Genomic DNA, 57671 nt, shown 5'->3' on the forward strand with positions numbered 1-57671 from the left:
GGAACCAACTGATCCCATGCCGAACTCAGACGTGAAACGCAGCAGCGCCGATGGTAGTGTGGGGCCTCCCCATGTGAGAGTAGGACATCGCCAGGCACCCAATTTAGGTTAGCGTTCTGAACAAACGTTAATCCTGAGTGGAGCGGTAGTTCAGTTGGTTAGAATACCGGCCTGTCACGCCGGGGGTCGCGGGTTCGAGTCCCGTCCGCTCCGCCACTTATTTGAAGGGTTCGCCCTTCGGTCGAATGAGTCCCGCTGGATCGCCAGCCCGGCCGTTCCGCCACTTATTCAGACAAAGTTAAGTCTTAAAAAATAACTACAGGGGTGTAGCTCCAATTGGCAGAGCAGCGGATTCCAAATCCGCGTGTTGGGAGTTCGAATCTCTCCACCCCTGCCACTATCGAAGCCTCAGCAGAAATGCTGGGGCTTTTTTGCATTTTTACCTCCTAGGAAAGAGCCGCCGATTCCCCTGAAATTAATAAACAGTGCGTATTGGAAGCTGGATTCGCCAGCCCGGCCTAATCTCTCCACTCCTGCCATTTTCGAAGCTCAGACTAGGCATCCCCGAAAAAATGCTGGGGATCTGATTCGTTGGTGCTTACCACTCTTGCCTAAATAACTCCGTGTCTTAAGGAGGCTGCGTCTCAATGAAGCATACACCTCGAAGATCGTGATTTTTCCCAACTGAGATATAAATATGTGATGATAAAAGTCAGTGTTATGACTGGCTGATGGCTAACCTAACCCTCAAAATTGTAAGGTTTTCTTTAAAAGTGAGAGATCTCGTGACGGATAGAAGCCAAATTGGTGAAAAGAAAAGGCATAGACTTTTGCTGAATCGCACGGCAAACTTGGCGCTTTTAATGAGCACATTATGAGTGGTGGTTCGAGGTTTGATACTTCTCTGACAGTAGGTGAGTAGCTTAAACTGTCAGAAAACACCGCTTGAAGGGAGACGCTATGCCACACCTACGATTCAGAGCCATTGAGTTTGATCACGTAAAATCGTTGTCGACCAAGCTGGTTGATGAACTGGAGCCTTTAATGGTGTGCCCCCGTGAAGATTTTACGCTGGAGCATATTTCCACCACGTTCATTTTTGACGGGGAAGTGTCTGATGCTTATCCGTTTGTCGAAGTACTGTGGTTTGACCGGGACCAGGATGTTCAGGATAAAGTTGCTCAAAGTATTACCGCTGCGGTGCGGGCTGAACTTGAAGATCCGGAACTGGATGTTGCGGTGATTTTTACGGCGCTGACACCGTCGGCGTATTATGACAACGGCAGTCATTATTGAGTTATCAACGGCCTTTGGGCCGTTTTCCTTTCGGGGCTGAAGTCGTTTTTAGGTAGGGTCAATGTCACGCTATACCAAGGTTGTTGCAGGATTAGGTGCGGTCGCAGGAGCGTTGGGGATCAGTGCCTTCAACTGGTCATTTGATGTCTCGGATGTTCCGGAGGTCAGTGCAAATGTGCTGGCTCCGCAATTTTCGTATAGCTGCGTTCATAGTGAAGTGGCTTTGCCTTTGGATCAGCAGGGGGAATTCTCTGTATCGGTCTGGAATATCTATAAACAGCAGAAAGAAAACTGGCGTGAGGCGTTGGCGCAATTCTCTGCGCACAGTCAGCTGGTGCTTTTGCAGGAAGCCAGCCTGACGCCCGGCTTGAAAGATTATCTGGATGACACCGAATGGAAAGTCCGGATGGCCAATGCGTTCAAGTTTTTGAATACCCCGGCTGGCGTAATGAACCTTTCCAGTGTCAATGCCAAGACGACCTGCGCCTATCTGGCTATGGAGCCCTGGCTGCGTCTGCCGAAATCTGCATTATTGTCTGAGTTTGTGCTGTCGGATGGAAAGACATTGGCTGTGGTGAACCTGCACGGGGTGAATTTCGCGCTTGGGCTTGAAGAGTACAAAGAGCAATTCAATACCTTAAAGAAGGTGCTGGACAAGCACATTGGCCCAATCATTCTGGCGGGAGATTTTAATACCTGGCGTCAGGCTCGGGTTGAGGTGGTAGAGCATTTTGCGCAAAGTTTGGGTCTGAAAGACGTGGTGCTTGAGCGGGATCGTCGAATCAAGGTGTTCGGTAAGCCATTGGATCATCTGTATTATCGCGGGGTTCGTCTGGTAAATGCAGAGGCACCCGTAACGGATGCCTCAGATCACAATCCGATCATTGCCAGATTCAGGCTGCAATAATCAGCAATGGCCAGATCAGCAGTGTCATTAGCCAAGGCAGGGCGGCAACAATAATGCATTTAGCCCGGTCGTAATCGGTCCAGGCACTGACAACGGCATAGCTCAGTGCAATATACCAAGGCATCAGTAACGGTATCGTCGTGGTAAATGGCGACCATGGGCTGTTGAGAGGGAGTTTCAGCAGGCCATTAAGGCTATTCAGATCCGCTGCATTCGGCAGAATCTGGCTGGTGTTAAAGACAGCATTCAGGTAACTGGCTAAATCACCAATGACAGCCGGTAACATGATAAAGCAGGCCGCGGCCAACCATTTACCGAAGCTGTGGGTATAAGTGCTGCTTTTGGTTGACAGGTTCAGCCACAGAGCCAGCACAAACAGCGCTGCAGTACGGCCAATCACATCACTGAATACTTCACCAGCCAGCAGAACTTCTTTACTGAGCCAGGCTTCCTGGATTTCTTGTTCCACATTACCGAGCTGATACATCAGCGTTTGCTGCAGCCAGGGCAGATCCACATGATTAAAGTACGCTCCCCAGAAGAAAAACGGGCCGAGAATAATCAGCAGATACGGTACAAACGCCCACTTCGGGCGTTCGTGGATGGCTGCAAAGCATTCAATTGGTGAGCGGAATGCATCCACAACGGCAATAAACGGATTGGATGACGGTGTCATGCGCTTACCTTAGTGACATCAATGTACAGTTTCAGTTTTTGTCCCGGCTTCAGGTATTTTTGACTGCCGATTTGATTCCATTTCACCACATCAGCCACTTTCACATTGTAGCGTTTAGCAATGGTGCTCAGGTTATCGCCAGACTGCACTTCATAATAGACGGTTCGCAAAGCATTGCTGGTGTCTTTGTCTTTCCACAAGGTGAGCTTTTGTCCGATACGCAGCGGTTTGCGCTGGGTAATATCATTCCATTTCTGGATATCTTTCACCGAGACATTATTGCTGCGTGCAATGCTCCACAGGCTGTCACCAGAACGGACGGTGTAGCTGGTGCGATAGCCGTTTTCGTGGGTCACCTGGTTTTTCCGGACCAGACTTACCGCCGGAGCGTCCGGCCCCTGCGAGGCAACCGGAATTAGTAGGTGGCGACCAACCCGGATATTGGTACCGGTCATATTGTTGGCACGTTGAATCTGTTTAGTCGTGGTCCGGTGTTTTTTGGCGAGCGCACTTAGGCTGTCACCGGATTTAACCTGGTAACGAATGACCTTCATGCCACGACGACCATTTTTGGCAAATGCGGTGTTGAATCCATCAACCTTATTAATCGGAAGCAGGAGGTGACTTGGGCCATCTGGAGCGGTTGCCCAGTGGTTGTAGCCGGGATTAAGGCTTTGCAGTGTTTCTACATTGACACCGGCAAAGGATGCCGCCATCGCCAAGTCCATCTGAGTGCCAGGTTTTACCAGTTTCACCGCCGGTTTATTAGCGATTACCGGAATGTCGAGACCGTATTTTTCGTGATTACGGATCACATCGGCGACAGCCAGCAGTTTCGGTACGTAGCCACTGGTTTCTTCAGGCAGATTCAGCGACCAGAAATCCGTAGGCTTGCCTGCAGCTTGGTTTTGGCTGATGGCTCGGAAAACCCGGCCTTCGCCAGTATTGTAGGCTGCCAGAGCATGAAGCCAGTTCCCATCGAATTTGCGGTTTAGGTACGTCAGTAAGTCCAGAGCCGCACGGGTTGATTCCACCACGTCACGGCGGCCGTCATACCACCAGTCCTGTTTTAGTCCGAAGGTGCGTCCTGTCGGCTGAGTGATCTGCCACAGCCCGGCCGCATGCCCGTGTGAGTAGGCAAACTGATCGAAAGAGCTTTCTACGATAGGGAGTAACGCGAGTTCCAGAGGGAGGTTACGTTTTTCAATTTCTTCGGTGATCAGGTACAGGAAGGGCTCGGCACGTTGTGCGACAACTTGAAGGTGACCCGGGTAGCGGCGGTACCAGTTGCGGTAGTAATTAACGCGTTGGTTTTCAGGTATCTCGAGAGACATCTGCATACTGATCCGCTTCCAGACATCGTCTTGTTCCTGCGGTGTCACGGTCACGACTGGCGGGACATTCTGCGGCGTTGCCTTTGTTGTTGGTTTGGTAGCAACCTGGGCCGCAGACGGGTTAAGGGGGGTTGTGTTTGTCGTTTCTTCTACTGTATCTGTCGTTTTAGTAATTTGGCAACCAGCCAGTAATAGCGCACTTGCCAAAAAAATTCGGGATTTCATGTGTCCAGCCCATAGCCAAAATAGCTGGAAATGATACTTGTCCTACCACCTCAGTGACAAGTGACAGATGTCAAAATTCGTCCTTCCAACGACGCAGCGCGGCAAAGGTTTCAACATCACTGTTGCCCGTCGCTTTGTTTGCAACGGATTTTTTGATGCTTGGCTGATCGCAGCGCAGGAAAGGATTAATCAGTTTTTCCTGTTTCAGAGTGCTCGGAATCGTGCTGATTCCCTGGGCACGCAAGCGGCTGACTTCTTCGCGGTAACGTTGCAGATGGGGGTTATCCTGCTCGGCTACCAGGGCAAAGGCCAGGTTGCTGCTGGTGTATTCGTGGGCGCAGTAGACTTCTGTTTCGTCCGGTAAGGCGGCCAGTTTTTGCAGGGAATGGAACATTTGCTCTGGCGTGCCTTCGAACAGGCGGCCACATCCAGCCGAAAACAGCGTGTCACCGCAAAACAGTTTGCCGTCTCCGACATAGGCGACATGACCGGCAGTGTGCCCCGGTACACCCAGGACCATAAAGCGTTCACCGAAAATTTCGACCTGATCCCCGTCTTCAACCGAACGGGAAACTGCCGGAATGGGCTCGTCAGCCGGTGCAACTATGTTTATATTTGGATAACGACGCTTCAACTCGCTAAGACCACCGACGTGGTCGTGGTGGTGGTGGGTGATCAGAATGGCATCCAGATGCATTTGTTCTTCTTCCAGCACCTTGAGAACCGGAGCGGCCTCGCCGGGATCAACCACTACACAATGGTTATCCGGACTGTGAATCAGCCAGATGTAATTATCATTGAATGCAGGTATGCTTTTTACTGTCAGCATGATGTTGTTCTCCGGCCTGTTTCTGTTTTGTTGAGCATGGATTGAGTTTGGTGTCGCTTATGAAGCCAGCCCGCATATTAAAACACATCGATCCACCCCATACCTGGTCGCAGGTCGTTAATGGCGAATGGGCCGCTGAGTTGCTTCAGGCCCAGCTGGACGAATGGTGGCCTAAGTTGTTTGGCTACCACATGTTGAAGCTGGGCGGGCTAAGTTGTGAATTAGCCAGTGGCCATTGTAACATCCAGCACCAAATTTGCATCGACAAGTTCAATCCACTGCATAACGTCGTGGCTGACCCGTTTGCATTGCCATTTGTCGAAAAAGCCTTTGACGTTTGCCTGATTGCCCATCAGCTTGATTATTGCTCGGATCCTCACCGTTTGCTGCGAGAAATCGACAGAGTGACCATGGATGACGGTTATCTGCTGCTCAGTGGCACGAACCCAATCAGCGTGGTGGGGCTGCGGGCATTATTGCCCTGGAATCGCAAGCGTTATCCTTGGAAGGGGAGAATGTTTATGCCGATGCGGATCAAAGACTGGCTGAGTGTGCTGAATTACGAAGTGGTTTTTCATGAAAACTTTGCCATTTTACCGGCCACTCATCATCAGGCTTGCTCTGCCTGGATGGAGGGGATGTTATCTGAAAGCTGCGCCGGTATCGGCAGCATGTATCTGATTGTGGCTCGTAAGCGTACTGTGCCCCTCAAACCGATTAAGCCGACCTGGAAAGTGCGACGGCAGTTGGCACCGTTGGGGATGAACTGTCGAACGAAGGCCAGTTCAAAGCGGCAGTGTTAACAATAAAACGGCACTACCCAAAAACACCGATTTCCAAATTAACAGAGGCGGCCCGATTGCCGCCTTATATCCGCTTAGGGTCAGGAGGCTTGGTACCCGGTGTCTTCCTGAGTCGGGGCATTGGCCGCGGTACGAGCCAGTTCGTCACAACGTTCATTCTCAGGGTGACCCGCGTGACCTTTCACCCAGTGCCAGTTCACGTGATGGCGTTGGGTCTCGGTATCCAGCCGTTGCCATAAATCGGCGTTTTTCACTGGTTTTTTGTCAGCGGTTTTCCAGCCGCGCTTTTTCCAGTTGTGGATCCACTGGGTAATGCCTTGTCTTACGTACTGACTGTCTGTCGTCAGGTCTACCTTGCAAGGTTCTTTCAGAGAGGCCAGGCCAACAATGGCGGCCAGCAGTTCCATCCGGTTATTGGTGGTCATGAAAAAGCCTTCGCTAAGCTCTTTTTCATGCTGTTTATAACGTAAAACCGTGCCGTAACCGCCGGGCCCCGGATTGCCGAGGCAAGATCCATCCGTGAAAATTTCTACCTGCTTGGTCATATTTGGTAGTATTCGTCTTAGTTGAAAACTTTAGTCTGACACAATCGCTGCTATGAAAGCCACTAATGAACGCATAATCGTCTTTGATACCGAAACAACCGGTATGAATATGACCGGTCCTCACTATGAAGGGCACCGTATTGTAGAAATCGGTGCCGTGGAGATCATTAACCGTAAACTGACCGGGAACAGTTTCCATGTCTATATCCGGCCGGATCGTAATATCGATGTGGAAGCCATTGATGTTCACGGTATTACGGATGAATTTTTGCGCGACAAACCGACTTACGCTGACATCCATGATGAATTCATGGAGTTTATTCGCGGCGCCGAGCTGGTTGCCCACAACGCACCCTTCGATATCGGTTTTATGGACTATGAGTTCAGCAAGCTGGATACGTCGATAGGAAAAACGACTGATTTCTGTAAGGTCACCGATACCCTGGACATGGCCAAGCGCCTATTTCCGGGGAAACGGAACAACCTTGATGTGCTCTGCTCGCGCTACGGGATAGACAACTCGCACCGTACGCTACACGGGGCCTTGCTCGATGCCGAGATTCTGGCTGATGTCTACCTGATGATGACAGGTGGCCAGACGTCGCTGGCGCTGAATGCCGGGGGCGAAGAAAGTGATGCTGGTACCGAAAATGAAATCCGACGCTTGGCGTCCGGGCGAAAAGCGCTAAAGGTTATTCGAGCATCTGCCGATGAATTATCTGCGCATGAGCAGCGTCTGGATATCATAGGTAAAAAAGCCGACGTTATGTGGCGTCTATAAGAGGTACAATGAAGCGATTATCTTGGCTAATTGGATTATTGCCGGTGTTGTCGTGGGCAAGCGACGATGCGGCTATGTCATGGCTGGATAACCGCTTCCGTGTTGACCCGACCATCAAGCAGGTCTCGTTTGTGGTCAAACGTGAACAGAGCAGCCATTCGGTTGTACTGGTTCGCCCTGACGGGCAAAAATATTATGCCTGGCGCCATCCGGACAATGTGTCCTGGTACGAAGAACCCGGCATGGATATCATCTCCATTGAAAACCCGATGCCCGGCCCCTGGCAGGCTGTCGGTAAAGTCACGCCTACCAATCAGGTAAAAGTGCTGTCAGATCTGCAGTTGCAGGTTGCCACGTTACCTTCCCGTCTTTATCAGTCGGAAACCCTCAAATTTACGGCACGCTTAACCCAGAATGGCCAGCCATTGACGATGCGGGATTTTCTGGATCGGGTGAAGTTATCGGTGGTGTTCTACGAATACATTGAGAATGTCGAGTCGCTGCCGAAAGAATCCCAGCCGTCGCCAATTCCGTTAGGGGAGTTTGCTGACGATGGCTTAGGCTTTGACGAGGTGCCGGGAGATGGCGTGTTTACGGTGGCATTACCGGTGGAATTGCAGCCGGGGAAATACCGGGTTAGCCTGAGCTCTGGCAATGGCATCTTCTTACGGACGGTTGAGCAGGAAGTACTGGTTTATCCACCACCACTGCGCGCCAGCTTTATTCAGGGGCGTGGGCGGCATGAGTATCACCAGATTGTGGTGGATGCCGAGGAAGGTGCCATCAAGCCGGGATCGCTTGCCGCTCATATCGAGCAGGTCAGCTTTGACGGTACCCGAACTATCAGCCAGCAGGCGGCGTTAAGCGATGAGGTTGATCTGAAGGTCTGGCTGCCAAACGGAGAAAAACCGGGGCGTTATACCTGGTCTGGCTGGCTTTATGCGACGGACAACTTCAATAACCGTGAACTGATTTTTAAACTGCCGGAGAGCCATTTTGCCGTGATGGCTGAACTTCAGCTGGATCGCAACCTGGAGTCATTCCGGGAGCAGCAGGAAGCTAAAGCCAAGCAGGCTGAAATTGCTCAGATGGAAGCGGAACGTGAAGCGGCGCGCAGTAAAGCGTGGAAGATGATTGCCGCAGCAAACCTGGGCGTGATCGGACTGGTGGCGTTGCTGATGGTGCTATGGCGCAAATGGCGAGCCAAGAAAGCCGTGAATGATGCGGGGCTGGATATTCCTGAAGCCTGAGGGCTGCCCCCGACAGATGGAGTCGCGCAAGCAGAACAAAGAAAAGGGAAGCCATTGGCTTCCCTTTTTTCGTCAGGGTTCCCCCCTAACTGACGTTGTTGCCTGCAGCAGATGGTTTAGGCCGCAATTTCTTTTGGCGAAGCCTGGTAAGCCTTCGCTGCCAGATCGCGCGGGTCGAAGTCATCAACATTGATGGTTTCGAGACGGCCGGCTTCAGCGCGGCGCAGTAACTCTGCTTCTTCCGCGTTAATCACCTTCAGCTCCAGACCGGTATCTGCGACTTTATCCAGCTGCATGAAAGGCATTTTCTTGCCAGCGGCCTGACAGACGCGATCATAGATCGGCTCTGCCGCCAGAATGTCTTTCAGTGCTCGCTCGATTTTGCCGACCGCGGAATTCTCGGTGTCTTCCAGGAACTGGTTCCGGCCGATGCGGTTACGGCTGTCACATGGCGTTTGCAGAATACGGGCAACCTGGTGGTCCAGTTTGTCAGAAGGACGCACTCGGCTCATTCCCAGCGGGAACACAATGGCACGCAGTACGGCTGCAATCGGACGATTCGGGAAATTACGCAGGAATTCATCCAGCGCTTCCTGAGTCTGGTACATGGCGTCCTGCAGACCCCAGTGCAGCAGCGGCAGGTCGTCTTTCTGGTAGCCTTCATCCTGGTAACGCTTCAGGGTGGCAGAAGCCAGGTAAAGCTGACTCAGCACATCGCCCAGACGGGCAGAGAGGCGCTCTTTACGTTTCAGCGAGCCACCCAGTACGGCCATCGACATATCAGCCAGAAGCGCCAGGTTGGCACTGTAGCGGTTGATCTGCTGATAGTAACGTTTGGTTTCATCTTTACGCGGTGCCTTGGAGCCACGGCCGTCGCTCAGACCCAGCCAGAAAGATCGAACCAGGTTACTGATCACGAAGCCCACATGACCGAACAGTGCGCCGTCAAACTCATTCAGGGCTTTTTCGGCGTTGTCATTGTAAGCGGCATTCATTTCTTCCAGTACGTAAGGATGGCAGCGGATCGCCCCCTGACCGAAGATGATCATCGAACGAGTCAGAATGTTGGCCCCTTCAACGGTCACGGCAATCGGAGCACCCTGATAACCGCGAGCCAGGAAGTTACTTGGCCCCATACAGATACCTTTACCGCCCACGATATCCATTGCATCGATAACGCCACGCTGGCTGCGGTGAGTACAGTGATACTTCACGATGGCAGAGATCACGGATGGTTTCTCACCCAAATCAATCCCGGCAACAGTCAGGCTGCTGGCCGCATCCAGCACGTAAGCATTACCGCCAATCCGTGCCAGTGGCTCTTCAATCCCTTCCATTTTACCGATTGGCAGTTTGAACTGGCGACGAATACGGGCGTACGCCCCGGTTGCCAGCGCCGCGCTTTTCAGTCCGCCGGTTGAGTTCGACGGCAGCGTGATACCACGGCCGACTGACAGGCACTCAACCAGCATACGCCAGCCTTGACCCGCCATGTCCTGACCACCGATGATGAAATCAATCGGCACGAACACTTTATCGCCCTGAGTCGGACCGTTCTGGAACGGAACGTTCAGTGGGAAGTGGCGACGGCCAATCTCTACACCGTCAATATCTGTTGGGATCAGGGCACAGGTAATACCGAGATCCTCCTGATCACCCAGCAGGTGCTCAGGGTCATAGAGTTTGAAGGCCAGACCCAGAACGGTGGCGACCGGTGCCAGCGTGATGTAGCGCTTGTTCCAGGTCAGCTCCATCCCCAGCACTTCCTCTCCCTGCCAGTGACCTTTTTTCACAATACCGAAATCAGGTATTGACCCGGCATCAGACCCGGCTTCCGGGCTGGTCAGAGCAAAACAGGGAATTTCTTTACCTTCAGCCAGACGCGGCAGGTAGTAATCTTTTTGATCCTGAGTGCCGTAATGTTGCAGCAACTCACCGGGACCCAGAGAGTTTGGGACGCCAACGGTTGACGACAGTACGCCGGAGACACCGGTCAGCTTCTGCAGAACCAGTGATTGTGCGTAAGCGGAAAACTCCAGACCACCGTATTCTTTTTTGATGATCATGGCGAAAAACTTATGATCTTTCAGGTACTGCCACACTTCCGGCGGTAGATCAGCCAGCTCATGAGTAACCTGAAAATCGTTCACCATGCGGCACACTTCGTTGACCGGACCGTCGAGAAATGCTTTTTCTTCCGGGCTCAGACGCGGAGCCGGGATGTCATGCAGCTTGTCCCAGTTCGGTGCGCCTCGGAACAGATCGGCTTCCCACCAGACCGTCCCGGCATCGATCGCTTCTTTTTCCGTGCGCGACATTTCCGGCATTACGCCTTTGAAAGCTTTCAGTGCCGGGCGGCTGAGCAGGGAACGACGCAGCGTAGTCATGTTTAACGGTACGGCAACCAGCAGGAACAGCAACCAGCTGTACTGACCGACGATATCCAGCAGGGTTCCCAGAATCAGGGCTGCGGCGATCGCGATAGTAAAGGTTTTCAGGTTGGCGCGGTGGTATGCGAGTACACCGGTCAGACCGAGCAGCCCTAGCAGGTACACAAGTGTTACCATGTTCAATCTCCTTATATGGGCGTTTCATTATTATTGTAGCGGGTACGTTTTTATTAAGGTAAGAGGTCTTACCACTTGTGATAAGTGTAATTTGATTTTTAATGAAATGTAAAATGTTTTTCTGTTCTGAAATTGACCGGTTACGTAAAGATGTCTTGTCAGCCCTTGCAGAGCCTCGGTTTGATCAAGATCAGTCCGGGGCAAATTACGGCTTGAGAAAATTCCTCACACAATTAACATATAGTGATGTTGATCACGTATTTGCTCGTTTTTTCTCCGCTCGAGCGGGTAAACTATGAGCAGGGCATGCCTGCCAGAGGCGGGATTTGCCCATATGTTGCCTTTCCCGAATTCCGACTGACATCTACTTGCCGGGTCCCTATCTCGGGATGACAGCTTCTCGTTTTCTTATCTAGATCTGAACCAGACTCCCCATGAGTGTGGTTTTTTGCGTTTCCGTTTAGTCTGCAAGGGGTTAACCGTGTTGGTATTTAATGCGATGAAACAGGCCTGGCGGGAAGGATTCTCCTTCTCGACCTTACGTTCAGATGTCATAGCCGGTATCACGGTCGGGGTGGTGGCGATCCCGTTGGGGATGGCGTTGGCGATTGCCGTTGGCGTACCGCCGCAGCACGGCCTGTACACTGTTATCGTCGCGGGTTTACTGGCGGCATTGCTGGGGGGCTCTCGTTTTAATATCACCGGCCCGACGGCCGCGTTTGTGGTGATTCTGCTGCCGATCACGCAGCAATACGGGCTGTCTGGGCTGATGCTGGCCACATTGATGTCCGGGGTGATCCTGCTGCTGATGGGGCTGTTGCGGCTTGGCCAGTTGGTGGCGTATGTGCCCTATCCGGTGACAACCGGCTTTACGGCGGGTATCGGTCTGACGATTGCCTTCTTGCAGCTGAAAGATCTGCTTGGCCTGACCGTGGCGACTAATCCGATCCACTTTCCGGAAAAAGTTGTCGCTTATGCCAGTGCAATGCCTTCCATTAATCTGGCCGATGCCCTGGTAGGCGGGTTGACCATCGCTGCCTTTATCCTGTGGGCGAAGCTCAAAACGAAAGTGCCTGCGCATGTGGTGGCGCTGTTGACTGGTACAGTGGTGGCATTGATTGTTAATGCGTCAGGGCAGGGCCACGTTGGCCTTCTAGGCGAAAAATTCCAGTACCAGATTGGTGATTTGATCGGGCAGGGGATTCCGCAGGTGCTGCCGCAACTGGTGTTGCCTTGGCAGGAAGGCCAGTTCAGCTGGTCGCTGGTGGTGGAACTGCTACCAGCCGCGTTCACCATTGCCATGCTGGGTTGTATTGAATCGCTGCTGTGTGCGGTTGTCGCGGATGGGATGACCGGCACCAAGCATAATCCGAACTCTGAGCTGGTCGGTCAGGGGCTGGCAAACATGGTGGTTCCGTTCTTTGGCGGGATTCCGGCCACTGCCGCCATTGCCCGTACCGCGACGAACATTCGCGCCGGGGCATTTTCGCCTATTTCAGCCATTGTGCATGCCTTGTTTGTCCTGGCTGCGATGATCGCGCTGGCGCCGGCGTTGTCGTTTGTGCCGATGAGTGCCCTGGCCGGTCTGCTGATCATGGTCGCCTGGAACATGTCTGAAGCCCCCCATTTTGTGCATACGCTCAAGGTGGCGCCTCGCCGCGATATTGCGGTGCTGATGACCTGCTTCACCCTGACGGTTGTGTTTGACATGGTTGTCGCAGTGGTCGTCGGGCTGCTGCTGGCGGGTTTGCTGTTTATTCAGCGTATAGCCTCGCTGACCACCGTCGAAAAAGTGGGAAGTACTCACTCACACCTGAATTTTGGGGAAGATGTGGTGGTGTATGACATTAACGGCCCGCTGTTTTTTGCCGCCAGTGAGAAAGCGTTGTCAGTGATTGAACGGGCGGCGCCTGAGACCCGTGCGGTGGTGATGGATTTGAGCGATGTGACCACCATTGATATCACCGCGATTCACGCGTTGGAATATGCCCTTGAGCGAGTGCGTGACTACCCCGTGTACCTGTTGGGTGTGGCACCGCATATCGAGCAAAAGCTGACCTCGGCCGGTGTGCTGGCGCTGGAAAATGTGGCGCTCTACCACAGCACAGAGTCATTACGTGAGCATTTTGCGAGTCAGACTCACAATGTTCTGGGTCAGGAGTCGACACCTCCGGCGGTTTCTTTGTACACTGCAAGCTAAGGCCATGTATCTGCGGGGCATCATGCCCCGCTTTTAGTATGTGAATAACCAGAGTAGAGCCTATGTACCAAGATATTATCCGCGCAGAGTTGACAGAAGCGGCCGAAGTGCTGAACCGCTTTCTGAGCGACGAGAAGAACATTGCTGATATCGAAGCGGCAGCCAAGCTGCTGGCCGAGTCATTCAAACAGGGCGGTAAGGTACTGTCATGCGGTAACGGTGGCTCCCACTGTGATGCCATGCATTTTGCGGAAGAGCTGACAGGGCGATACCGTGAAAACCGTCCGGGTTATCCCGGTATTGCGATTTCTGATCCCAGCCATCTGTCCTGTGTCAGTAACGACTTCGGCTATGAACATGTGTTCTCGCGCTACCTTGAAGCGGTGGGAATGAAAGGGGATGTCCTGTTCGGGCTGTCAACGTCCGGCAACTCCGGCAACATCCTGAAAGCCATTGACGCGGCGAAAGCCAAAGGCATGAAAGTGATCGCCCTGACCGGCAAAGACGGCGGCAAGATGGCCGGACTGGCGGATGTGGAGATCCGTGTCCCACATTTTGGCTATGCTGATCGTATCCAGGAAGTGCATATCAAGATTATCCACATCCTGATCATGCTGATTGAAAAAGAGATGGCGGCATAACACCACTTGGTGTCTGAGCGATTTAGGACATAACGGAAGATGTGTGAACTCCTTGGCATGAGTGCCAATGTACCGACTGACATTTGTTTTAGCTTTACCGGCCTGATGCAGCGGGGCGGTAAAACCGGCCCGCACCGTGATGGCTGGGGAATCACCTTTTACGAAGGAAAGGGATTCCGTACGTTTAAAGATCCGTCTCCGAGCTTTGACTCGCGTATTGCTGAGTTGGTTCAGAACTATCCGATCAAGAGCTGCGCGGTGGTCAGCCATATTCGGCAGGCTAACCGGGGCGGGGTGAATCTGGAAAATACTCATCCGTTCACGCGGGAACTTTGGGGGCAGTACTGGACGTTCGCCCACAACGGACAACTGACCGGTTATGATCAGCTGGAAACCGGACGGTTCAAGCCGGTTGGCGAAACGGACAGTGAAAAAGCGTTCTGCTGGCTGCTCAATCAGCTGGATGCCCGGTTTCCGGAAATCCCGCAGGATTGCGATGCGATGTTTGCGTTGGTGGCCGAATGTTGTGACACCCTGAGACAACTGGGGGTTTACAATATGCTGCTGAGTAATGGCGAGTATGTACTGACTTATTGCAGCAATAACCTGCACTGGATTACCCGACGTGCACCGTTCGGTAAGGCGTCACTGATTGATGAAGATGTGACGATTGATTTCCAGCAGGAAACCACCCCGAATGATGTGGTGACGGTGATTGCGACCCAGCCGCTGACCAATGATGAGCGTTGGCACAAAATGGGCGTAGGGGAATTCAGTGTGTTCCACCTGGGTGAGCCGGTTTACAGCCGGGTATTAGAGTCTGATACCTCCGGCGAGAAGAAAAAATAAAAAACGCGACCGTGGGTCGCGTTTTTTATTATGGAACACAGAGAAAAGGGATTAAATGTTACTCAGTCCTCTGCCGCGTAACCGTTCGCTGGCAGGATATCCCCTTCAAACACCGCATTGTTTCCTTGCATAGTGACTCGCTGCTGTAAGCACCAGTTGGCAACAACCGGATAGATACGGTGCTCTTGCTGCTGTACGCGTGCCATGACATCCTCGGCGGTATCATCCTCGAAAATCGGCACTTTGGCTTGCAGGATCACCGGGCCACCATCAAGCTCTTCCGTGACGAAGTGCACGCTGGTGCCATGTTCGGTATCACCGGCATCAATGGCTCTCTGGTGAGTGTTCAACCCGGTGTACTTTGGCAGCAGGGAAGGGTGAATATTGATCATTCGCCCCTGATAGTGACGAACGAAATCGGCACTCAGAATCCGCATGAAGCCAGCCAGAATGATCAGATCCGGTGAGAACTGATCAATGTTGTCGGCCATAGCCCGGTCAAAGGCTTCACGATCGGTGTAATCACCGGCAGCCAGGTGCAGCGTATCAATACCTGCCTGATGAGCCCGTTCCAACCCGTATGCATCCGCTTTGTTCGAGATAACGGCCGCTATGCGCGCGTTCTCAATGATGCCTGACTCGCAGGCATCAATAATGGCTTGCAGGTTGGAGCCGTTACCGGAGATCAGAACGACAATATTTTTCATACGATTACAGGATCTCCACCTGTGCTTCGTTAGCGCCGGCTTCAGCAATGTGACCCAGTAGCCAGGCGTTTTCACCTTCTGCGTTTAAAATGGCAATCGCTTGTTCAGCCTGAGCTTGTGGCAGCGCAATCACCAGACCCACGCCGCAGTTGAAAGTGCGGTACATTTCGTAGGTTTCGACATTACCGGCTTGCTGCAGCCAGTTGAACACGGCTGGCCATTCCCAGCTGTTACCGTCAACCACAGCTTTGGTCCCTTGCGGCAGAACGCGAGGGATATTTTCCCAGAAACCGCCGCCTGTGATGTGAGAAATCGCGTGAACATCGCAGCTTTCCATCATCTTCAGAGTCGATTTCACATAAATTTTTGTTGGCTCCAGCAGGTGGTCAGCCAGAGGTTTGCCTTCCAGATCCTGGCTCAGGTCGGCGGCAGACACTTCAATGATTTTACGAATCAGTGAGAAGCCGTTAGAGTGAGGGCCGCTTGAGGCAACCGCAATCAGGGCATCGCCGGCTTGTACTTTACTGCCGTCGATAATCTCTTCTTTTTCCACCACACCCACGCAGAAGCCTGCTACATCGTAGTCTTCGCCGTGGTACATTCCCGGCATTTCAGCCGTTTCACCGCCGATCAACGCACAACCAGACTGCACACACCCTTCACCGATACCGGCAACAACCTGAGCGGCAGTGTCGACATCCAGTTTGCCTGTTGCGTAGTAGTCCAGGAAGAACAGCGGTTCAGCGCCCTGTACAATAAGGTCGTTGACACACATGGCCACCAGATCAATCCCGATCGTGTCATGTTTGTTCAGATCCATTGCCAGACGCAGCTTGGTACCCACACCGTCTGTACCGGACACCAGCACTGGCTCCTTATACTTAGTCGGCAACGCACACAACGCACCAAATCCGCCGATACCGCCCATCACTTCAGGACGGTGGGTGCGTTTTACCACCCCTTTAATACGATCAACTAATGCATTACCTGCATCGATATCAACACCAGCATCTTTGTAACTAAGAGAAGAGTTATTGCCGCTCACAGGAGGTCCCTCAACGTATTAAAGTAAAAAAGCGGGGGTATGATAACAGCACTCAGGGCGGAAAGGAAAACGTTTGCGTCAAATATTGTGAGAGGGTATTTCCTGACCAAACGCAAGGCTGGCCCCTACCAGAACCGTATTGGTCTAGTGTATAATAGTGCGATTTTTTGAAATTTTGTTAGCTTAGGAGTCAGAAATGAAAGTCGTTGAGGTAAAACACCCACTGGTAAAACATAAGATTGGTCTTATGCGCGAAGGTGACATCAGCACTAAGCGTTTCCGTGAGCTAGCAACAGAAGTCGGCAGCCTGCTGACTTACGAAGCGACGGCAGACTTCGAAACAGAAAAAGTGACTATTGAGGGCTGGAACGGTCCCGTTGAAGTTGACCAGATCAAAGGCAAGAAAGTTACCGTTGTGCCAATTCTGCGTGCCGGTCTGGGTATGATGGATGGCGTGCTGGAGCACATGCCAAGTGCTCGTATTTCAACCGTCGGGATTTACCGCGACGAGGAAACGCTGGAGCCGGTTCCTTACTTCCACAAACTGGCTTCTAACATTGATGAGCGTATGGCGCTGGTCGTTGACCCAATGCTGGCAACAGGCGGCTCAATGATCGCGACGATCGACCTGCTGAAAGAGCACGGCTGTAAATCCATTAAAGTGCTGGTACTGGTTGCGGCACCGGAAGGCATTGCGGCGCTGGAAAAAGCTCACCCGGACGTTGAGCTGTACACGGCAGCTATCGATGAGAAACTGAATGACAAAGGCTACATCGTTCCTGGTCTGGGCGATGCTGGTGACAAGATCTTCGGTACGAAGTAATTGTCAGACTGAGAATTCAGAAAAAGCCGGCGATTGCCGGCTTTTTTATGTCTGTAATTTTTGCGCTATCGAGATATGGGTATAAGCGGGATGGGAAAGTGAGTCAGGGTATCCTGAGCCTGAGTGAAACCGCGTCGAGCTATACCATGTCGCTACAACTACAACTACAGCTCCGTCATACCGCTCTATCATATAACTCAATCTATTATAGCGACGCCAAGTAGCGACATCTTCACTGAGTGTGACCGTGGCAATGTTACACGCGGTTTATCCGCCATACGCGGCAACTTTTCGCGTCGCTGCCCTCAGTGTCAATTTTGTTGTAAACAAAAAGAGCTGCCCGAAGGCAGCTCTTATGTATTAGCGAACGCTAGTGTGAAGAATTATTTCGAGTCTTGCGCGCTGTCCAGCTGCGCATTATCAACCACGTGATTTTCACCCAGGTCCGCAGGCAGAATCAGGTTCAGTATAATGGCGACAATACCACACAGGCTGACACCTTGCAGGCTGAACTCGCCGATCCCAAAGGCCATACCGCCAATCCCGAATACCAGGGTAACGGCAACAATCACCAGGTTGCGTGATTTATGCAGATCCACCTGGTTTTTGATCAGCGTGTTCAGGCCGACGGTTGCGATTGAACCGAACAGCAGAATCATGATGCCGCCCATTACCGGTACTGGGATGGTTTGCAGAATGGCGCCCAGCTTACCGACAAAAGCCAGTACCAGCGCAGTGACTGCGGCCCAGGTCATGATTACCGGGTTGTAGGCTTTGGTCAGCATAACGGCACCGGTAACTTCAGAGTAAGTGGTGTTTGGCGGCGCACCGAACAGCGAAGCAGCCATGGTTGCCACCCCGTCACCGGTCATGGTGCGGTGCAAACCCGGCTTCTTCAGGTAGTCTTTACCGGTCACGTTAGAAATAGCCAGCATATCCCCGACGTGCTCAACGGCCGGCGCAATTGCTACCGGAATCATGAACAGCATGGCATTGATATTAAACTCAGGGTATGTGAAGTTTGGCATGGCCAGCCAGGAGGCCTGTTGTACCGCAGTAAAGTCAACCACACCGTAGACCAGTGCCGTCACGTAACCGGCGACGATACCCGCCATAATCGGCACAAGCTTCAGGAAGCCACGGGCGAACACGCTGAAGAAAATGGTCACCAGCAGCGAGACAGAAGAAATCCACAGCGCAGCATTGCCGTCGATCAGTTGAACCGCACCGTCACCGGTTTTACCCAGCGCCATGTTCACCGCCGCAGGTGCCAGCCCCAGCCCGATGACCATAATGACCGGCCCGACCACCACTGGTGGCAGCAGCTTGTGAATAATACCGACACCGCGCACTTTGATTATGCCACCCATACAGATGTACACCACACCGGCCATCATCAGGCCACCCATGGTTGCCGGGATACCCCAAGTTTGAACACCGTACATGATAGGAGCAATAAACGCGAAAGAGGAAGCGAGGAAAATAGGGACAGAGCGTTTAGTAATGACTTGGAACAGGAGGGTACCTAGACCGGCACCGAAGAGCGCAACGTTGGGGTCCAGACCGGTAAGTAGCGGAACCAGAACCAATGCCCCGAATGCAACAAAGAGCATCTGAGCACCTTGTAAGATCTGCATCATTTGTATATTTCCCATCCTAGCTGTAAAAAAATCGCGGAATGTTAGCATAGAAGAAATCGTTTGCCTAATTCTCCACTGAGAAAGTAGTGAATAAAGGCAAAATGTCGCTGGGTGGGTGTTTAGGGAAAGAATAACTGACGCAGCCTTGACGTATTTGTCGCCATTTTGGCTAAATATGAATAAAAGCGATGGCATAAAAATGCCGTCATGTCCGGATTTTTCCTACAATTGGTTGCCGAATTTAATGGGATCAATTTATCATCGTGCAACAATCAATCTAAATGATAAATGAGTTTATTATGCTGCGTCTTACCTTCCTTCTTATGGCCCTGCTGGCCGGGACTGTGCAGGCTGCAACAGTCACAGACCTTTACCAGGCCAGGATTGTGTTGCCCGATACTGACAGCCAGTCAGAGCAAAATGCCCGCCGCGATGCCCTTGCTCAGGTGCTGGTGAAGGTCTCGGGACAGAGCCGGGTGGTGAACAATGACGTCGTGACCAAGGCGCTGGCTAACAGTAACCCGTTTGTCAGCCAGTATGGTTACGGCAACCTGAAAGGGAAGCGTACCCTGGATCTGACTTTCGATCGGAACCGTGTGCGCCAGTTGCTGACTCAGGCTCAGGCAACCTTCTGGGGTGAACAGCGCCCGAATGTGCTGGTCTGGCTGGTTGAAGACGCGGAAAGCAGCCGTAACATTGCCTGGGATCAGTCGGGTAACCCGTTGCTAGCCGGGATGAAGAGTGAGGCAGACCGAAGAGGTGTGCCGACCATGATGCCAATCGGGGACTTTGAGGACGTTACGGCGATCAGCGTCCCGGATTTGTGGGGCGGTTTTGTCGGGCCAATCGTACAAGCCAGCCAGCGCTACCAGCCGGAAGCGGTGCTGGTGGTTCGCGCCCGCCGTAAAGGGCCGGATGACTACGTCATGAACTGGCAGCTGTATGCAGAAGGCCCGGAAAAAATGGCGGCGACCAAGGTGACGCCATCTGAAGGACAGGCATCCGGTACGTCGGAGGCAACGCTTCGTCGGATGATGGATCATGTGGCCGATCAGCTGGGAGTGAAATATGCCGTGCCGCTGGGGGGTGATGAGAGTGGCCAACTGGCCGTGGTGGTCAGTAATATTCGCAGTGCCAAAGATTTCTTTACCCTTGAGCGCATGATGACCAACCTGAGCTCCGTGGCCGGAATCAATGCTTATCGCATTCAGGGGGAGCAGGTGGAGTTTTCCGTAAAACTATTGAGTACGGAAGCAGCCTTCCAGCGTGAACTGAGCCAGAACAGCCGCCTGTCAGAAGTCACAGCGCCTGTGATGCCTGCAGAGCCGATGGAAGCATCAGAGGTTCAGCCAACAGAAGCCGTACTGGACGGGCAGACAGACTCATCTGAGACGCTATCTGCCCCAGCGAAACCGGTGAAGCAAGTCAGCATGTATGAATGGCGTGCGCCACAGGCCTGATTGAGCCAGTGGTTCATTGACCCTAAAAGTGATAAAAAAACGGTGGCTGATGCCACCGTTTTTATTTTTCATATTTCGCTAAGTCGCTAAGTCGCTAAGTCGCTAAGCTACTAAGCTACTAAGCCGACGGCCCCTCATGACGGGCTTTTTCTTCTTTCTCGACTTCCGACAACTTTTTCAGTTTGATGCCGAGTTCGCGGCCGCGATGGCGGGCAAACATGGCATTGGCGACGAAAGCACAACTGGTGATCAGCAGTTCAACCAGAGCGAGCCAGCGTTCACCTTCATCTACCCACAGCATGGTCAGTGCGTGGAGAAAGTAGAACATCAGAATAAAATTGGCCCAGGCATGGGTATAGGGTTTCCCTGCCAGAATGCCTTTGAGCGGCAGCAGTAGCGGAACAATCCAGACACCGGCCATGATCAGGCTATTCAGGTGCGGGTGCGGCGAAAGCAGGCTTTGCCACAGCCCAACCCAGACCATCAGTGACAGGTAAGCGGTTAAGGCGCCCAGGCGCAGGCGGCGAGTGTGTTGACTCATGGGGGTCATGGTACGCATCCTTCAGTATGACCGTGTTGTCCCTAACGGGACGGCTTACATTAGTTTCAGGGCCGCTTCGGCCAGGCGTTTGCCACAGGCCTGAGCCAACTCGCATTCTTCTCGGCTCAGCTGACGGCTTTCCCCGGTGTTGAAGTGGGATGGTCCGTAAGGAGTTCCGCCTGACTGGGTGGTATGCAGCGCCGGCTCTGAATACGGGATCCCGACGATCAGCATGCCGTGATGCAGCAGGGGCAGCATCATCGACTGAAGCGTCGTTTCCTGCCCACCGTGCATTGATGATGACGAGGTAAACACACAGGCAGGCTTGCCGATCAGTGTCCCACCAAGCCATTCCCGGCTGGTCGTGTCCCAGAAATGCTTCAGGGGGGCGGCCATGTTACCAAACCGCACCGGACTGCCCATCGCAAGGCCGATACACTGTTGCAGATCGGCCTGACTGACCAGCGGATCACTATCGGAATCCTGCGCACTGTTACCCTGACTGTCGATGTCAGCCACGGTGCGAAGCATGGCTTCACAGCCGTCAACCTGTTCTATCCCACGGGCAATCTGGCGTGCCAGTTGGCGGGTATTGCCGTGACGGCTGTAGTAAAGAACCAGAAGGCTTTTCATACTGGCGCTTACAGGATGTCGAGCACTTGCTCTGGCGGACGGCCCATTGCCGCTTTGTCACCATTGACCACGATTGGACGTTCAATCAGTTTCGGGTTGGCGGCCATGGCTTCAAACAGTTGCTGCTGGGTCACGTTGTCGCCGTCCAGGTTCAGCTCTTTGTACAGGCTTTCCTTGGTACGCATCATCTCACGTGCCGATCCATAGCCCAGTTGGCTAAGTAGCGTCTGAAGTTGCTCAATCGACGGCGTTTCATCCAGATATTTCACGATAGTCGGAGCGATACCTTTTTCTTCCAGCAGGGCCAGAGTTTCACGGCTCTTAGAGCAACGTGGGTTGTGATAGATAGTGACTGACATAGTTATTCTTCCTTTTTGAGGCTTATCCGCTCCCGCGTTCAGGCCGGGAGCCGAGCAGATTTTGAGGCGTATTGTATACCGAATCAGGGGGAAGCGGCAGGGGAGCAGGGCTTGAGGCCAGCGCAATGCCAGGCGGATCACATCTCCTGCCGGGTGGCAGGAGATGAGGGGAATTACTCAGAGTTCCGCGGCACGCTGGCGGGCCAGACGGAGCTGGTCTATCCGGGCGTCATAGCGGGCCTGATCCAATGAGTCCACATCAACAATTTGACTGGCCTGAATATAAAGCTGAATTGCCTCTTCCCAGGAGCCGCGCAGGGCCAGCACTTCCGCTCGGGCAGCCAGTTCGGCATCACGACGTCCCAGCGTGGCTTGTGCCTGAGACAACATATGCCAGCCGTTGGAGTCGTCCGGGTTGTCATAGGTGTAGCGGGTCAGAATCGGCACACTGTCGTTCATTCTGCCGGCTTCCTGAAGGGCATGAGCCAGGTTAAGGCGTAATACCTTGTTATCTGGGTTAGCTTTCAGGGCTGTTTCCAGGCGTCTGATGGCTTTGTCGTACTGCTTTTGCTTCAGATCCAGATCGGTAGCCGAATCGATGAAAAACCGGTTTCCCGGATCACTGGCCAATAACGGATCCAGCAAAGCGTGGGCCTGAGGGTAATTATCGTTGTCGATGTACACTAGCGCCTTGCCGTAATTGAGAGCAGTACGTACCACCGCATCGGCACTTTTCATTTCACGGTCAAACCAGCCAAGGGCAGCTTTGCTGTCCAGCCCGGCGTAACGGGCGACAATACGGGCGCGCGCCAGATGGTAGCGCTCAGATTCGCTCATCTGACGGCTGGGATACTGATTGGCTCGGCTGCGGCTGTCAGTGATCCGCGATTCCGGCAGGGGGTGGGTCAGCAGCATGGGTGGCGGTTTGCTGGCATAGCGGTATTGATCTGCCAAGCGACCAAAGAAACGCGGCATAGCCTGCGCCTCAAAACCGGATTTGGCCAGCGTCGCGATACCAATGCGGTCAGCTTCCTGTTCATTGCTACGGGTATAGTTGATTTGCCCCTGCGCCGAGGCGGCTGTTGTGGCATGAATGGCAGCCATTCCGGCTTCCGGTGAGGCGATGGCCAGCATCATGGAGCCAATCAGGGCTGCCAGGGTCGCCGGTGATTTCTTGGCCTGATCTTCCATGCTGCGCGCCAGATGGCGCTGAGTCACGTGGGCTATTTCGTGCGCCATAACAGACGCCAGCTCACTTTCGCTACGGGCATACAAGAACAAACCGGAATGGATGGCGACATGACCGCCAAAGAATGCGAAAGCATTAATGGCGCGGTTTTGGATCATAAAAAAGCTGAACGGGGTACGGACGTCACTGGCATTGGCGACCAGGCGATGGCCAAGATCCTGAATATACTCAGAGAGCAGCGGATCGGTAATCACCGGCATTTTGGCTCGGATCATACGCATGTAGGCGTCGCCGTACTGGAGCTCTTTTTCAATGCTCAGGGTGGCGGCGGCTGCCGTCCCGATTTCGGGAAGGTCATTAAATTCGTTGGCCGGGCTTGGCAGGCTGGTACCCAGCAACGCACCGATCAGGAGACAGGCTGGCGCCTTGGCGAATCGAAACATAGTAATAATTCGTACTGCCTTCTTTAACGTAGAGTTGCACTCGCGGTGATCGCGAGGTTCATAAAACCTGAATAAGGACTGTATTACAAGGTAATATGACCGTTAAACCTGTCACAGGTTTCTTTTTTGTCGCCTACTTGTCATTTACAATAACCCGATGGAAGATAATTGTCAGTATACCGGAATGGAAAGAGCCTTGCTGAATCTGACGGCAGAAAGGTGCCCGATGGCATTATTATTGGCCAAACGTGCTGTACAAAACCTGCACAGCGGCGAGTCAATGGAAATTCATGTGACTGACACGGGGGCAAGGCAAGATATACCCCGCTACCTATCTAATCATGGTTTTACTATCGAGGTCCGGGTGGATAATCACCAGGTACTGGAAATCATTGTGACCAAAGGGTTGTAATCAAATTTATGCTGGATATGTTGAATCGCTGGTATCAGCGACGATTTTCTGACCCCCATGCCGTTAGTCTGGTAGCTATTCTTCTGGGCGGGTTTCTTACCATTTATTTCTTTGGCAATCTGATTGCACCGCTGTTGGTCGCTATTGTTCTGGCATACCTGCTGGAGTGGCCGGTCATGAAACTGGTGCGTCTGGGGTTGCCTCGCACACTGGCCGTGATGGCTGTGCTGTTGGTGTTTGCCAGTTTGATGGTGATGGCCGTATTCGGCCTGGTACCGACCATCTGGCATCAGGTCAGTAACCTGATTGCTGACGTGCCAAACATGTTCAACGGCTTACAGAGCTTTGTCTCCAGTCTGCCGGAACGTTACCCGGATTTTGTCCAGCCGCATCAGGTCTCAACCTTCATGGTCACCCTGCGTGAAAAAGTGCTGGGGATGGGGGAAAGCGTGGTGAAAGGCTCGCTGGCCTCTTTGATCAGCCTGGCCACACTGGCCGTCTACCTGATTCTGGTTCCATTGCTGGTGTTTTTCCTGCTGAAAGACAAAGAGGAAATGATCAGCACCTTCAAGCGGGTATTGCCACAGAATCGTCGCCTGGCGAGTAAAGTCGGCGAAGAGATGAACGAGCAAATCTCCAATTATATCCGCGGTAAGGTCACCGAAATTTTTATCGTCGGTATTGTCAGCTATGTCACCTTTGCGGTGATGGATCTGCGTTATGCCGTCCTGCTCGGGGTGCTGGTGGGCTTCTCGGTACTGATCCCGTACATTGGCGCGGCAGTCGTGACGCTGCCGGTGGCGATGGTGGGTTTATTCCAGTGGGGGATTGGCCCTGATTTCTGGTGGCTGCTGGTGGCATACGGCATTATTCAGGCGCTTGACGGTAACGTACTGGTGCCGATTCTGTTCTCTGAAGCGGTGAACCTTCACCCGGTGGCGATTATTGTTGCGGTACTGGTGTTTGGCGGCTTGTGGGGATTCTGGGGCGTCTTCTTTGCCATCCCTCTGGCGACACTGGTCAAGGCGGTATGGAATGCGCTGCCGCCGACTCAGGAGCTTGTACCTGCCGAATCGGTGGAAGAGTAAGCATCAAAACCGACGTTCAATCAAAAAGGCCGCTAAACGCGGCCTTTTTGTTTTTTTAGAGGTGTTGGCTTAGGCCAGTGACACGGGCGAAAGGTACTTTGCTCCGGCAAGCCCGGAGAACCGCTTTACTTAACGGTTTTCGTTGAGGAATTTCAGCACCACCTCGTGGTGGTCTTTGGTTTTGAACTTGTTGAAGACATGCTCAATCACACCGTCTTCATTGATCAGGAAGCTGATGCGGTGCAGGCCGTCATACACTTTGCCCATGGGTTGCCACCCTTGGAAATATGCTAAGACATAAATTTTGACGATTCTTAATAAAGTCTATCTTTAACAATGAGTTAAGTTAATAAATTTCTTGTTTAAACCCTAATTATAGCAGTTGTCATATTTTTTTGTAAATTGGGCTATTTTTGACGCTTTTCGAAGCGGGAACTTGTCATAAAAAGTTTAGGCGATGTTATAAGATGAAGCTGATTTTCATTGCGACAGAATCGCTCGGTGATCACACACATGACTCTGAGCCTGTAACTCATTTGTGGACAAAACTGTTTTAGATGGCTTACTAATTTAGCAAATCATCAATTACCTAAAGTATGGCAAAATTTCGTGTGCAATATTGATTGACAGTGCAGACGACTAGCTTTCTCTGCGTATTTCTATGAGTTAACTCATACCTATTTTTAATCGTCAACAAACTGTAATGAAAGCATGATAAATGTCGAATTTAGTAATCCTAAACATTTACAGGGCAATTGATGAAAATATTATTTGTGTGCAAACATAATGCAAGCAGAAGCATTTTGGCTGAAGCAATTGCAAAAAAATACCTGCCTGAAAATTTCCAAATCGCAAGTGGTGGTAGCCATCCTAAGGGGCAGGTCAATCCTCGTATTGCACAATACCTTGAAATGCATGGTTTTGATGTCTCTGAGTTTCACAGCACGTCATGGGAAGAAAGGCTGAGCTTCCATCCAGATCTAATAATTACTGTGTGTGACACAATGCACCATGAAACTTGCCCAAACTGGTTATCTGCTGGTATTCGTGTTGCTTGGGATCTTGAGCCATTGCCTAATGATGAAGCTTCAGTCTCCGAATTTAACAAGCAATGCGATAAAGTTTACTCTTCTCTAAAACGAAGAATTGAAGCTCTTGCAAACATCGATTTTCAAAATCTCGATTCTGAAGAAATAAAACAGCGTGTGCTCGATCTGAAATCAATGTAGATAAGTGGATACGTAACGAACTGATACTACTTCATTAAAGTTTTTTACAGCTCTCGCTTATTCGATGACTTGAGGTTAAAAAATAATGCCAGCAATCGTAGCTGGCATTGGTGAACAAATCTGCTTAGTTTTATTTATTGCTGAGCCAGTTTTTGATTTCCACCTGTCGGCAGCCAAAACGAAATAATGGTCGTTAAAGCTAAGAAGGCAAAGGATACCCATAGACAGGCTGAGAACCCCCACATTTGGAACACCCATCCAGATAAAACAGTCCCTATCAAGCGTCCCATTGCGTTTGCCATGTAGTAGAAACCGACATCCAGAGAGACGCCATCGCCCTTGGCATAGCTGACGATTAAGTACGAGTGCAGAGAAGAATTAACCGCAAACACAGCACCAAAAATCATCAGTCCAACGACAATAACCACTTCTGGATGCCATTGCTGTTGCACACTGTAAGCAATTACGCCAGTCACTACAGACAATACCAACGCCCACACTATCGCGGCTTTACCATCTGGAGTATGTCCAGACTTACTGCCAGTTATCTTTGGTGCAATTCCTTGAATGATTCCGTAACCGATAACCCAAATAGCAAGGAACCCACCTACGGCGCTATGATCCCATCCAAACACAGATCCCAGATAAATAGGCAGTGCAATCACAAACCAAACATCACGCGCACCAAACAGGAACATACGAGCAGCGGATAGAATGTTTACGCTGCTAGATTTGGAAAAAATTTCAGAGAACTTAGGTTTATTTTTCGCTTTGCCCAGGTCGGATTTAAGGCTAATCACACTGCCGATAAAGACCAGTAAAAGAACACCCGCCATCGCAGCTACCGCATATTGGAAGCCAATCATCGATAACAACGCACCACCTAAGAAAAATCCTGCACCTTTTAGCGCGTTTTTAGAGCCTGTAAGTATGGCAATCCACTTATACAACGCTCCTTGCGCATTCTCTGGCACCAAGGTTTTGATGGAGCTTTTCGCGCTCATCTTGTTTAGATCTTTGGCAATACCTGACAAGGCTTGTGCCGCCATGACCCATGGAATCGAGAGCCAACTTGCAGGAACAGCCAGCATTGACAGAGCGATAATTTGCATTCCCAAACCAATATTCATCGTTCGGTTCAAACCAAGCCGAGCACCTAGCCAGCCACCAATGAGGTTAGTGACGACGCCAAAGAATTCATAAAAAAGAAAAAGGGAGGCGATCTCTAAGGTTGAATAACCCAAATCATAAAAATAAAGCACCACCAACATACGTAGTGCGCCATCGGTAACGGTGAAGTTCCAATAGTTAAATGTGACCAACATGTACTGGCGGACATTTTGGTTGAGCTTAGACAACATATTCACTCTCTTTAAAAAAAGAGCCGCCTAAGGCAGCTCTTGAAGGCTTTTATTGATTAGCAAATTGGTGGATGTACTCAACTTGCACATCTTTGGTAAACGCGCCAGGTCGTAACGACTGGACATGGGTGATGATTTCTTGCAACTCCCAACCTTTCTCTAGCAATAGATGGGCAGCAAGCAAACCAGTACGTCCCGATCCCCCCATACAATGGATCGCTATCTTTTCGCCATTGGAGAGGGCTTTATGCAAAGAGGGTGATAAGTGTTTCCAGCGAGCTTGGAACGCTTCGTTTGGTGCGCAGTCATCTTCTATTGGTGCATGGAACCATTGCAAGCCTGCTTTCTCAACGAGATCTGGCAAGTCACTAACGCCTTTTTCTTGCATCTCATGAGTGCTCAGTGCCGTAACAACGACAGTTACACCTTGAGATTTGAGTTGATCAATGCTGTCACTCAGCGACGCTTCTTTAGTGCCAGGACAAGGAGTCAGTATTAACGCTGCGTTATTGTCTTCAACAGGCAGTTCCCACGTAGGATGTGTCATTTGTTTGATTCCTTATGCTAGGCCAACTTTACGAACAAGTTCTGCGGTACGTGTTGCGTAACCCATTTCGTTGTCATACCACGCATAGATTTTCACCATACGCTTGCCAACCACCATAGTCGAAAGCGCATCGACAATCGTTGAACGTTGGTCGCCTTTGTAATCAATAGAAACAAGAGGGCGCTCTTCGAAACCAAGTATGCCTTTCAGCTCATTCTGCGACGCTTCTTTAAGTAAATCGTTCACCTCTTCAGCCGTGGTGTCACGCTTAACATCAAAAATAATGTCGGTTAATGAGGCATTAGCTAACGGCACACGCACTGCATGACCATCAATTTTTCCTTTAAGTTCAGGGAAAATTTCGATAATCGCTTTCGCAGAGCCTGTAGTTGTTGGGATTAAACTCATACCACAAGCACGCGCACGGCGAAGGTCTTTATGCGGAGCGTCAAGAATGGTTTGAGTGTTTGTCAAATCATGAATGGTCGTAAACGATGATTGCTCAATACCGAGTTTCTCATGAATCACTTTAACCACAGGTGCAATACAGTTGGTAGTACAAGAGGCTGCGGTTACAATCTGGTGTTTTTCTGGGTCAAAAATGTGGTCGTTAACACCAACAACAATGTTAGCAACACCGTCCTCTTTTACTGGAGCGGAAACCACCACGCGTTTAACACCTTGTGCCAGATACTGATTCAGGAACTCGGATTTACGGTGTTTGCCCGTTGCCTCGATCACCACATCACAACCAGACCAATCTACTGCATCGATAGCTTTTTCTTGCGAGGTGGCGATGGTTTTTCCATTGATGACAATTGCGTTACCTTTACTCGTCACTTCGTGGTGCCAGCGCCCTTGCACTGAGTCAAACTCAAGCAGGTGCGCTAAGGTTGCCGCATCACCTGCCACATCGTTAATCTGAACGAACTCGATTTCAGGCCAATCAAACGACGCTCTCAGCGCTAAACGTCCAATACGACCAAATCCATTAATTCCTACTTTGATAGACATCTTAATTTTTCCTTTAAACACAACATTCTGGACGAGATTTCATCTCGGATAAGCGTTGAATATCTTGCTGGTATTCTGCTTTCAGGCAGTTAGAGTCAACTAACCCTTGGATCTGTTTTCTCATCCAACCAGGAAGCTGATCTGATAAACGGTAGAAAACCCACTGCCCCTGACGGGTATCAACCACCACACCACTTGAACGAAGCAATGCAAGGTGACGAGACACTTTGGGTTGGCTTTCGTTAAGGGCTTCTGTCAGCTCTCCAACGCAAATTTTTTCTTCACGAGCAATCATTAACAAGCAACGAACCCGTGTTTCATCTGAAAGTAATTTAAAAAACTGGTGAGGTAACATGTCAAACTCTACTTATCTGTATATGTGTATATATTATTTGATGTGTATCGTCTGTCAACAAAAAAACGCAGGGAGATTACAGGATGACATCGCAACGAGAAGAGAAATAGCTGATGTGATTCTGTAGTTCTTCTATTGCGTTTTGATTACAAGTCACTTCCCAATAAAGGTTTTTTTGATATGCCTCTCTACGCCTTCCAACTCGATGCATCGCGTAGTTGATGTCAATTACATAGTCATAGCCTGGCTCTATCTCATCCGAGGCATCTAAAAAGAGATAACCAAAATATCCAAAGCAATCCAGCGTATCGCCGCAGTCTTCTTCGTTGGGCAGCCTTTCATAACTGATTTGGTAGCGGTCACTAGAGCGACTAAAAAGAAGATGTGCAGCAATACAGGCTAGATCGGAGGTTGGGTAGCTAATGAAATGTACAGTTCTCTTATCCATCCTGGCATTCTCATCAATAAGTAAGATTCCACAGTCGCAAAAACATACAGCATATTTTTAGGTTCGTACATATGGATACATGCATATTTAAATAAACAGACACAAAAGTGTCACAAATGAGTAGTAACGTAACCATCGAAGTTATCAATGACGCAAAACATGGAGATAAGTCATGAAACATACTTTGTCAGCAGCCTTAGTTGGCGCGACGTTACTCGCAGCTAGTCAAGGCGCATTCGCTCGTGATCTGGTTAAAATTGATGGCTCTAGTACAGTTTTCCCTATTACTGAGGCGATGGCTGAAGAGTTTCAGATTGCAGAGAAAGGTAAAACCATGGTCACCGTTGGTATTTCTGGTACTGGCGGTGGTTTTAAAAAGTTCTGTCGCGGTGAAACGGATATTTCGAATGCCTCTCGACCAATTAAGGATTCTGAGCGCAAGCTGTGTGCTGAAAACGGCATTGAGTTTATCGAACTGCCAGCAGCACTTGATGCGCTGACTGTGGTTATCAACCCGAAAAATGATTGGGTGAAACACCTGAACGTCGAAGATCTGAAAAAGGCTTGGGAGCCAGCGGCTCAAGGTAAGGTCATGACATGGAAGCAAATGAACCCCGCTTTCCCTGATCGACCACTTAAACTGTTTGGTCCAGGTACTGACTCTGGTACTTATGATTACTTCCTTGAAGCGATTGTTGAAGGCAAGTCTAGCCGTGGCGATTTCACCGCAAGCGAAGACGATAACATTATCGTACAAGGGGTCTCTAATGACGTCGATGCGCTGGGTTTCTTTGGCTTAGCTTACTATGAAGAGAATCAAGGTAAACTCAAAGCTGTACCGATTAGCTGGAAAGGCAGTGAGCCTGTTGAACCCAGTGTTGATAATGCAAAAAACGCAACTTACCAACCGCTTTCTCGTCCGATTTTTATCTATGTCAATAAAAAATCAGCCGATGAAAAGCCACATGTTGAGCGCTTTGTTAACTTTTATACCAGCCTAGAGCATGCGCCAGCACTGGTTAAAGAAGTGGGATATGTCCCACTGCCTGACAAAGCCTACAAGTTAGCGCAAGAAAACTTTAAGCAACGTCGCACTGGTTCTGTTTTCCACGGAGCTGAAGTCGGTGTCGGCATAGAAGAGCTGTTAGCTCGTACTCCTAAGTAAGTCATTATTGTATTGATTCATGGAGGGGAGCTTTGCTGCCCTCCTTGTTCTCTTTACGCAGGCAATGAATATGAATACAACTCAATCCAGTTCTTCAAGCCTTTTGGTCTCTGAAGCCTTTTTAAAGCGACGTGCATTTTGGAATGTGGTGAGTCGTTACCTTCTTATGGCAGCGGCCCTTGCTTCCATTTTTGTCACTGTGGGTATTGTGTACGTACTGGTTTCAGAATCATTACCCTTTTTCCAGCACGTATCGATTCTCGATTTTCTCACTGATACCCAGTGGACACCAATGTTTGCCAATGCACATTTTGGTGTGATGACGTTGGTTTCAGCAACACTCACAGTGGCAGGTATCGCTCTTGGGGTTGCCATTCCTGCGGGGATTGGCCTTGCCATTTATCTGAGTGAATACGCCAGCAACCGAGTACGAGAAGTAGTTAAGCCATTCTTGGAGCTTTTAGAAGGCGTACCAACGGTTGTTTATGGCTTCTTTGCGCTACTTTTTGTTACGCCACTACTGCAAACTTTCATTCCAAGTCTGTCAGGTTTTAACTTGTTAGCACCAGGTATTGTGATGGGGATTATGATCCTGCCGTATACGGCCTCGGTGAGTGAAGATGCGATGCGCTCTGTGCCAATGCACTTAAGAGAAGCAGGCTATGCATTGGGCTATTCTCGCTTTCGTGTTGCAACACATATCGTGATCCCTGCTGCCTTATCTGGCATTACTGCCGCTTGTATTCTAGGTATGTCACGTGCGGTTGGTGAAACCATGGTTGTAGCGATTGCAGCAGGTCAAAACCCACGATTTGGTTTTGACCCAACCGAAGGCGCTGCCACCATCACATCATTCATCGTACAGATGGCGATGGGAGATTTACCTCATGGCACGATTGCCTATCAGTCTGTCTTTGCCGCAGGCTTAGTACTTTTCATCATCACTCTGATTTTTAACATCCTCGGTTTCTATCTACGCCGTCGATTCAGAGAGGTTTACTAATGCAAAATACTACTTTAACTCTCGAACAGATCGTCCGTAAAAATAAACAAGCCGATTTCACCGTCGCAACGGTTGGGATCATTATCCTACTTATTGCGATGTCACTGCTGGTCAGTGTTTTTTCCGAGCTGATTTATTCTGGATTTCCTCGTCTTTTTGACGCTGACTTTTATACCAACTTCCCTTCTCGACACCCAGAGCGTGCGGGTATTTTATCTGCGTGGGTTGGCACCAGTCTTGTGATGTTGGTGACGGCTTGTATCGCCATTCCCTTTGGGGTCGCCGCAGGGTTGTACCTCGAAGAGTATGCACCAAAGAACTGGCTGACGAATATCATTGAAATCAACGTCAGTAACCTAGCAGGCGTGCCTTCCATTATCTATGGCTTACTTGCTTTGGGCTTGTTTATTTATGGTTTTGGTTTAGGGGAAAGCATCATTACGGCGGGTTTAGTCCTCGCGCTACTGATCCTTCCTGTCATCATCGTATCGACACGAGAATCGATTCGCAGCATTCCTCAGGAACTACGTGAAGCCGCTTATGGTCTGGGTGCTGACCAATGGCAAACCGTGCGCATGTACATATTACCCGCAGCAAGACCTGGCATTTTAACAGGTACGATAGTTGGCCTAGCTCGTGCCATTGGTGAAGCTGCACCTGTTATTACCATTGGTGCGCTAACCTTTATTGCCTTTTTACCAAGTTCACCATTTCAAAGTGAGTTCCCATTCATTAACTTTGAGTGGTTGTCCAGTCCATTCACTCTGATGCCGATTCAGCTATTTAACTGGGTGTCTCGCCCTCAAGCGGAGTTCCACATTAACGCTGCTGCGACAGGTGTTGTGCTCATGGCGATGACAATATTGATGAATGGTATTGCCATTTATATCCGATACCGACTGCGTCGTAACCTGAAGTAAGAGAGAACCAAACAATGACGACACAAACCCTTTCAACTTTCTCTAGCCAATCAGTGGCAACCGAGCAAGACAGCGTGAAACGCAGCGCAGCGATATCGTCCGCTTCCTCAGTGAAAGAAACGCTTCGTGCAGAAGTCAAAAACCTCAATTTCTGGTACGGCGGTAAGGTTCATGCTTTGCATAATGTCAATTTACCGATTGCGGATAAAAAGATAACCGCGTTGATTGGTCCTTCTGGCTGCGGTAAGAGTACGCTGCTGCGCAGCTTTAACCGAATGCACGACCTCTATCCAGGCAATCGCTATGAGGGAGAAATCCTGTTGCATCCTGGTGCTCATAATCTGATTGATATGGATCCTGGTCTAGTCCGTTTGACAGTCGGTATGGTGTTTCAAAAGCCGAACCCTTTTCCGAAAAGCATTTATGAAAATGTGGTGGCAGGGCTGCGTATTCGCGGTGTCAGTAGCAAAGCCGAGCTTGATGCTCGTGCAGAAGAGTCGCTAAGAGGCGCAGCGATTTGGGATGAAGTCAAAGACAGACTTCACACCTCTGCCTATGGGTTATCAGGAGGACAGCAACAACGCCTTTGCATCGCGCGAGCATTAGCGCCAAAGCCAGATTTGTTGCTACTGGATGAGCCGACATCGGCATTAGATCCGATTGCGACAGCCAAGATTGAAGATCTACTGAGCGACTTGCACAAAGAGACGACGGTAGTCATGGTAACGCACAACATGCAACAAGCAGCGCGTATCTCTCACTATACCGCTTACATGCATATGGGCGAAATGGTCGAATTTGCGCCAACAGATACCTTGTTTACGTCACCCGCAAAAGAGAAGACTCGCGACTACATCACAGGCCGTTTTGGTTAGGAAGATAAAATGGAAAATCATACTCTAAAGAAATTTGATCGTGACTTAGAACAGATAAAAACCGAACTTAATGAACTCGCTAACATTGTGTTAAAAGAGTTCGAGCAAGCGATTGATGTCTTTGATAAACCTAATACTGAGCTAGCCGATAACATTGTTGCTCAAGACCGTATCGCCAACCAGTGCTTGAGTAATATCGAGCAACATGGGGCCAGAGTATTAGCACGTCAACATGCCGTAGCCGATGACCTGCGCTTTATCCTCTCATCAATGCGCATCGCACCTCGGTTAGAGCGTGTCGGTGATTATGCAAAATCGATGGCGGTAAAATCGAGTCAGTTCAAACAAGTCATTCCTGATGAACTCAATGGGATATTCCACCAAATGCATTTACACCTAGTGACAATGCTGCGTAGTGTCATTGAGGCATACAATACTAAAAATGCCACTCAGGCGAATGTTGTCTGGGAAGGCGATGATACGCTTGATGCCTATTATCGAGATGTATATACACTGCTCATTCAGGGCTTTAACCAGCAAGCCACATCATCTGAACAACTGGTTGAACTGTTGTTTATTGCGAAAGGGCTAGAGCGAGCTGGCGATCATATCAGTGACATTGCCACGGATGTACAGTTTATGGTCAATGGTTAAGGCGTATTTTGGTGGTCAGGGGCAGCCCCCCCTGACTATTCTTCTATCCTCTAAGATTTATATCATTCCTAGCTCTTCACTATCATTTGTCCATTACCTGAGATGTCAACTTGATGTAAATCAAGAGATGTTCATATTTATATCATTAACGCTGCATTGAGTGAGCACATTCTAATATTTGCTCTTTATTTCCATATACAGTTATCCATATAACCTTATAAGGAGCAATGTGGTATGAACGTAATCAATAAAGAGTCGTTTGATATCTCACGACGCCGATTTTTGATAGGTGCAGGTGCAGCCACGTCACTCGCCCTATTTGGCGTTAACCCAATTGTAAAAGCGATGGATAAGGCAGGTTATACAACAACCGCATCCGTGAATAGTGGTCAGTGGGTTGCAACAACATGTAACGGCTGCACCTCATTTTGTGCAAAACAAGTCTATGTTCAGCAAGGAAGAGCACTGCATATACGAGGAAATGAGTTCTCAAAAGTACATGGCACGTCAAGCTGTCCACGTCAGTATATCGCTTTGCAGGAGCAGTACGACCCAGATCGCCTAGCCCAGCCAGTGCTCAGAACAAACCCTAAAAAAGGGCGAGACATAGATCCTCAGTTTAAACCCATTTCCTGGGATAGCGCGATAGCGCTCATTGCCGATAAAATCATGGCATTGCGTGAATCCAATGAGACCCACAAATACGTAGCATTACGCGGTCGGTATTCTGAGCTTAGTGATGTGCTAATCAAAAACTTCACGCAGGTTATTGGGTCTCCGAACGATATTACCCACAGTGCACTATGTGCTGAAGCTGACAAGCTCGGAAGCTTTTTTACCGAAGGCGACTGGGGTTATCGTCAATACGATATTCAAGACACACGTTACATACTCTCTTTTGGTGTTGATCCGTTAAGCGCAAACCGACAAGTTTCCTATTACTGCTCAGAGTGGGGAAACACGCTCGATAAGGCTCAAGTAGCAATTGTTGATCCTCGTTATTCCGCCTCAGCCGCAAAGGCAGATGAATGGTTGCCGATTGAACCAGGTCAAGATGGTGCGTTAGGGCTAGCCCTTGCTCACCAAGTACTTGTTCTTGGTGGCTGGCATAAGCCTTTTGTTGGTGATTTTAATGATGGTATCAATCGTTTCATCGCAAATCGTGACGTGGATGAAAACACTTTTAATGAACTGCATACTCATGGTTTAGTTCATTGGTGGAATTCTGTACTTAAAACATGTACGCCTGAGTGGGCAGAGCCATTGTGTGGTATTTCCAAGCAACAGATTGAGCGCTTGGCAATTAAATTAGTCGATGCGGCACCGAGAGTGCAAATTTGGCGCTCGCGTGGCGTGCAGATGCAGCATCGTGGTGCCTATACAGCAATGACACTCCATGCTTTGAATGGCTTACTGGGCGCGATTGACCAAGAAGGCGGTGTATTAAAATGGAATTCAGTACCCGCAAATAAAATCCCTTCCAGCAAGAAGTATGTTGATGAAATCGGTGCAAATGGACTTAAACACGAGAAAATTGATCGCCGTGGTCGATTAGAGTTTCCTGCATTAAAAGAAGGTAAAAGTGGAGGAGGCGTTGTCACCAATGCCGTGGCGCAAAGTATCTTAGAAGCAGATCCTTATTTGCCAAAAGTGGTGTTGGGATACTTTAATAACTTCAGCTTCTCTGCACCTGGCGCAAAAAGATGGGAGGAGGCACTTACAAAAGTAGACTTTGTTGCCCACATAACAACAAACGTGAGCGAATTCAGTTGGTATGCAGATCTACTCCTACCTGCTCCTCACTTTATGTTCGAACGTTGGGGGATTCAAAAGACCTCAGGAAATCGATACTCCCAGTTGTCAATCACGCAACCACTGGTTCCTGCGATGGGAGAAATACATGAAGACGAATGTGGGATTCCATGGCTTATTGCAAAGGAACTCGCCTCTCGTGGCTTCACTGAGCCGCTTGATTACTTGACTCAAGAATTTCGAGATCCAGAAACAGGCAAATCGCCAACGTCTCCTCAAGAGATTGCAGAGTACGCAACTAAAATTGTGACTCAACCACTCTGGGATCCACAAATGTACAAAAGTGGCGACAGATTTTCGGGTTGGGAGGAGTTTCGACAAAAAGGCATTTGGAATTCGGAGCCTTATCTTTTCCGCGCACGCTGGAGCCATATGAAAACGGCAACGAAAAAATTCGAATTTTATAGTGATACTTTAAAACTGGCGTTGGAAAAACACGCGAAAAAACACCATGTAGGTGTTGATGAGGTTATGCAAGCCACAGGCTACACAGCCACTGGGGAAAAGGCATTTATGCCACACTATGAACCGCCGTTTAGATACGGAGATCCTAAACAGTACCCGTTGCTCTTAGTGGATCATAAATCCCGCCTGAACCGAGAGGGGCGCAGCGCTAATACCCCTTGGTATCAAAACAACCTTGATATAGATCCTGGTTCTAGAAAAAATGCCGATGTCGCGAAAATTAATCCCATCGATGCCAACGCACTTGGGATACAAGACGGCGACCCAATCACGATTACCTCTGAGCAAGGCAGCATTCACTGCACTGCTTCTCTGTTTGAAGGTGTTCGCCCTGGAACGATTGCAAAGGCTTATGGTCAAGGGCATTGGGCTTATGGTCGTATTGCTTCTGATAAGTTTGGAGCCAAGGCTAGAGGAGGGAACAATAATGAGCTTCTACCTCCAGCTTATGAGCGACTCTCAGGTTCATCGGCATTTTATGGACAGATTGGTGTCCGTGTAGAAAAAGCATAGTTTGAGGAGAATGAATCATGAAATATGGCATGGTAATCGACCAACAAAAATGCGTTGGCTGCACGGGGTGTGTCTTGGCTTGCAAAGCCGAAAATCATACACCTGAAACCATTAATTGGTGCGATAAAATTATCCGTCAAGGCGGCAAATATCCGAATATAGAGTTTGAATACATTTCAACCATGTGTAACCACTGTGATGATGCTCCCTGCGTCAAGGGATGCCCTACGCAAGCCATGCACAAAGCAGAAGGTGGGCTGACTTTACACGATCCTGATAAATGTATTGGATGTAAAGCGTGTATGGTGAACTGTCCATATGGTGTCATCAGCTTTAACTGGGAAAAACCTCACCAGCGCTGGAAAAGTGATATACCAGTGGTTCAAGGCGGATTTACTGGTCAAAGCATGTTAGAGGCAACGGGAGGCACGGGTAGCCCACAAAGCAACCCAGAATCGGCGAACATATACCCTTCGATGCGATCAAGAGGTACGGTAGAAAAATGTACGTTCTGCGCCCACCGTCTGAAAGAAGGGCTAAACCCAGCCTGTGTTGATGCTTGCCCTTCTGGTGCTCGTGTCGTTGGGGATTTAGATGATCCAAATAGTGAGGTGTCTGTTCTGATCAAAAAATACAACGGACAACCTCTTCGAGCTGAGTTGGGAACGCAAGCGAAGGTGTTTTATATCCGACGCTATACTCCCCAACGCCACTAAGATAGCAGGAGGCTACAATGAATATCAGCAATAAAATATTACTCATCATCAGTCTCGCTGGTTTAGTATTTGGTGGTTTTTTCGCGATAGAAGAGTGGTTTATTCAACCTTCATTTTCTACCAATGACGCGATGATTTGGACATTACCTCTAATCAGCTACATATTTTTGGCTTTGTCCAGTACAGGCGTGTCCATTGTTTATGCGTATGGTTCTCTTAAGCAGATAGAAGGTATTGAGGCAAACAAACTTCCATTGATTGGCCTTGCTCTTGGGCTTTTAGTCGGGGCTTTTGCTTCACTAGCCACAGAGATGGGGTCGCCTTTACATGTATTCTGGTTAGTGTTCAGCCCTAACTTATTGTCACCGATTTGGTGGATGGGGACACTTTACTCAATAGAGCTGCTCTTACTGTTTATTAAGTTAACAATGATTCTATTTGATAAACATTCATCACTAGATACGTTTTTAACTTACGCTACGCTTATTGTGGCAGTAACGGCAAGCTTAGTGTTGGGCAGTGTTTTTGGTACGGTTATTGGTCGAGAAGGCTACAGTGGCATAGATGCTTCACTTTTAACCTTCATCAGTGCTTTAAGCTCTGGTGTTGCTATGATCCTGTTGACGTCAAAAAATGAGATCAACGATTATTATCTTTACGCTGCACGTTGGATGTTTGGGCTTTTGACGATATTCGTTACGATCAAATGGGTCTATTTAGCACGAGCACATGTGCTAGAAGAACCTCAATGGTTACCAATTGTCTCAGTGCTGGGCGTCGCGTTAGCATGGCTACTAGTAAAAACTTTGCCGAAAATCAGCGCAAGCTTGCTACTTGCCTCGGTATTTAGCATTGAACTTGCATTTGTTATTCAAGGGCAGAACTATGTGTTAGGCCCAAAAACCACGTGGTTTGGTACATCCATTAACTATTCTCCCAATATTGCTGAAATAGGAATATTGGTGTTCGGTGTCAGTATTGCCGTCATCGCTTACAACGTCATTGTTCAAGGTGTACCTTATCTACGTTCAAGGAACGTCCATAACTAATGGATCTCAACAAGGGGGCGACATTCGCCCCTTTATTGTACTCACTACTGGCGCTAGATGGTTTTTGATCAATCTTTAGTTTTTTATTTTTTACTATACACGGGGTGTGAAGCCCAACGGTACGGTTTCGTACGTTAAGCATTAAATCAAACAGTTAGAACGGTATGCCGCTTAGGTAGACCCTACGATCACTGGTAAAAACCACCCCAAAATCAGGATATGACATAACCTATGTGTCACTACTGGCTGTGTCATGACTTAAATGACATGCTTGTTTTTTGTTAGCGTACGTTTTCGTTCCATTGGGCGTCACACCCCTAATACGACGAGGATCATTACCGACACAACGGTGCCTTTACTACTGATACGATAGAATCTAAAGCCTTCCTAGCGGAAGGCTTTTATCATTCATATTGAGTTAACGAGATAACCAATTCATCACGCTCTCAGAGCTTGGTATCCCGCCTGCGTGAACTATCTCTTCATCCATGACGACGCCTGGCGTAGACATCACGCCATAATTCATAATCGTTTCAAGGTCGGTCACTTTTTCAACCGAAACATCAACGCCTTGCTCTGCCGCAACTTTCTCAATCAGTTTCGCGGTATTAACGCAGTTGGCACAACCTGAACCTAGTACTTTAAATACTTTCATTTCTATCTCCTAAAATTGCCAGAACGGTAAGTTAAATATCCACCCTATAACAGTAAACACTGTTAGCAGTAGACCAAAAAGAAGTCCCAGTAAGCGCCATTGCATCACTTGTTTTAGCATGACGAATTCAGGGACGCTTGCAGCGACCGTGCTCATACAAAACGCTAATGTCGTACCAATGGGAAGACCATTTCTCAGTAAACTCTCCATGATGGGGATCACACCCGTCGCATTAGAATACAAAGGGATACCAATCAATACTGAAGCTGGAACTGACCACCACTGACCTGCGCCTAAGTGGGCTTCTATCCAGCCATCGGGTACAAAACCATGCAAGCCCGCGCCTATACCCACACCAATAAACACCCACTTCCAAACCCGACCGATGATTTCAACCATTTCTTGTTTGGCAAACTGATGTCGATATGAAAGCGTGATTGCAGACTCTTCGTTACTAACGTTCAGATTTCCCTGAGTATGCTGTTGGGCTTGGGCTTTCTGCATGGCTTTCGCGGCAAATGGCTGTAACCAACGCTCTGCCCCTATTAGATCCAGCAACCATCCACTTAGTATCCCGATAAGCATCCCTATCAGCACATACATGATGGTGAACTTCCATCCCAGTAGGCTAAACAGAAGCAATACTGCGATTTCATTGATCAATGGAGAGGTAATCAAGAATGCCATGGTGATCCCAAGTGGGATACCTGCGGAGGTAAAGCCAAGAAAAACGGGAATACTTGAACATGAGCAAAATGGGGTGATTGCACCGAAAACACTACCCGTAACATAGCCAAAAAGACGCCGTTTGCCTGCAAGATAGTGGCGTACTTTTTCAACATTTAAAGAAGCGCGGAACAAAGCAATGACATAAATCATGACGACCAGCAACACCATGATTTTACTAGTGTCTTCTATAAAAAAGTGAACAGCATCTGCCAGCTTAGTACCTTGCTGCATAGCAAATAGCTGGTAGGTCATCCAATCAGCAAGATGGGTAAAGACTGCAAACATATCGGCTCCTTCAACCTCATAATTTGTTTTTGATGTCACTAAGACGAAGTTAGTGCCGAAAGGATGCAAAGAATCTTTTATTATCTTGGTGCTTGGAAAAAGTGAATTAGCTCTGTTTAAGTGATAAGTTAATGAGGATGTGATGGGTCTTATTTTTAGGTTGACCACGGCTTGTCTAGAGCCGTGGTCATTTCTCCTTAATGCCTTCCTCTAAATCTATGGAAGATCTCGATGTTTAAATGAAGAAGTAGCTATACAAATAACCCGCAGATATCGCCATGCTTAGAATGACAAACAAGAACGCGGCAATCATTTGGTTCTTAAAGATAGATTTCAACAAAACCACCTCTGTGAGGCTTGCACCAGCACTGCCTATGATAAGTGCCATTACTGAACCGAGAGCCATACCTTTTTGCACTAAAGCCGCACTTAACGGTATTACCGCTTCAGCTCGGATATATAATGGAATACCGATAATTGCAGCGACTAGAATCGCATACCATTTCGTTTCACCTGCGTATTTCGCAATCAAATCTGTTGGCACAAAACCATAAATAATGGAGCCAATTGCAATCCCCATCATGAGGTATGGAAACACTTGTTTAAAATCTTTCCAAGTAGAATGCCAGACTCGCATCCAACGACTTGGTTGTTTTGTTTCAACTAACGTCGCACTTGAACTGCCATTGGCAGAGCAACAAGATATTTCCACTTTAGGCTCAGCTTTTAGCGTACGTTCACTACAACATGATTTTGTGGCGGCAACTGGTGTTTGTTCACAACAAGAACGAGGGCTACAGCTTGATGCTGATTCCTCTTCTTCTTGCTTATTTGGCTCCCCACAGGATATGCCACATGAAGATCCACCTGCTGCTTCATACGCCTCAGGTTTTACATAGCGCTCAAACCCCAATTTTTCAAGCACATATCCCGAAACCACAGACACCGTCATTGCAATCACGAAATAGAACACCGCAACTTTCCACCCAAAGGTGATGACAAACAACCCAATGATCACGGGATTGAGCAATGGACTTGCAAATAAAAACACCATCATAGGTCCAAAACCAGCTCTCGCTCTTAACAACCCTTTTAAGAAGGGGATTGTAGAGCAGGAACAAAATGGTGTAATCGAACCTAGTAAAGCAGCGATGAACCACCCTTTCCCTCCTTTAGAGCTAAGGATTGATTGAATCTTTTCTGGTGTGAGTACTTCTTGTAAAACACCAACGACATAGCTAATTACGAGGAAAAGAATGATCAGCTCAGTTGCTAAGAAAGCAAACATATCAAGTGCTTCCTTTGCCATGGTGACAATTTCTTGGTTCATTTTGAATCTCCGAATAACATTCTCAACAGTAACTGGGTTCAATCAGCCAAATAAAATAATTCGATAATTCTGGAATTTTAGTTTTTAGGGGAGTTCTAGTCAATACCATATTTCTAAGAATATAGAAATAATAGATGTGTCGTTTTTCACTGTATCGAAGTCAGCCTGATCCTGTTTGTCAGATATTAATGATTCCATTATCATCGAAGTATTTTCGATACGATTATTTAAAGAGACTACAATGGAACTTGAAGCAGTAGCGAAAGCGCTTAAAGAGTTAGGGCATGCCACTCGGTTAAGTATCTACAAGGTTGTGGTTAAAGCGGGTCATCACGGGATAGCGGTGGGAGTCATACAAGAGGCACTTGGCGTTCCAGCGTCTACACTTTCACATCATATATCTAGCTTGGCCTCAGCAGGTTTAATCTCTCAACGTCGTGAGGGACGTACCTTATATTGCGTAGCCGAATATGATTGCTTAGAGGCAGTAATCAACTTCTTACGGCAAGAGTGCTGTAGTGATGAAGAATAGATCGACTTAGCTAGTTCGAATTAATGCGATTTTAGAGGCTATCGCTATCTTTGAAAAAGCAGCAAACGCGCTGTTGTTCGTCGAAACGTATACGACATTGTGTTTGCAAAATACTTTTGAGTTTTTGTCGAGCGCGTTGAATGCGTGATTTTGCAGCCACTAAAGTGAGTCCATTTTTCTCGGCAAACTCGTGTTGAGTAAGACCTTGTAGGTCACACTGTTTGATAATTTCGCTTTCAGACTCAGTCAGTTTTGATAGCGCTTTGGGTAGGCATTGCGCAAGGCTATCGACGGCGGGAAGTTCATGTTCTTCCGATATCGACTCATTATCACTCAACTCCTGAACTTGTTCTTGATTCGCCCTACGTTGCTTATCAATGAGCATATTCCGTGCTACCCGATATAACCATGCTCTTTGGTTTTGAATATCGCAAAACGCTTGCCTCTGCTGTAACGCCTTTAAGAAGGTATCTTGTAGTAAATCAAAGCTCAGATCAGGATCACCCGTTTGCTTAAGCAGCCAGTAGTAGAGTTCGGACTCGGAAAGATGCCATGTCTCTATGAGACATGGCACTGCTGAAGTTTGTTTTAAAACTATGGCTTTAGGCATAATATTTACGTTTCATTCGCAAAGCGACGTTAACCAACGCGATTAAAACAGGCACTTCAACCAACGGCCCAATGACGCCTGCAAACGCTTGATCAGAGTTTAATCCAAATACAGCGATTGATACGGCGATAGCCAGTTCGAAGTTATTGCCCGTTGAAGTAAAGGCGATAGAAGCATTTTGGTCGTAAGGGATCCCCATACGTTTTCCGATGTAGAAGCTCACAAAAAACATCACCATAAAATAGATGATCAGTGGCACTGCAATACGGAGTACATCCATCGGTAACTCAATGATCATTTCACCTTTCAGGCTAAACATCAAAACGATGGTTGCCAAAAGCGCAATCAGGGTGATTGGCGAAATGCGAGGGATGAAGACTTCGTTATACCACTGTTCACCTTTTGCTGAGACCAATAGCTTACGGCTTAGAAAACCCGCTAAGAAAGGGATGCCTAAGTAAATTAAGACACTTTGTGCAATATCCCAGATAGTGATGTCAACAACGAAACTTTCAAGACCAAAGTAAGGGGGCAAAACCGTGATAAACAGCCATGCCATAAAACTGTACGTGACAATTTGAAACGCGCTATTTAAAGCAACTAAGGTTGCTCCGTACTCTTTGTTTCCGCCGCTGATATCATTCCAAACCAACACCATAGCGATGCATCGAGCAAGGCCGATCAGAATGAGTCCCACCATATAGCCAGGTTGATCGCGCAAGAAAATGATAGCCAAGATGAACATCAAAATCGGTCCCACGAGCCAGTTCATCACTAAAGAAAGCGTTATCGCGCGTTTATCACGGGTTACCTCACCTAAAAGGCTATAGTTCACTTTCGCCAATGGCGGGTACATCATTAAGATTAAGCCAATGGCAAGTGGGATATTGGTTGAACCGACAGATAGGCTTTCGTTCCACTGAGCGACTTGAGGAAATAACACGCCAATCCCGACACCAACTGCCATTGCAAGAAAAATCCATACGGTTAAGTATCGATCAAGAAAACTCATTTTTTCAGATGCGCTGGTTTCGGCACAGCTTGAGACATTACTCATATAAACCTCTTTCATTTAAAATTGATAAACCAACGGAATAGAGCATTATTCGTTCACAATATTCGAACATGATTTGCCTTTGATGAACTGCAACTCTGACTCGATAAATGTCAAATTATGCTTAAGGGTGATCTCCAGCACTTGCTTGACCCAAGGAGCTAGCGCGGGGTTGATACGGTAGTAAACCCACTTACCACGTCGCTCATCCAGAACAAGCTCGTGCTTTCGCAATTCGGCAAGATGCCGAGATACTTTGGGTTGACTGAGATTCAGCGCTTCCATGAGATCACAGACACACAACTCTCCTTGTTTCTGCATTAACAGCAGAGACTTAAGCCGAGTTTCTTCAGAAAGTGCTTTGTAAAGAAGGATTGGTTCGAACATGAGAACTATTCAATGCAATAAGATATATGAAATATCATATATCTTATTTTCTATATGTGTCAATTTTTCAATTAAATATGTGTTTCTGAGAGATAAGTTAGATTAGGAAAAGTAAGTCGATATCTATAAGAAATTGACGTCTTAATATTGAGACTAAATTGGAATGGGGCATTTCTGATTTGGAAATGGCAGCATCGCCTATACGATCACTGCCATGTTAGTTTGATACCTTAATGCTCGGCATAGAATGAGCTCTACCACAGGTGACAACATTACATTTTGCGTAACAATTAGCTTATTTGATTATTTCGAGAGAAAACGGTGACAGTTTTTGCTCCACGAGAAAGTGCAACGTAAAGGTGTTTATTGTCCATTCCTCTATCATTAGCATCGAGAATTAAGCAATGATCGGCTTCCAGTCCTTTAAGTAGCAATGTTGAACCAATTGCTCGTTTAGGGATTCGGGTATCACCTTTTTGTCTTATCTGCTCCCTTATAATCATTGCTGACTCTGACATAGTTTTATCCGGTGAACTAACCGACAATGATACTGAGTCCTTCAATGCGCTATATGCGCTTCTACGGTATATCCTAGTACCATTTTTACTCTCAACTTCTTGGAGAGCCGTCAAAATGTCAGAGCGTTCATTACTAATGGCAACGTTAGATAGAGCATGTTCAAAGGTGGTGGGTGGTTGCCTGTTTCTTCCACCAAGAATACTTTGAATACGAGTTAATGTTCGTGTCATTTCAACATTAGTAGCCATTGTACTCGCTGTAATAAGAATACTTTCTACCAGATTTATACCGTTTAAACGATCAAACTCGCTAGCTGCAGTAATAACCTGAGCTAATTGCACTTGCTCAACGACTTGCGTCGTATGGCTACTTTGCGCGTATCTATGTCGAGACCTTTCGTTCATTGAACTACCAATGACTAGGAAAGAATCAGTCTGATTTTGATTGATTATCCTTTGCTGAGCATTCTGCTGATTAATAAGGTCAGTCTGAGCGTTACCTGTTAGTGGATGCCACAGCACGTGGTTCGGGCAGTCGGTAAGGTCTAAGATCCCTCTTCGTAGTAGTGTTTCTCTGGCTTCAAGTATCCATTCACCAAGGTCAGGAGCTCCCGCATTGTTCCAACGCCATGGCGTTCCTAAGGTTCCAAGCAACGGGAACCTTTGCTGCACTTCTTGCTGCCAGTCAGGCATTGGGCCTGCAAAACTGAATATGCATTGCATCGGGTCACCAAAAACCACCGTTGGCAGCACTTGTGAAAGGGAGGCGATGATATTATGTTGGTTGTTGTCACAATCTTGGTATTCATCTACTAGCAGTCTTGAATATGAAGCCTTTATGATTTCGTGAAGTCCCCCTGAATTAAGAGCACTAAGCACCGATCGCCTGAGTTCCGGATAAAACTGTCGAGGATTATCGGGTGATGCGCTGATTGGGCAAGATGTCGGAAAACTGTTAGCTACTCGAAGCGCCCAGCCATCAATAGTTGTCACTACATAATGAGAAGCAGGAACTGATAATCGGCGTAAGCGCTTCTTAAGAGCCGATACACCTGCGGTTGTATGTGTTAGAACCAATATCGGTTTTTTCACCCTAATCGACAAAGCTTCCGTAATCAGGTGTGTCTTACCACAACCTGCAGGCGCAACAATTGAACCTAAATCGCTATCGAGCACAGCTTCAATGTTCATAAATTAATCGCCCAACTAAATAGATTATGTACAGGCGTAGTTAAATCTTCTGTGAAAGAACCGTAATTAGGGCCAATAATATATCTGCCTACATTTTCTGCGGGTTCTATATCTTTAAACCAGCTCTTTTTATTGGCAGCTTTTGCGAGGATTACTCGTTGGTCATCTGTAAATCGGTCAAGGCAATCTTCTAGAGTTACCGACCGATTTGAATACGCTTGAATATGAGCGTTTATTGCGTCGGCTCCCTTCCTTTCAACGGCCATATTCAATAGTTCTGGGATAACGGTCGTGGGACAAGCAGTAAAGATAACATCCTCTGTTGATCTATTATGATCCCATTCAAATACAGAAATACCAGCTGCTATAGCATTTTCTCTGTGCTCTCGATGCTGTTCAGCTTTATCTGAATCCTTAAAAATTGCTGTAGGGTAACCTAGTGACGAAAAAATTTGCGCCCTTGCAAACATGGCATCACCACCGCCGTCCGCACAATGGACGCCTTTGGATGTAATCGTCTGATCGAAATGAAGATCTATTCCTCTTACTATCCCAATTTCCGTTTTTCCTTCACATACGATAACACTTTTGCTGAAGAAGGATTCGGCGCAAGCGCGTAACGTTGCTTGCTGTAGACCTTCTCCGTTTAGACTGTATATCGTATGTTGAATATGTTCAGGGCTGAAAGCTACCTGAGCAGGTGTAGGTCTGCGCATTACGTGGAGTTGTTGAGCCTGCAATTCACGAAGCACATAAGGCGAGTGAGTTGTGATGAATACTTGCTGCGTTGGCTCAACATCTTTAGAGCCTAGCTCGTTGAGTAAACGAGTAATTCGATATGGCTCTAGTCCGTATTCAGCTTCATCAACAATGATTACTTTAGAGTGACTGGCCGCTTTCTGCAGGCCGCTAATTAGAAGTCTGGACGAACCTGTGCCTAATTGTCTAAGAGGAGTATTATCACTGTTGTGAAGACTTATAGCACCATTGGATAAGGAGATTCCATTTACATCTAATAATGCTTTCAGTTCGCCAACGGGAACACCTAAGCCATTGGATATATTCTGGACTTGTTGCAAAACGCCAGCAACCCCTTCAACTTGTTGTTGTGCGAAGGCTTCACGGGTCTGTCTTCCTAACTGCGCAAGAGTGCTTGATACATCCAATGTCTCTTCAGAAAGCTTGTTAAGGATTGAACGGCTGCCCCAAGCAAGGTTCTGGTGCGCAGTTGTGCCTAAGCGAGCAGGAGATAAAAGCTCTCTATGTTTCCATGGTAATCTACGTTCTAATCCATCCGCTTCAGCCCTTTCCGAATACAGTCGCCAATCTGGGTCTAAGTCACAATCTACGGTTAATTTTATGGTTAGAACAGTTTCAGTACCTTGCTGAGGCTCATCAAGGATTTCTTTAGTAGTAGCATTATATCCCCTTAAGAAGAATCCATAGCTTTCGATATTCTTCAGATCATCATGCAGATCACCTAGGGTGATTGTTATCGATAGTGGAGATTGGATATTAAGTTGGTAAAAATCAGCATCGTTGAATGAATAAGAACGTCGAGCACCGAGCGTAAGATCGATAGCATCTAATAGTGTAGATTTACCTGAATCACCGGGACCAATTAGGCAATTTAATCCTGGCTTTGGGTGCCATGATAGTTTTTTGATTGTTCTAAAGTTTTGTATTTCTATATGGCGTATAACTGACATGAATAATTCTCTGCGTATCAAACTAACACCAGTATACGCCTGGCATCTGCTAGAGAATAAGATCACCAGCACTGATTTGACATTTTATGATACTACGCACTTAATGCTGACCTCTGAATAAATGAGGATTGATTGTGGTCCAACGAAAACTAAGTAGTGCAGCAGACACGATTAGTCCATGTCCTCTCTGGTTGAGGGTAGGTGAAGCCCGTGCTAGTTAGGAATGAGGTAACAGATTGTTACCCAAGTTAATTTTATAGCTGCTAGCGCTTCGTCCAGCATGATGTTTGGGGCAAAACTTTGTTAGCTGGGGTCACACTGACAACTCCTTTGACAGAAACATGTTAGCGCGGCTGCTCTAAAATGCTTCTGTCGGATGAAGAAAAGTATGTCGATACCTTGATCGTTTTATATCTTCTTTATTCTGCGCCAGGAGGAGTTGGGGTAGGATTTGTTGGACTGTCACCCGCACCAGTAGGTTGATAACCGGCACCAGGTTCACCGCTTGGCATAGGTACTGGTTGGGAAGGTTGGTAGCCTTTGTGTAGTTCTGAAGGTGATACTTGCGGTTGATAACCATTATTTGAATTTTTTCTTTCTGTCATTTTAAACGTCCCTAAATTCAATATGAGAGATTTCGCTGGTCAAGATAATGACTCCAGCGGTTTGGTTTATAGCTCGCTCAAAAGAACCATCATCTCCAAGTTTCCATGTTTGCTCAAGATATAGTTGCTCTTCAGCAGGAGAGCTGGAAGCGAAGGATTTTGGGCCATAATAACCTGCTATAACAGTGCCGTTATTAAGGATTACTTTCACCCAATAACACCTACCTTTTGCAAAAAAGTAGTCCCATGGCTTCTGAGTTGGATGATGTAAGTTTTTCTTAAATTTTTCAGATTCCCTTAACGCCTTCCATGAGAAAGCTAAAATTACGGGGAACACCAGTAACACGAAAACGTAGAAGAAAATATATAAATTTGGGTGTGCAACTTTGAAACTTTCAGTTCCTGTTCCAGCTTCAACGGTAACTATAAACCAGTACAAAATGGCATAGTTTATACAGCTATATGTGATTGCATCAACTAACTGCTTTGAAGAGTCCTTCAAATGAGAGGGGTAAAGAAGCTCATAAGTTTTCATACTTATAAAGCCGGGAATAACAAACATGATGAAAAGTTGTAATTTATCTATATCCCAAATACTCATTTATTATTCCGCTCAATACAACGTACCGAAAGATCATACCATAACTCATCCATATGCATATAATATCTGTGTTTTCTCAGTTGATGTAGAGAGAAACGGAACACGCGTCCGACAATTATTATGCACTGTTATAGCCGTTTCTCATTTACTAGTCGCCAGTATTGATAGCCGAGAGCTGTCAACCTACAAGACGTAGAATTCAGCGCAGCGTAATACATAAACTCTGCATTAACTGGCACAACCAAGCCTACGCTTTGATACTTCTGTAAGTCTTTAAATATCTTTACATTATCTGGGTCTGCACTTGCCTCAGTGTCTTCATAAGATGGATCTAACTTATGTTCTGAATCTGCTGTTGGAAAGTACTGCGTAATTTTTCGCAATGTTTCAAATGGCACTTTCGGTGGGATAATTCGCAGCGGAGAAAAATTAGTGACATTTGTCTTAAAGATTGGCCTCTGATCCCATGCACCAAGAGCTTCATCAACATATGCATAAAGAGAGCCAGGAGTTATATTACCTCGAATATCTGCCGCTCCCCCTTTCAATGCATCGACTAATAGAGATGTAAAAATGCCCGCACCATTTGCTTCTAGAGCGTATTCGCTATCTCGACTAGCTGTTAATACAGACATACCTTCAGCCAACTGAGCTGTTCCATTACCAGATAGACTTGGAGATGCCATTGCGCCAGAGTGGCAACAATCAAGGATAATGACCTTATTTCTTGCTTTTGACTGGTTTGCTAGCGTTAGGATTTCATCCATCGCTACACCTTCATCATACTTTTTAGCGTCTGTAGTAACTAAATAGCCACCTGTGCTTTTTATGAATCCATGACCCGAAAAATAAAGCAGAGCCATGTCGCAATCGCCACTAAATAGCTGTTCAATAGCTTCACGCAGTACTGATCTAGTAATGTTGGTGGATGGGCATGTAATTTTTCGTACCCCAAAGTTTGGTGAGCCATCTCCATTCGACTCAAGTACTGTTGCCAAAGTATTGGCGTCATTTACACAGCCACCAAGTGGTGAATTAGGGTAATCATTTATTCCAATAATCAGTGCCTTTTTCATGGAAACCTCTATTTATTCTTCCCTTCACCCATTAATTGGTCAATAGCCGCTGCAATCTTATCCCAGTCCCAAGCAATGGTTCTATTACGCTGTAAACCACTTGGTAGATTACTTGTTGTATTTGCACCATCTACGTATACACCAAATACAGGGACGTCTTTCTCCTTGGCCATAGCAATCTCTTTGGAAACACCGGTAGCACTCGCCATTGTTTTACCGCATAGCACAATAAGCATGTTGCACTTACCAATCTTGGTCTTGATCAATGATTCCCATTGGTCCTGAGGTAATGATGACTTGGACGACCAGTCTTCAATTGAGAATGGAGTTTTTGAATTTTTCGATTGGCCTACAAACAAGTGCTTCTGTGTAACGTTGTGATCAAAATCGAAACTTATAAATACTCTTGGGTTTGCCATCTTGTCTTCCTTACGTTGATGCAATTGGGTTTGATACTGTTCTATCGCCCTTAACCTTCTCAGACCTCAGAAAATACAGCTCATGCCTGTAGAGTCTCAAGAGCTCAACTAGATTCATAATCTGTTATTGGGGAAAGTAGGTCAAGAACTGACAAGAGAAAGAAGTCAAGAAATTGGAACTAAACGGTTTGCCATAACAGTATATTTATGACAGATAGGGAATACGGAATGAAATCGATGGGAAATGATCAGCAACAGATATGATCGTTTAGATGCAAAGAAGGGGGAATGAATTGGATAATGGATCCCTGAATTTCTCATTGAGAATTTTACATCTGTAAGTTAGAGATGCCGCTGCCATCTCAATGCCACCTTTTGTTCCTTACGAACTGACTGTGACCAGTGCTGCGCGGACCCACATACAAAGTATGCCTCATATTTTAAGACCAAGGGGCGTATGCTTGGTCTGGGGTAATGATAGATAGTATTGAGTACATGGGCAACCGTTAAAGTCTCTGTCTGAGCTCTTTGGGTTATGAAGAGTTTTAGCCTTCTTTTTCAGCGGTAGTTTATTGCTCAACATAATAAAAATAGGCGTACTGAAAGTTTGAAAGTACGTACTGAAAGTTTGAATTAACCCTTTTTCCAAGTGCTCATAATTTTATAAGTAATTGATTTTAAATGATAAATGTCAATATTGATGGTTCTCAAATAAAGTGGGTTTTGCATGACAAAAAATGACCCAAAAATATAACTAATATATTGATTATTATAATAAAAATATTATTCCTCCTATTGTTGTATTCATACTTTCAAGAAATGCGTAGTGAATGTATGTTTTTAATCCTACTTATTGATTTTAATGAAATTAATTTGGTTAAATTTACTGTTTTTTTCATTTTTCTCGAAAATCTTAAGTTTTTAAGCTATAAAACTCTATGGTTTTATTTTTTTCATGAATCATGAAAAATGTATAAGGCGTGTATTTACGATGATACAACTTCATAACGAACCCAATCTTATTGGCTTACCGTCAGAATTCAACGCTGTCTATACGCTTGGAGAAATGGGTGGTAGGCCGCAGCTTAAAATGACAGTTAATGGTCAGCCGATAACTTTTAATATTTTTTATGCTCATATACATCGTAAAGAAAGTATTAAAAGCTATTTAAAACGACGACCAAAAGCTAACGACATACTTTTCTGTAATCACCTTAGCGATTATCTTAGACAGTTATGCCATGACTCAAACATCAACTATGCCGATGACTCCGGAAACGTAAGAGTAATGACTGGTAACATATGCATATTCATTGGCAATAGACCTCCGATAAAACAAGATAAATCTCACCAGTTTATGACCATCGGTATCATGAAGTGCTTATTTGCCCTTTTCGCTGAAAAGGACCTTATCAATGAGACCTATGCGAATATTGCATCTAAAGCTGACATTTCGGTTGGTATGGTTACAAAGGCAATGAAGTACCTTATTGAAAACAACCATATAGTAAAGAATAAACGCCAAAGAAGGTTTTTACATGAGCCTGAGTTGCGTTATGAATGGTTAAAAAGTTATGGTCACATTTTAGCTCGCTATCACCAGCTAACGACTTATCCTCCGGTTGATAATTGGGAAGATATCTTATTGCAGCCAGGAGATGTTTGGGGTGGAGAAGTGGCTGCAACTCAACTTACAAAATACAACCGCCCTCACGAGATACTATTATTTAGCCGACACCAACCCGCTAAGTACTCTATCGGACATAAAGAATTACCTCCTCTTAAAGTCGTAAAGCCATTTTGGGGTGAGTCTTTAAAGATTGGTAAATCTGCGTTGGCGTTACTTACTATAGCAGAGTTGCTACTATCTAAGGATGCTCGAAATAGAGAAGTGGCTTATCTTATCAATGATAAATACGGAGAGTTCAACACATTACCTTTGTGAACTTTGTTATGTTAGGAAGTTCAAAACTGACTTTCATAAACATAGGAATAGCAAAAATAGAATCATACTGGCAAATTGGTGGATGGGAGGTTTTATGACCGATAAACAACGCAGAGCTATCTTGTACCGTGCCGCTCGTAACCGACGAAACGGTTTGCATCTTAAAAGTGACGATCACCTTGAGCGTAGTGTTAAGGAATCACGGCAGTGGCGAGAATCCATTGAATTGAAATCATCTAGAACCTAAACCAAATAAATTTAAGCACTACTGATTAATCTTACACTATAAGCAGGGATAAAATGCATGACTGACCCATACTTAAACTTATTGCCGACATTAGAAGAATTCGAACTGCCAGATGTTCCTTGGAAAGTTGTTGACCCATCATCGTTACCGAAAGCCACTCTTTCAGCATTCGATTCATTTATGAGCGGAGCTAGCGTTCCTCATCGAGTATTCGTTTATAGTCATGACTACTCGCGTTTTTGCATGCTAGTTCGCCGTGGGGATATAACGTTATCTTAGGGTTCGAGTTAATTCATGCGGTGTCTAGCAGCTTATGTATATACCATCATCGGTTGGGCCGAACCAGCCTGAATCAAAGATGGGCAAAAACGTGTTTAGTGAAAATTAAGGGACGTCAGACAAACTAGGCTTGCTATGAGAACATGTCCACCTGAAACTCAGCTTTCTTGTTATGCAACCCCCTAGCTTCCAACCAAGAGTAAAATCTACTTCTAGAAATCGATACACCACGTTCGTTTAGTTGCTTAAGAATTTCAGCTTTGGTGGCCTTGGTGTCGAGAAGGTTCAATATAAACGCTGTATGCTCATCAAGCCTTGATTTCACCTTCTGTCCCTTTTGACGGCCAGATGATAGCCCTTTGGCCTTACGTTTAGCGTGACCAGCTTTAGCTCGCTCAGAGCGCTTCTTGGCTTCTACAGCGCTGGCAAAAGACTGCCCAATAACTGTAAAAATGATTTCAGCATTATCAACGTTCTCTGAGCTTATGATGGTGTCGTTGTATGCTAAATGTAGCTCACCGTATGAGGCTATTTGACCAATGGCACCGACTAGCTCCATAACTTTATGGCGACCCAACCGAGTGATATCCGATACAATGATACTTTGTTGAGAGGTGATGAGAGAAAATAACTTCCGCTCACTCAACTCTGTCTTGGTGGCAGACACGTGCTCTTCTATCCAATCCGTTATTTGTATGCCACGTTTAGCAGCGTACGCCTTGATAGCTTCTCTTTGTGATTCGCCATCGGCTCTTTGTGAATCAGATACTCGAATGTAGCCAATCATGCCTGTCCCCAAGTTAAGAGTTAATTGCTTGTGGAAGCTTATTTGCTGTTTAGGTAGTCTAATACGACTTCATGGTGATCTTTGGTCTTGAACTTGTTAAATACATGCTCAAGGTTACCAGACTCATCAATCAGGAAGCTTGTTCGTACTACCCCCATATTTTCGCGGCCCATAAATTTCTTGAGTTGCCAAACATTGTACTTTTCACAAACAGTGTGCTCTTCATCGGCTAGCAAAGTGAAGTTAAGCTCTTGCTTGTTGATAAAGTTAGTTAATTTTTGCGGTGTGTCTGGGCTGACACCAAGAACAACTACATTGTGGGCATCTAACTCAGCTTTAGTATCTCGTAACCCTTTAGCCTGAACTGTGCAGCCGGGTGTTGAAGCGCGTGGGTAGAAATAGAGCAGTACCTTTTTCCCCTGAAAATCAGATAGCGTCACTGGGTTATTGTCTTGGTCATTTAGGGTAAAATCTGGTGCGATTTGTCCAGCTTCGATTGCCATTGGTTTTGTCCTTACTTTCTCAATTAATGGTATGTAGCGTAGCGTTATTCGCTACGTCCTTTTTAGTGCATTTTTATTACGTTAGAGTGTACGTTTTTATCGTTAATTTAGTGTCCTGTCTAGTGATTACACTAAACAGGACGACCTTTGAGGTTACAGTGCTAAAAGCTACTTTGGTTTTCTAAATTGGGGAGCAATAATATTATCTGAACGAGCCGATACGATTTTATCCATTGCCTTTTCGCGCTGACTTTCATGTAACATCTCCATAAGTTCTTGAACTACCTTAATATGAGTGGCAGCTTGAACGGCTAACGCTTCCTTATGGCTTTGAGCTTCGTCGTAATATTCTTTTTTCTTTTTATTCGCTTGCGCTCTTTCGCCTTTCAGTGACTTTATTTCTTTTTGAAGAACTTCAATGGGGGAGTCAGTTGTTTCATCTTGAGCAACTTGTACTTCTAATGACTTATTTTTTATCATTAAAACAACGTCATCATGTCTTCTGAGTGCGCCAGCGGAAAGCCCCGCTTCTTTTTCAACATTACTATTGTTGATTTTGAGCTTGCCCTTTCGAGCTTTATTACGCAGCTCTTTTGATGTCAACTTCGTTACATCACCACTCAAAAGTCTTTCCAATGCTTTGATTAGCTTATTTTTGGTTATCTGTGACATTATGATGTGACTCCGTATGGGATAAGTAGATTCTTAACTTCATCAGGGAAAATGACAGGCTCATAGTCGATATTTAAATCTTTCATAATACGCTCTGCTGCTTGAATCTTTATATAAGATTCAGAAGCGGTTTGAGGGGTTAGCTCATCATTTTCAATATCATAAAGTATGTGTATTTCTGCCTCTTTACGCTTTGCTTCGGCAAATACGGCATCAACGATGTAATCATTCTTGCAGTCTACACATTCCATCAGGTTAACGAGCGTTCTTAAACCGCAGGTAGTCGAAGTGCAATATACCCCCGGCGCAACGGCATGAATGTGGCGACTTTGAGTTCGAATTTGCTTTTTCCAATAGCTTAGAGAAAGCATGTCATTATCAACTTTATCCTTGAATAAGTTACGGTCTGTTTTCATCATGCTTTTAGCAAACTCTTTGCCTTTGCCTCCGGCAACTCGCTCCTTGTTTGCCAGTTTTTGATAGATGCTCAAATAAACACGGGCTTTCTGGTCAATTCTTTCTTCATCAATGGCATTAGCAAGGTTTTGCTTCTTTTTCCTGAGCTTTTGAAACTTGCTGGCATTTTTTGCATAGTGCCGAGTCATTGCCATAGACACATGACTAAATTGCTGTTTGAGTTGTGGAAAGTTACAAAGCTCGTAGCCAATTAGGTAGTAAGCAAAAGAGCGGCGAAGTTGATGCCCTGTAAACGCATAATCATCACCCACTTCAAACGATAAATTTGGGTCAGATGTTTTTAGGTCAATAATGTCTTCATTGGTTAGCGCAAGTTCTTCGCCCATAGCATTTTTAAACCAATCTTGAGAGTGTCTTCCTAGTTGATTCTTAGTTATTTCACTACAGCCCTCTATTGTTTTATGGAAAAAAGATTGTGAGTCAGGATGCAGTTTTCTTAGTGGTGCATGTAGCGCTTGAAGCACCTCATACGCTTTCATGCCGATTTCGGTAGTGACAAATTCATCTTGCTTTGATTGAGAGCCTTTAGCTGTCTTTGATAGGTTGGCATGGATAACGTGTATCTTCTGTCTTTTTATTATCTCAGTTGTGCAGCCCTGAGCGGTGTTTAGGTCATACATCTCATCGGCTCTCATTCCTGTTCGAGCCATTAGCCCCCATAGGCAGCCACCATTGAGCTTTTTAAAAAGCGATTGAGCCTCTCTGAGATTGGTGATGGTCCATTGTCCAATCGTTAGCTTACGTTCGGTATGGAAGTTATCAATGTAGTAACTATGTATCTGTGGTTTATGAAGACGTATAAGAGTAAGTGTTTCTTCTTCTTTTGGAGAATGAAGTACTGAAAAGGCTTGTTGAAAAGCAAGCGTGCGCTGTTTAGTTCCTTTGCTCGACTTCCCTAAACACCATTTAATTTTACTGTTATTAAGTATGGCTTCATCACTGACAAGATACTTGGCATAACCCTCATACGCCTTATCAAAATATGTGGCGATGTATTCTGCCAATTGCTCTAGCTCATCACGTAGGGCATAAGCTTCATTAATCAGGGCTTCTGACCTTTGAAGACCAAGATAGTAGAGCCTCTGTGGAATGACGGTATATTGCTCGGCTTCTTTGATTGCTAAACCAAAGTCAGAGGCGTTTAGCTTTTTATTTAGGTTAACCTCAAACGGTAAGCCTCTTGCTTCTTTGTAAAGGCGATTTAATCCGTTGTAAATATCAAACCTTTCAAAGTCGATGTTGGTAAAACCCGTTAGCACCCAAGTTTCGAGTCGATCAAAGTCTAAAGCGGATAAGGTGTTATATGCTTCATTCAAAAGAGGGATAATGACTTTCTTTAGGTCGGTTAATGCTTCGCTAATAGTCCAAAATGAATGGTTATGAGGTGATAGCCATATCATTTTAAGTAAGAGGGTTTTAAGCTGATTTTTTAGGTTGCGCTCAATCACCTTACCATCGAGCGTAAAATCAATGGTAATGGCTTTCTTTGCTCTTGGCTCAAAATAAGGCTGTAATTTTCTCCAGGCTTCATCATCACCAATTTTACCCAATGATTCACCCGAAACAGTAAAGCCAATATCAAGGCTTTCGAGTTCATCCCAATTACCACGCTCAATGGCTGGCTTTAAGACATCCATTAAGTAATTTGCATGAGCGCCAACATTTTCTTGTGCTTTAAGAAGCTTATTTTG

Annotated in this window: 57 protein-coding genes, 2 tRNA genes, 1 rRNA gene and 1 pseudogene (1 of these 61 running past the window's edge); 27 read left to right on the top strand and 34 right to left on the bottom strand. The window is 47.1% G+C overall.

Features of this window, described 5'->3' with window-relative positions; translation table 11 throughout:
- The 5 genes from rrf to C9I92_RS20355 form a co-directional block, all read left to right on the top strand.
- A 5S ribosomal RNA gene (gene rrf, locus C9I92_RS20335) occupies positions 1 to 96 on the top strand; the annotation flags it as partial.
- A 43-nt stretch (positions 97 to 139) separates the two neighbouring features.
- Positions 140 to 216 (top strand) — tRNA-Asp (locus tag C9I92_RS20340).
- A 104-nt stretch (positions 217 to 320) separates the two neighbouring features.
- Positions 321 to 397 (top strand) — tRNA-Trp (locus C9I92_RS20345).
- 563 nt (positions 398 to 960) lie between these two features.
- On the top strand, positions 961 to 1296 hold the full coding sequence (locus C9I92_RS20350) for a DUF1904 domain-containing protein (protein WP_047886818.1): 336 nt from the start codon (positions 961 to 963) through the stop codon (positions 1294 to 1296).
- Positions 1297 to 1357: 61 nt separating this feature from the next.
- Complete coding sequence (locus C9I92_RS20355; RefSeq protein ID WP_047886817.1) at positions 1358 to 2203, top strand: endonuclease/exonuclease/phosphatase family protein; 846 nt, start codon at positions 1358 to 1360, stop codon at positions 2201 to 2203.
- On the opposite strand, the gene C9I92_RS20360 is transcribed toward C9I92_RS20355, so the two are convergent.
- From C9I92_RS20360 to gloB, 3 genes are all read right to left on the bottom strand, one after another.
- A complete protein-coding gene (locus C9I92_RS20360) occupies positions 2190 to 2879 on the bottom strand; it encodes a YIP1 family protein (protein WP_047886816.1) in 690 nt (229 codons plus the stop codon). The two genes, C9I92_RS20355 and C9I92_RS20360, sit on opposite strands and share 14 nt — an antisense overlap.
- A complete protein-coding gene (locus tag C9I92_RS20365) occupies positions 2876 to 4438 on the bottom strand; it encodes a lytic transglycosylase (protein ID WP_047886815.1) in 1563 nt (520 codons plus the stop codon). Before C9I92_RS20365 ends, C9I92_RS20360 begins: the two co-directional genes overlap by 4 nt.
- Positions 4439 to 4508: 70 nt before the next feature.
- On the bottom strand, positions 4509 to 5267 hold the full coding sequence (gene gloB / locus C9I92_RS20370) for a hydroxyacylglutathione hydrolase (protein ID WP_047886814.1): 759 nt from the start codon (positions 5265 to 5267) through the stop codon (positions 4509 to 4511).
- Between the two features lie 59 nt (positions 5268 to 5326).
- Here gloB and C9I92_RS20375 point away from each other — a divergent pair, with 59 nt between their 5' ends.
- Complete coding sequence (locus C9I92_RS20375) at positions 5327 to 6070, top strand: methyltransferase domain-containing protein (RefSeq protein ID WP_047886813.1); 744 nt, start codon at positions 5327 to 5329, stop codon at positions 6068 to 6070.
- An 80-nt stretch (positions 6071 to 6150) separates the two neighbouring features.
- Here the strand turns inward: C9I92_RS20375 and rnhA are convergent, their stop codons facing one another.
- Positions 6151 to 6615, bottom strand: coding sequence for a ribonuclease HI (gene rnhA / locus C9I92_RS20380; RefSeq protein ID WP_047886812.1), 465 nt, complete (start codon positions 6613 to 6615; stop codon positions 6151 to 6153).
- A 52-nt stretch (positions 6616 to 6667) separates the two neighbouring features.
- Between rnhA and dnaQ the strand changes: the two genes are divergently transcribed.
- Both dnaQ and C9I92_RS20390 read left to right on the top strand, forming a co-directional pair.
- A complete protein-coding gene (gene dnaQ, locus C9I92_RS20385; protein WP_047886811.1) occupies positions 6668 to 7396 on the top strand; it encodes a DNA polymerase III subunit epsilon in 729 nt (242 codons plus the stop codon).
- Positions 7397 to 7404: 8 nt separating this feature from the next.
- A complete protein-coding gene (locus tag C9I92_RS20390) occupies positions 7405 to 8646 on the top strand; it encodes a TIGR03503 family protein (protein ID WP_047886810.1) in 1242 nt (413 codons plus the stop codon).
- Positions 8647 to 8762: 116 nt separating this feature from the next.
- Here C9I92_RS20390 and fadE read toward each other — a convergent pair whose 3' ends face one another.
- Entirely contained in the window at positions 8763 to 11213 is a 2451-nt protein-coding gene (fadE, locus tag C9I92_RS20395; RefSeq protein ID WP_047886809.1) for an acyl-CoA dehydrogenase FadE, read from the bottom strand.
- A 481-nt stretch (positions 11214 to 11694) separates the two neighbouring features.
- Here fadE and dauA point away from each other — a divergent pair, with 481 nt between their 5' ends.
- From dauA to C9I92_RS20410, 3 genes are all read left to right on the top strand, one after another.
- Positions 11695 to 13413: a C4-dicarboxylic acid transporter DauA gene (gene dauA / locus C9I92_RS20400; protein ID WP_047886807.1), complete on the top strand. Its 1719-nt coding sequence runs from the start codon at positions 11695 to 11697 to the stop codon at positions 13411 to 13413.
- Between the two features lie 62 nt (positions 13414 to 13475).
- Positions 13476 to 14054, top strand: coding sequence for a D-sedoheptulose 7-phosphate isomerase (gene lpcA, locus C9I92_RS20405; RefSeq protein WP_047886806.1), 579 nt, complete (start codon positions 13476 to 13478; stop codon positions 14052 to 14054).
- A gap of 39 nt (positions 14055 to 14093) precedes the next feature.
- Positions 14094 to 14903: a class II glutamine amidotransferase gene (locus tag C9I92_RS20410; protein WP_047886805.1), complete on the top strand. Its 810-nt coding sequence runs from the start codon at positions 14094 to 14096 to the stop codon at positions 14901 to 14903.
- 62 nt (positions 14904 to 14965) lie between these two features.
- Here C9I92_RS20410 and purN read toward each other — a convergent pair whose 3' ends face one another.
- Entirely contained in the window at positions 14966 to 15610 is a 645-nt protein-coding gene (purN, locus tag C9I92_RS20415) for a phosphoribosylglycinamide formyltransferase (RefSeq protein ID WP_047886804.1), read from the bottom strand.
- 4 nt (positions 15611 to 15614) lie between these two features.
- A complete protein-coding gene (gene purM / locus C9I92_RS20420) occupies positions 15615 to 16655 on the bottom strand; it encodes a phosphoribosylformylglycinamidine cyclo-ligase (RefSeq protein ID WP_047886803.1) in 1041 nt (346 codons plus the stop codon).
- 196 nt (positions 16656 to 16851) lie between these two features.
- Between purM and upp the strand changes: the two genes are divergently transcribed.
- The gene (gene upp, locus C9I92_RS20425; RefSeq protein WP_047886802.1) at positions 16852 to 17478 is read left to right on the top strand and encodes a uracil phosphoribosyltransferase; all 627 of its coding nucleotides are present in this window, start codon (positions 16852 to 16854) and stop codon (positions 17476 to 17478) included.
- 383 nt (positions 17479 to 17861) lie between these two features.
- Here the strand turns inward: upp and C9I92_RS20430 are convergent, their stop codons facing one another.
- A complete protein-coding gene (locus tag C9I92_RS20430) occupies positions 17862 to 19118 on the bottom strand; it encodes a uracil-xanthine permease family protein (RefSeq protein ID WP_047886801.1) in 1257 nt (418 codons plus the stop codon).
- A gap of 299 nt (positions 19119 to 19417) precedes the next feature.
- Between C9I92_RS20430 and C9I92_RS20435 the strand changes: the two genes are divergently transcribed.
- Complete coding sequence (locus tag C9I92_RS20435) at positions 19418 to 20578, top strand: DUF2066 domain-containing protein (RefSeq protein WP_053061920.1); 1161 nt, start codon at positions 19418 to 19420, stop codon at positions 20576 to 20578.
- A gap of 118 nt (positions 20579 to 20696) precedes the next feature.
- On the opposite strand, the gene C9I92_RS20440 is transcribed toward C9I92_RS20435, so the two are convergent.
- The 4 genes from C9I92_RS20440 to bepA form a co-directional block, all read right to left on the bottom strand.
- Positions 20697 to 21128 (bottom strand): DUF2069 domain-containing protein, encoded by a 432-nt coding sequence (locus C9I92_RS20440; RefSeq protein WP_047886800.1) that lies wholly within the window; start codon positions 21126 to 21128, stop codon positions 20697 to 20699.
- 45 nt (positions 21129 to 21173) lie between these two features.
- A complete protein-coding gene (gene wrbA, locus C9I92_RS20445; RefSeq protein ID WP_047886799.1) occupies positions 21174 to 21752 on the bottom strand; it encodes an NAD(P)H:quinone oxidoreductase in 579 nt (192 codons plus the stop codon).
- 8 nt (positions 21753 to 21760) lie between these two features.
- Positions 21761 to 22111 (bottom strand): arsenate reductase (glutaredoxin), encoded by a 351-nt coding sequence (arsC, locus tag C9I92_RS20450; protein WP_047886798.1) that lies wholly within the window; start codon positions 22109 to 22111, stop codon positions 21761 to 21763.
- Between the two features lie 177 nt (positions 22112 to 22288).
- On the bottom strand, positions 22289 to 23743 hold the full coding sequence (bepA, locus tag C9I92_RS20455) for a beta-barrel assembly-enhancing protease (protein ID WP_047886797.1): 1455 nt from the start codon (positions 23741 to 23743) through the stop codon (positions 22289 to 22291).
- Between the two features lie 184 nt (positions 23744 to 23927).
- On the opposite strand from bepA, the gene C9I92_RS20460 reads away from it, so the two are divergent.
- Positions 23928 to 24155, top strand: coding sequence for a sulfurtransferase TusA family protein (locus C9I92_RS20460; protein ID WP_047886796.1), 228 nt, complete (start codon positions 23928 to 23930; stop codon positions 24153 to 24155).
- 8 nt (positions 24156 to 24163) lie between these two features.
- Positions 24164 to 25243: an AI-2E family transporter gene (locus C9I92_RS20465; protein WP_047886795.1), complete on the top strand. Its 1080-nt coding sequence runs from the start codon at positions 24164 to 24166 to the stop codon at positions 25241 to 25243.
- Between the two features lie 129 nt (positions 25244 to 25372).
- Here C9I92_RS20465 and C9I92_RS20470 read toward each other — a convergent pair.
- A pseudogene (locus tag C9I92_RS20470) lies at positions 25373 to 25510 on the bottom strand (hypothetical protein); the annotation flags it as partial.
- Positions 25511 to 26001: 491 nt separating this feature from the next.
- On the opposite strand from C9I92_RS20470, the gene C9I92_RS20475 reads away from it, so the two are divergent.
- Positions 26002 to 26472 (top strand): arsenate-mycothiol transferase ArsC, encoded by a 471-nt coding sequence (locus tag C9I92_RS20475; protein ID WP_047886794.1) that lies wholly within the window; start codon positions 26002 to 26004, stop codon positions 26470 to 26472.
- Positions 26473 to 26606: 134 nt separating this feature from the next.
- Here C9I92_RS20475 and arsJ read toward each other — a convergent pair whose 3' ends face one another.
- The 5 genes from arsJ to C9I92_RS20500 all read right to left on the bottom strand — a co-directional run bounded on the left by arsJ (position 26607) and on the right by C9I92_RS20500 (position 30197).
- Positions 26607 to 27833, bottom strand: coding sequence for an organoarsenical effux MFS transporter ArsJ (arsJ, locus tag C9I92_RS20480; RefSeq protein ID WP_211263845.1), 1227 nt, complete (start codon positions 27831 to 27833; stop codon positions 26607 to 26609).
- A 49-nt stretch (positions 27834 to 27882) separates the two neighbouring features.
- Positions 27883 to 28380, bottom strand: a complete 498-nt coding sequence (locus tag C9I92_RS20485) for a cyclin-dependent kinase inhibitor 3 family protein (protein ID WP_047886792.1) — start codon at positions 28378 to 28380, stop codon at positions 27883 to 27885.
- A 12-nt stretch (positions 28381 to 28392) separates the two neighbouring features.
- Positions 28393 to 29394, bottom strand: a complete 1002-nt coding sequence (locus tag C9I92_RS20490; protein ID WP_047886791.1) for an ArsJ-associated glyceraldehyde-3-phosphate dehydrogenase — start codon at positions 29392 to 29394, stop codon at positions 28393 to 28395.
- Between the two features lie 13 nt (positions 29395 to 29407).
- Positions 29408 to 29749, bottom strand: coding sequence for a metalloregulator ArsR/SmtB family transcription factor (locus tag C9I92_RS20495; RefSeq protein ID WP_047886790.1), 342 nt, complete (start codon positions 29747 to 29749; stop codon positions 29408 to 29410).
- A 76-nt stretch (positions 29750 to 29825) separates the two neighbouring features.
- On the bottom strand, positions 29826 to 30197 hold the full coding sequence (locus C9I92_RS20500; protein ID WP_047886789.1) for a hypothetical protein: 372 nt from the start codon (positions 30195 to 30197) through the stop codon (positions 29826 to 29828).
- A 172-nt stretch (positions 30198 to 30369) separates the two neighbouring features.
- Between C9I92_RS20500 and C9I92_RS20505 the strand changes: the two genes are divergently transcribed.
- The 8 genes from C9I92_RS20505 (at position 30370) to C9I92_RS20540 (ending at position 39369) form a co-directional block, all read left to right on the top strand.
- Positions 30370 to 31362, top strand: a complete 993-nt coding sequence (locus C9I92_RS20505; protein ID WP_047886788.1) for a PstS family phosphate ABC transporter substrate-binding protein — start codon at positions 30370 to 30372, stop codon at positions 31360 to 31362.
- A gap of 70 nt (positions 31363 to 31432) precedes the next feature.
- Positions 31433 to 32365: a phosphate ABC transporter permease subunit PstC gene (pstC, locus tag C9I92_RS20510; protein WP_202599909.1), complete on the top strand. Its 933-nt coding sequence runs from the start codon at positions 31433 to 31435 to the stop codon at positions 32363 to 32365.
- Positions 32365 to 33285, top strand: a complete 921-nt coding sequence (pstA, locus tag C9I92_RS20515) for a phosphate ABC transporter permease PstA (protein ID WP_047886786.1) — start codon at positions 32365 to 32367, stop codon at positions 33283 to 33285. Before pstC ends, pstA begins: the two co-directional genes overlap by 1 nt.
- A gap of 14 nt (positions 33286 to 33299) precedes the next feature.
- Positions 33300 to 34160 (top strand): phosphate ABC transporter ATP-binding protein PstB, encoded by an 861-nt coding sequence (pstB, locus tag C9I92_RS20520; RefSeq protein WP_084712665.1) that lies wholly within the window; start codon positions 33300 to 33302, stop codon positions 34158 to 34160.
- Between the two features lie 9 nt (positions 34161 to 34169).
- The gene (gene phoU, locus C9I92_RS20525) at positions 34170 to 34814 is read left to right on the top strand and encodes a phosphate signaling complex protein PhoU (protein ID WP_047886785.1); all 645 of its coding nucleotides are present in this window, start codon (positions 34170 to 34172) and stop codon (positions 34812 to 34814) included.
- A gap of 234 nt (positions 34815 to 35048) precedes the next feature.
- Positions 35049 to 37604: a molybdopterin-dependent oxidoreductase gene (locus C9I92_RS20530; RefSeq protein ID WP_047886784.1), complete on the top strand. Its 2556-nt coding sequence runs from the start codon at positions 35049 to 35051 to the stop codon at positions 37602 to 37604.
- Positions 37605 to 37621: 17 nt separating this feature from the next.
- Complete coding sequence (locus tag C9I92_RS20535) at positions 37622 to 38320, top strand: 4Fe-4S dicluster domain-containing protein (RefSeq protein WP_047886783.1); 699 nt, start codon at positions 37622 to 37624, stop codon at positions 38318 to 38320.
- Positions 38321 to 38337: 17 nt separating this feature from the next.
- Complete coding sequence (locus tag C9I92_RS20540) at positions 38338 to 39369, top strand: hypothetical protein (protein ID WP_047886782.1); 1032 nt, start codon at positions 38338 to 38340, stop codon at positions 39367 to 39369.
- Positions 39370 to 39787: 418 nt separating this feature from the next.
- Here the strand turns inward: C9I92_RS20540 and C9I92_RS20545 are convergent, their stop codons facing one another.
- From C9I92_RS20545 to C9I92_RS20555, 3 genes are all read right to left on the bottom strand, one after another.
- Positions 39788 to 40024 (bottom strand): thioredoxin family protein, encoded by a 237-nt coding sequence (locus tag C9I92_RS20545; RefSeq protein WP_047886781.1) that lies wholly within the window; start codon positions 40022 to 40024, stop codon positions 39788 to 39790.
- Between the two features lie 9 nt (positions 40025 to 40033).
- Complete coding sequence (locus C9I92_RS20550; RefSeq protein WP_047886780.1) at positions 40034 to 41038, bottom strand: permease; 1005 nt, start codon at positions 41036 to 41038, stop codon at positions 40034 to 40036.
- Positions 41039 to 41273: 235 nt separating this feature from the next.
- Positions 41274 to 42368, bottom strand: coding sequence for a permease (locus C9I92_RS20555; protein ID WP_047886779.1), 1095 nt, complete (start codon positions 42366 to 42368; stop codon positions 41274 to 41276).
- A 241-nt stretch (positions 42369 to 42609) separates the two neighbouring features.
- On the opposite strand from C9I92_RS20555, the gene C9I92_RS20560 reads away from it, so the two are divergent.
- On the top strand, positions 42610 to 42900 hold the full coding sequence (locus tag C9I92_RS20560; protein ID WP_047886778.1) for an ArsR/SmtB family transcription factor: 291 nt from the start codon (positions 42610 to 42612) through the stop codon (positions 42898 to 42900).
- Between the two features lie 31 nt (positions 42901 to 42931).
- Here C9I92_RS20560 and C9I92_RS20565 read toward each other — a convergent pair whose 3' ends face one another.
- From C9I92_RS20565 to C9I92_RS20605, 9 genes are all read right to left on the bottom strand, one after another.
- A complete protein-coding gene (locus tag C9I92_RS20565) occupies positions 42932 to 43510 on the bottom strand; it encodes a sigma-70 family RNA polymerase sigma factor (protein WP_047886777.1) in 579 nt (192 codons plus the stop codon).
- A complete protein-coding gene (gene arsB, locus C9I92_RS20570; RefSeq protein WP_047886776.1) occupies positions 43503 to 44567 on the bottom strand; it encodes an ACR3 family arsenite efflux transporter in 1065 nt (354 codons plus the stop codon). Before arsB ends, C9I92_RS20565 begins: the two co-directional genes overlap by 8 nt.
- Before the next feature lie 45 nt (positions 44568 to 44612).
- Positions 44613 to 44951: a metalloregulator ArsR/SmtB family transcription factor gene (locus tag C9I92_RS20575; protein ID WP_047886775.1), complete on the bottom strand. Its 339-nt coding sequence runs from the start codon at positions 44949 to 44951 to the stop codon at positions 44613 to 44615.
- A 290-nt stretch (positions 44952 to 45241) separates the two neighbouring features.
- Entirely contained in the window at positions 45242 to 46660 is a 1419-nt protein-coding gene (locus tag C9I92_RS20580) for a UvrD-helicase domain-containing protein (RefSeq protein ID WP_047886774.1), read from the bottom strand.
- On the bottom strand, positions 46657 to 48369 hold the full coding sequence (locus C9I92_RS20585) for an ATP-dependent nuclease (RefSeq protein WP_047886773.1): 1713 nt from the start codon (positions 48367 to 48369) through the stop codon (positions 46657 to 46659). Before C9I92_RS20585 ends, C9I92_RS20580 begins: the two co-directional genes overlap by 4 nt.
- 419 nt (positions 48370 to 48788) lie before the next feature.
- Complete coding sequence (locus C9I92_RS25610; RefSeq protein WP_096013086.1) at positions 48789 to 48974, bottom strand: hypothetical protein; 186 nt, start codon at positions 48972 to 48974, stop codon at positions 48789 to 48791.
- 1 nt (position 48975) lies between these two features.
- Complete coding sequence (locus tag C9I92_RS20595) at positions 48976 to 49575, bottom strand: DUF6338 family protein (RefSeq protein WP_031818979.1); 600 nt, start codon at positions 49573 to 49575, stop codon at positions 48976 to 48978.
- Between the two features lie 128 nt (positions 49576 to 49703).
- Complete coding sequence (locus C9I92_RS20600; protein WP_031818980.1) at positions 49704 to 50651, bottom strand: caspase family protein; 948 nt, start codon at positions 50649 to 50651, stop codon at positions 49704 to 49706.
- Between the two features lie 8 nt (positions 50652 to 50659).
- On the bottom strand, positions 50660 to 51070 hold the full coding sequence (locus C9I92_RS20605; protein ID WP_031818981.1) for a TIR domain-containing protein: 411 nt from the start codon (positions 51068 to 51070) through the stop codon (positions 50660 to 50662).
- 991 nt (positions 51071 to 52061) lie between these two features.
- Here C9I92_RS20605 and C9I92_RS20610 point away from each other — a divergent pair.
- Entirely contained in the window at positions 52062 to 53015 is a 954-nt protein-coding gene (locus tag C9I92_RS20610) for a type IV toxin-antitoxin system AbiEi family antitoxin (protein WP_047886771.1), read from the top strand.
- Positions 53016 to 53319: 304 nt separating this feature from the next.
- Complete coding sequence (locus tag C9I92_RS25720) at positions 53320 to 53541, top strand: hypothetical protein (RefSeq protein WP_020977893.1); 222 nt, start codon at positions 53320 to 53322, stop codon at positions 53539 to 53541.
- Positions 53542 to 53674: 133 nt separating this feature from the next.
- Here C9I92_RS25720 and C9I92_RS20620 read toward each other — a convergent pair whose 3' ends face one another.
- The 4 genes from C9I92_RS20620 to C9I92_RS20635 all read right to left on the bottom strand — a co-directional run.
- Positions 53675 to 54328: a recombinase family protein gene (locus C9I92_RS20620; RefSeq protein WP_032082393.1), complete on the bottom strand. Its 654-nt coding sequence runs from the start codon at positions 54326 to 54328 to the stop codon at positions 53675 to 53677.
- Between the two features lie 38 nt (positions 54329 to 54366).
- A complete protein-coding gene (gene bcp, locus C9I92_RS20625) occupies positions 54367 to 54831 on the bottom strand; it encodes a thioredoxin-dependent thiol peroxidase (protein ID WP_047886770.1) in 465 nt (154 codons plus the stop codon).
- Between the two features lie 168 nt (positions 54832 to 54999).
- On the bottom strand, positions 55000 to 55503 hold the full coding sequence (locus tag C9I92_RS20630; protein ID WP_047886769.1) for a hypothetical protein: 504 nt from the start codon (positions 55501 to 55503) through the stop codon (positions 55000 to 55002).
- Positions 55503 to 57671, bottom strand: the 3' portion of a protein-coding gene (locus C9I92_RS20635) for a site-specific integrase (protein WP_047886768.1). 27 nt of this gene lie beyond the right edge of the window; the window shows 2169 of its 2196 coding nt (coding positions 28-2196); its start codon lies off the right edge, out of view — the gene reads right to left on this strand; it ends in the stop codon at positions 55503 to 55505. The genes C9I92_RS20630 and C9I92_RS20635 overlap by 1 nt, the downstream gene beginning before the upstream one ends.

This window comes from Photobacterium ganghwense, assembly GCF_003025595.1.
GTDB lineage: Bacteria > Pseudomonadota > Gammaproteobacteria > Enterobacterales > Vibrionaceae > Photobacterium > Photobacterium ganghwense.

Coding starts and splice junctions, on each gene's coding strand:
- C9I92_RS20350 (WP_047886818.1), top strand. CDS start 961: ATGCCACACCTACGATTCAGAGCCATTGAGTTTGATCACGTAAAATCG.
- C9I92_RS20355 (WP_047886817.1), top strand. CDS start 1,358: ATGTCACGCTATACCAAGGTTGTTGCAGGATTAGGTGCGGTCGCAGGA.
- C9I92_RS20360 (WP_047886816.1), bottom strand. CDS start 2,879: ATGACACCGTCATCCAATCCGTTTATTGCCGTTGTGGATGCATTCCGC.
- C9I92_RS20365 (WP_047886815.1), bottom strand. CDS start 4,438: ATGAAATCCCGAATTTTTTTGGCAAGTGCGCTATTACTGGCTGGTTGC.
- gloB (WP_047886814.1), bottom strand. CDS start 5,267: ATGCTGACAGTAAAAAGCATACCTGCATTCAATGATAATTACATCTGG.
- C9I92_RS20375 (WP_047886813.1), top strand. CDS start 5,327: ATGAAGCCAGCCCGCATATTAAAACACATCGATCCACCCCATACCTGG.
- rnhA (WP_047886812.1), bottom strand. CDS start 6,615: ATGACCAAGCAGGTAGAAATTTTCACGGATGGATCTTGCCTCGGCAAT.
- dnaQ (WP_047886811.1), top strand. CDS start 6,668: ATGAAAGCCACTAATGAACGCATAATCGTCTTTGATACCGAAACAACC.
- C9I92_RS20390 (WP_047886810.1), top strand. CDS start 7,405: ATGAAGCGATTATCTTGGCTAATTGGATTATTGCCGGTGTTGTCGTGG.
- fadE (WP_047886809.1), bottom strand. CDS start 11,213: ATGGTAACACTTGTGTACCTGCTAGGGCTGCTCGGTCTGACCGGTGTA.
- lpcA (WP_047886806.1), top strand. CDS start 13,476: ATGTACCAAGATATTATCCGCGCAGAGTTGACAGAAGCGGCCGAAGTG.
- C9I92_RS20410 (WP_047886805.1), top strand. CDS start 14,094: ATGTGTGAACTCCTTGGCATGAGTGCCAATGTACCGACTGACATTTGT.
- purN (WP_047886804.1), bottom strand. CDS start 15,610: ATGAAAAATATTGTCGTTCTGATCTCCGGTAACGGCTCCAACCTGCAA.
- upp (WP_047886802.1), top strand. CDS start 16,852: ATGAAAGTCGTTGAGGTAAAACACCCACTGGTAAAACATAAGATTGGT.
- C9I92_RS20430 (WP_047886801.1), bottom strand. CDS start 19,118: ATGATGCAGATCTTACAAGGTGCTCAGATGCTCTTTGTTGCATTCGGG.
- C9I92_RS20435 (WP_053061920.1), top strand. CDS start 19,418: ATGCTGCGTCTTACCTTCCTTCTTATGGCCCTGCTGGCCGGGACTGTG.
- C9I92_RS20440 (WP_047886800.1), bottom strand. CDS start 21,128: ATGACCCCCATGAGTCAACACACTCGCCGCCTGCGCCTGGGCGCCTTA.
- wrbA (WP_047886799.1), bottom strand. CDS start 21,752: ATGAAAAGCCTTCTGGTTCTTTACTACAGCCGTCACGGCAATACCCGC.
- arsC (WP_047886798.1), bottom strand. CDS start 22,111: ATGTCAGTCACTATCTATCACAACCCACGTTGCTCTAAGAGCCGTGAA.
- bepA (WP_047886797.1), bottom strand. CDS start 23,743: ATGTTTCGATTCGCCAAGGCGCCAGCCTGTCTCCTGATCGGTGCGTTG.
- C9I92_RS20460 (WP_047886796.1), top strand. CDS start 23,928: ATGGAAAGAGCCTTGCTGAATCTGACGGCAGAAAGGTGCCCGATGGCA.
- C9I92_RS20465 (WP_047886795.1), top strand. CDS start 24,164: ATGCTGGATATGTTGAATCGCTGGTATCAGCGACGATTTTCTGACCCC.
- C9I92_RS20475 (WP_047886794.1), top strand. CDS start 26,002: ATGAAAATATTATTTGTGTGCAAACATAATGCAAGCAGAAGCATTTTG.
- arsJ (WP_211263845.1), bottom strand. CDS start 27,833: ATGTTGTCTAAGCTCAACCAAAATGTCCGCCAGTACATGTTGGTCACA.
- C9I92_RS20485 (WP_047886792.1), bottom strand. CDS start 28,380: ATGACACATCCTACGTGGGAACTGCCTGTTGAAGACAATAACGCAGCG.
- C9I92_RS20490 (WP_047886791.1), bottom strand. CDS start 29,394: ATGTCTATCAAAGTAGGAATTAATGGATTTGGTCGTATTGGACGTTTA.
- C9I92_RS20495 (WP_047886790.1), bottom strand. CDS start 29,749: ATGTTACCTCACCAGTTTTTTAAATTACTTTCAGATGAAACACGGGTT.
- C9I92_RS20500 (WP_047886789.1), bottom strand. CDS start 30,197: ATGGATAAGAGAACTGTACATTTCATTAGCTACCCAACCTCCGATCTA.
- C9I92_RS20505 (WP_047886788.1), top strand. CDS start 30,370: ATGAAACATACTTTGTCAGCAGCCTTAGTTGGCGCGACGTTACTCGCA.
- pstC (WP_202599909.1), top strand. CDS start 31,433: ATGAATACAACTCAATCCAGTTCTTCAAGCCTTTTGGTCTCTGAAGCC.
- pstA (WP_047886786.1), top strand. CDS start 32,365: ATGCAAAATACTACTTTAACTCTCGAACAGATCGTCCGTAAAAATAAA.
- pstB (WP_084712665.1), top strand. CDS start 33,300: ATGACGACACAAACCCTTTCAACTTTCTCTAGCCAATCAGTGGCAACC.
- phoU (WP_047886785.1), top strand. CDS start 34,170: ATGGAAAATCATACTCTAAAGAAATTTGATCGTGACTTAGAACAGATA.
- C9I92_RS20530 (WP_047886784.1), top strand. CDS start 35,049: ATGAACGTAATCAATAAAGAGTCGTTTGATATCTCACGACGCCGATTT.
- C9I92_RS20535 (WP_047886783.1), top strand. CDS start 37,622: ATGAAATATGGCATGGTAATCGACCAACAAAAATGCGTTGGCTGCACG.
- C9I92_RS20540 (WP_047886782.1), top strand. CDS start 38,338: ATGAATATCAGCAATAAAATATTACTCATCATCAGTCTCGCTGGTTTA.
- C9I92_RS20545 (WP_047886781.1), bottom strand. CDS start 40,024: ATGAAAGTATTTAAAGTACTAGGTTCAGGTTGTGCCAACTGCGTTAAT.
- C9I92_RS20550 (WP_047886780.1), bottom strand. CDS start 41,038: ATGTTTGCAGTCTTTACCCATCTTGCTGATTGGATGACCTACCAGCTA.
- C9I92_RS20555 (WP_047886779.1), bottom strand. CDS start 42,368: ATGAACCAAGAAATTGTCACCATGGCAAAGGAAGCACTTGATATGTTT.
- C9I92_RS20560 (WP_047886778.1), top strand. CDS start 42,610: ATGGAACTTGAAGCAGTAGCGAAAGCGCTTAAAGAGTTAGGGCATGCC.
- C9I92_RS20565 (WP_047886777.1), bottom strand. CDS start 43,510: ATGCCTAAAGCCATAGTTTTAAAACAAACTTCAGCAGTGCCATGTCTC.
- arsB (WP_047886776.1), bottom strand. CDS start 44,567: ATGAGTAATGTCTCAAGCTGTGCCGAAACCAGCGCATCTGAAAAAATG.
- C9I92_RS20575 (WP_047886775.1), bottom strand. CDS start 44,951: ATGTTCGAACCAATCCTTCTTTACAAAGCACTTTCTGAAGAAACTCGG.
- C9I92_RS20580 (WP_047886774.1), bottom strand. CDS start 46,660: ATGAACATTGAAGCTGTGCTCGATAGCGATTTAGGTTCAATTGTTGCG.
- C9I92_RS20585 (WP_047886773.1), bottom strand. CDS start 48,369: ATGTCAGTTATACGCCATATAGAAATACAAAACTTTAGAACAATCAAA.
- C9I92_RS25610 (WP_096013086.1), bottom strand. CDS start 48,974: ATGACAGAAAGAAAAAATTCAAATAATGGTTATCAACCGCAAGTATCA.
- C9I92_RS20595 (WP_031818979.1), bottom strand. CDS start 49,575: ATGAGTATTTGGGATATAGATAAATTACAACTTTTCATCATGTTTGTT.
- C9I92_RS20600 (WP_031818980.1), bottom strand. CDS start 50,651: ATGAAAAAGGCACTGATTATTGGAATAAATGATTACCCTAATTCACCA.
- C9I92_RS20605 (WP_031818981.1), bottom strand. CDS start 51,070: ATGGCAAACCCAAGAGTATTTATAAGTTTCGATTTTGATCACAACGTT.
- C9I92_RS20610 (WP_047886771.1), top strand. CDS start 52,062: ATGATACAACTTCATAACGAACCCAATCTTATTGGCTTACCGTCAGAA.
- C9I92_RS25720 (WP_020977893.1), top strand. CDS start 53,320: ATGACTGACCCATACTTAAACTTATTGCCGACATTAGAAGAATTCGAA.
- C9I92_RS20620 (WP_032082393.1), bottom strand. CDS start 54,328: ATGATTGGCTACATTCGAGTATCTGATTCACAAAGAGCCGATGGCGAA.
- bcp (WP_047886770.1), bottom strand. CDS start 54,831: ATGGCAATCGAAGCTGGACAAATCGCACCAGATTTTACCCTAAATGAC.
- C9I92_RS20630 (WP_047886769.1), bottom strand. CDS start 55,503: ATGTCACAGATAACCAAAAATAAGCTAATCAAAGCATTGGAAAGACTT.